At 69.6% G+C, this 56470-nt stretch carries 51 protein-coding genes, 3 tRNA genes and 2 pseudogenes; 28 read left to right on the forward strand and 28 right to left on the reverse strand.

Translation table 11 applies throughout. The features are described 5' to 3' along the window. The 3 genes and pseudogenes from AB0D57_RS19155 to AB0D57_RS19165 all read right to left on the reverse strand — a co-directional run. Nucleotides 1-2786 (reverse strand): annotated as a pseudogene (locus tag AB0D57_RS19155) (hypothetical protein); the annotation flags it as partial. Nucleotides 2787-2793: 7 nt separating this feature from the next. Further along, a complete protein-coding gene (locus AB0D57_RS19160; protein WP_362073707.1) occupies nucleotides 2794-3099 on the reverse strand; it encodes a trypco2 family protein in 306 nt (101 codons plus the stop codon). Nucleotides 3100-3323: 224 nt separating this feature from the next. Continuing rightward, nucleotides 3324-4235: a bifunctional DNA primase/polymerase gene (locus AB0D57_RS19165; protein WP_362073710.1), complete on the reverse strand. Its 912-nt coding sequence runs from the start codon at nucleotides 4233-4235 to the stop codon at nucleotides 3324-3326. Nucleotides 4236-4662: 427 nt separating this feature from the next. On the opposite strand from AB0D57_RS19165, the gene AB0D57_RS19170 reads away from it, so the two are divergent. From AB0D57_RS19170 to AB0D57_RS19205, 8 genes are all read left to right on the forward strand, one after another. Beyond that, complete coding sequence (locus tag AB0D57_RS19170; protein WP_362073713.1) at nucleotides 4663-4968, forward strand: hypothetical protein; 306 nt, start codon at nucleotides 4663-4665, stop codon at nucleotides 4966-4968. A 247-nt stretch (nucleotides 4969-5215) separates the two neighbouring features. Further along, nucleotides 5216-6409, forward strand: coding sequence for an acyl-CoA dehydrogenase family protein (locus AB0D57_RS19175; RefSeq protein ID WP_362073716.1), 1194 nt, complete (start codon nucleotides 5216-5218; stop codon nucleotides 6407-6409). A 23-nt stretch (nucleotides 6410-6432) separates the two neighbouring features. Next, nucleotides 6433-7341 carry a bifunctional MaoC family dehydratase N-terminal/OB-fold nucleic acid binding domain-containing protein gene (locus AB0D57_RS19180; protein WP_362073850.1) on the forward strand — a complete coding sequence of 303 codons (909 nt, stop codon included), beginning with the start codon at nucleotides 6433-6435 and terminating at the stop codon, nucleotides 7339-7341. Between the two features lies 1 nt (nucleotide 7342). Then, nucleotides 7343-8494, forward strand: a complete 1152-nt coding sequence (locus AB0D57_RS19185; protein WP_362073853.1) for an acyl-CoA dehydrogenase family protein — start codon at nucleotides 7343-7345, stop codon at nucleotides 8492-8494. After that, the gene (locus AB0D57_RS19190) at nucleotides 8481-8903 is read left to right on the forward strand and encodes a MaoC family dehydratase (RefSeq protein ID WP_362073855.1); all 423 of its coding nucleotides are present in this window, start codon (nucleotides 8481-8483) and stop codon (nucleotides 8901-8903) included. Before AB0D57_RS19185 ends, AB0D57_RS19190 begins: the two co-directional genes overlap by 14 nt. After that, nucleotides 8900-10063 carry a lipid-transfer protein gene (locus AB0D57_RS19195; protein ID WP_362073719.1) on the forward strand — a complete coding sequence of 388 codons (1164 nt, stop codon included), beginning with the start codon at nucleotides 8900-8902 and terminating at the stop codon, nucleotides 10061-10063. The genes AB0D57_RS19190 and AB0D57_RS19195 overlap by 4 nt, the downstream gene beginning before the upstream one ends. Before the next feature lie 217 nt (nucleotides 10064-10280). Then, nucleotides 10281-10835, forward strand: coding sequence for a SigE family RNA polymerase sigma factor (locus tag AB0D57_RS19200; RefSeq protein ID WP_362073722.1), 555 nt, complete (start codon nucleotides 10281-10283; stop codon nucleotides 10833-10835). 190 nt (nucleotides 10836-11025) lie between these two features. After that, on the forward strand, nucleotides 11026-12702 hold the full coding sequence (locus AB0D57_RS19205) for a long-chain fatty acid--CoA ligase (RefSeq protein ID WP_362073725.1): 1677 nt from the start codon (nucleotides 11026-11028) through the stop codon (nucleotides 12700-12702). 159 nt (nucleotides 12703-12861) lie between these two features. Here AB0D57_RS19205 and AB0D57_RS19210 read toward each other — a convergent pair whose 3' ends face one another. Both AB0D57_RS19210 and AB0D57_RS19215 read right to left on the reverse strand, forming a co-directional pair. Continuing rightward, nucleotides 12862-17040, reverse strand: a complete 4179-nt coding sequence (locus AB0D57_RS19210; protein ID WP_362073728.1) for a PAS domain-containing protein — start codon at nucleotides 17038-17040, stop codon at nucleotides 12862-12864. A gap of 250 nt (nucleotides 17041-17290) precedes the next feature. Then, entirely contained in the window at nucleotides 17291-17809 is a 519-nt protein-coding gene (locus tag AB0D57_RS19215) for an SSI family serine proteinase inhibitor (protein ID WP_362073731.1), read from the reverse strand. Between the two features lie 191 nt (nucleotides 17810-18000). Here AB0D57_RS19215 and AB0D57_RS19220 point away from each other — a divergent pair. Together AB0D57_RS19220 and AB0D57_RS19225 are read left to right on the forward strand one after the other, a co-directional pair. Beyond that, nucleotides 18001-18094: transfer RNA gene (locus tag AB0D57_RS19220), tRNA-Ser, on the forward strand. Between the two features lie 192 nt (nucleotides 18095-18286). Further along, nucleotides 18287-18359, forward strand: a tRNA-Arg gene (locus AB0D57_RS19225). A gap of 79 nt (nucleotides 18360-18438) precedes the next feature. Here the strand turns inward: AB0D57_RS19225 and AB0D57_RS19230 are convergent. Together AB0D57_RS19230 and AB0D57_RS19235 are read right to left on the reverse strand one after the other, a co-directional pair. Beyond that, nucleotides 18439-18798, reverse strand: coding sequence for a tyrosine-type recombinase/integrase (locus tag AB0D57_RS19230; protein ID WP_362073734.1), 360 nt, complete (start codon nucleotides 18796-18798; stop codon nucleotides 18439-18441). Then, nucleotides 18750-19382, reverse strand: a complete 633-nt coding sequence (locus AB0D57_RS19235; RefSeq protein WP_362073737.1) for a tyrosine-type recombinase/integrase — start codon at nucleotides 19380-19382, stop codon at nucleotides 18750-18752. The genes AB0D57_RS19230 and AB0D57_RS19235 overlap by 49 nt, the downstream gene beginning before the upstream one ends. A gap of 843 nt (nucleotides 19383-20225) precedes the next feature. Between AB0D57_RS19235 and AB0D57_RS19240 the strand changes: the two genes are divergently transcribed. The 13 genes from AB0D57_RS19240 (at nucleotide 20226) to AB0D57_RS19300 (ending at nucleotide 35245) form a co-directional block, all read left to right on the forward strand. Continuing rightward, complete coding sequence (locus AB0D57_RS19240; protein WP_362073740.1) at nucleotides 20226-20903, forward strand: GAP family protein; 678 nt, start codon at nucleotides 20226-20228, stop codon at nucleotides 20901-20903. A gap of 226 nt (nucleotides 20904-21129) precedes the next feature. Continuing rightward, nucleotides 21130-22494: a glutamate decarboxylase gene (locus AB0D57_RS19245; protein ID WP_362073743.1), complete on the forward strand. Its 1365-nt coding sequence runs from the start codon at nucleotides 21130-21132 to the stop codon at nucleotides 22492-22494. A gap of 639 nt (nucleotides 22495-23133) precedes the next feature. Further along, complete coding sequence (locus tag AB0D57_RS19250) at nucleotides 23134-23577, forward strand: hypothetical protein (RefSeq protein WP_362073746.1); 444 nt, start codon at nucleotides 23134-23136, stop codon at nucleotides 23575-23577. Nucleotides 23578-23746: 169 nt separating this feature from the next. After that, nucleotides 23747-24109, forward strand: a complete 363-nt coding sequence (locus AB0D57_RS19255) for an HGxxPAAW family protein (RefSeq protein WP_362073749.1) — start codon at nucleotides 23747-23749, stop codon at nucleotides 24107-24109. A gap of 77 nt (nucleotides 24110-24186) precedes the next feature. After that, complete coding sequence (locus AB0D57_RS19260; RefSeq protein WP_362073752.1) at nucleotides 24187-25077, forward strand: DUF2797 domain-containing protein; 891 nt, start codon at nucleotides 24187-24189, stop codon at nucleotides 25075-25077. A 160-nt stretch (nucleotides 25078-25237) separates the two neighbouring features. Beyond that, the gene (locus AB0D57_RS19265; RefSeq protein WP_362073755.1) at nucleotides 25238-25597 is read left to right on the forward strand and encodes an antibiotic biosynthesis monooxygenase; all 360 of its coding nucleotides are present in this window, start codon (nucleotides 25238-25240) and stop codon (nucleotides 25595-25597) included. Nucleotides 25598-25604: 7 nt separating this feature from the next. After that, nucleotides 25605-26513, forward strand: coding sequence for an amidohydrolase family protein (locus tag AB0D57_RS19270; RefSeq protein ID WP_362073857.1), 909 nt, complete (start codon nucleotides 25605-25607; stop codon nucleotides 26511-26513). Nucleotides 26514-26637: 124 nt separating this feature from the next. Further along, nucleotides 26638-27378: a response regulator transcription factor gene (locus AB0D57_RS19275; RefSeq protein ID WP_362073758.1), complete on the forward strand. Its 741-nt coding sequence runs from the start codon at nucleotides 26638-26640 to the stop codon at nucleotides 27376-27378. Then, entirely contained in the window at nucleotides 27375-29009 is a 1635-nt protein-coding gene (locus tag AB0D57_RS19280; RefSeq protein ID WP_362073761.1) for a HAMP domain-containing sensor histidine kinase, read from the forward strand. Before AB0D57_RS19275 ends, AB0D57_RS19280 begins: the two co-directional genes overlap by 4 nt. A 14-nt stretch (nucleotides 29010-29023) precedes the next feature. Further along, complete coding sequence (locus AB0D57_RS19285) at nucleotides 29024-30535, forward strand: bifunctional glycosyltransferase family 2/GtrA family protein (protein ID WP_362073764.1); 1512 nt, start codon at nucleotides 29024-29026, stop codon at nucleotides 30533-30535. Next, nucleotides 30532-32754, forward strand: a complete 2223-nt coding sequence (locus tag AB0D57_RS19290; protein ID WP_362073767.1) for a glycosyltransferase family 39 protein — start codon at nucleotides 30532-30534, stop codon at nucleotides 32752-32754. The genes AB0D57_RS19285 and AB0D57_RS19290 overlap by 4 nt, the downstream gene beginning before the upstream one ends. Nucleotides 32755-32877: 123 nt before the next feature. Further along, nucleotides 32878-34344, forward strand: coding sequence for an MFS transporter (locus AB0D57_RS19295; protein WP_362073770.1), 1467 nt, complete (start codon nucleotides 32878-32880; stop codon nucleotides 34342-34344). Between the two features lie 118 nt (nucleotides 34345-34462). Next, nucleotides 34463-35245: a TetR/AcrR family transcriptional regulator gene (locus AB0D57_RS19300; RefSeq protein ID WP_362073773.1), complete on the forward strand. Its 783-nt coding sequence runs from the start codon at nucleotides 34463-34465 to the stop codon at nucleotides 35243-35245. Nucleotides 35246-35255: 10 nt separating this feature from the next. Here the strand turns inward: AB0D57_RS19300 and AB0D57_RS19305 are convergent, their stop codons facing one another. The 4 genes from AB0D57_RS19305 to AB0D57_RS19320 form a co-directional block, all read right to left on the reverse strand. After that, nucleotides 35256-35726, reverse strand: a complete 471-nt coding sequence (locus AB0D57_RS19305; RefSeq protein WP_362073776.1) for a PPOX class F420-dependent oxidoreductase — start codon at nucleotides 35724-35726, stop codon at nucleotides 35256-35258. A gap of 111 nt (nucleotides 35727-35837) precedes the next feature. After that, complete coding sequence (locus AB0D57_RS19310) at nucleotides 35838-36659, reverse strand: YceI family protein (RefSeq protein ID WP_362073779.1); 822 nt, start codon at nucleotides 36657-36659, stop codon at nucleotides 35838-35840. A gap of 92 nt (nucleotides 36660-36751) precedes the next feature. Beyond that, entirely contained in the window at nucleotides 36752-39268 is a 2517-nt protein-coding gene (locus AB0D57_RS19315; RefSeq protein ID WP_362073782.1) for an MFS transporter, read from the reverse strand. 21 nt (nucleotides 39269-39289) lie between these two features. Beyond that, nucleotides 39290-39796, reverse strand: a complete 507-nt coding sequence (locus AB0D57_RS19320) for a MarR family transcriptional regulator (RefSeq protein ID WP_362073860.1) — start codon at nucleotides 39794-39796, stop codon at nucleotides 39290-39292. 227 nt (nucleotides 39797-40023) lie between these two features. On the opposite strand from AB0D57_RS19320, the gene AB0D57_RS19325 reads away from it, so the two are divergent. After that, nucleotides 40024-40221, forward strand: coding sequence for a hypothetical protein (locus AB0D57_RS19325; protein ID WP_362073785.1), 198 nt, complete (start codon nucleotides 40024-40026; stop codon nucleotides 40219-40221). A 94-nt stretch (nucleotides 40222-40315) separates the two neighbouring features. On the opposite strand, the gene AB0D57_RS19330 is transcribed toward AB0D57_RS19325, so the two are convergent. From AB0D57_RS19330 to AB0D57_RS19360, 7 genes are all read right to left on the reverse strand, one after another. After that, nucleotides 40316-40657 (reverse strand): hypothetical protein, encoded by a 342-nt coding sequence (locus AB0D57_RS19330; protein WP_362073788.1) that lies wholly within the window; start codon nucleotides 40655-40657, stop codon nucleotides 40316-40318. Between the two features lie 453 nt (nucleotides 40658-41110). Continuing rightward, nucleotides 41111-42037, reverse strand: coding sequence for an RNA polymerase sigma factor SigF (locus AB0D57_RS19335; RefSeq protein ID WP_362073791.1), 927 nt, complete (start codon nucleotides 42035-42037; stop codon nucleotides 41111-41113). A gap of 244 nt (nucleotides 42038-42281) precedes the next feature. Further along, the gene (locus AB0D57_RS19340) at nucleotides 42282-43232 is read right to left on the reverse strand and encodes an RNA polymerase sigma factor SigF (protein ID WP_362073863.1); all 951 of its coding nucleotides are present in this window, start codon (nucleotides 43230-43232) and stop codon (nucleotides 42282-42284) included. A gap of 185 nt (nucleotides 43233-43417) precedes the next feature. Continuing rightward, nucleotides 43418-43711: a Dabb family protein gene (locus tag AB0D57_RS19345; RefSeq protein WP_362073794.1), complete on the reverse strand. Its 294-nt coding sequence runs from the start codon at nucleotides 43709-43711 to the stop codon at nucleotides 43418-43420. Nucleotides 43712-43742: 31 nt separating this feature from the next. Beyond that, entirely contained in the window at nucleotides 43743-43922 is a 180-nt protein-coding gene (locus tag AB0D57_RS19350; RefSeq protein WP_362073797.1) for a hypothetical protein, read from the reverse strand. Between the two features lie 545 nt (nucleotides 43923-44467). Continuing rightward, nucleotides 44468-44821: a hypothetical protein gene (locus AB0D57_RS19355; protein ID WP_362073800.1), complete on the reverse strand. Its 354-nt coding sequence runs from the start codon at nucleotides 44819-44821 to the stop codon at nucleotides 44468-44470. Between the two features lie 583 nt (nucleotides 44822-45404). Next, entirely contained in the window at nucleotides 45405-46904 is a 1500-nt protein-coding gene (locus AB0D57_RS19360) for a beta-propeller fold lactonase family protein (protein WP_362073803.1), read from the reverse strand. Nucleotides 46905-47323: 419 nt separating this feature from the next. On the opposite strand from AB0D57_RS19360, the pseudogene AB0D57_RS19365 reads away from it, so the two are divergent. Then, a pseudogene (locus AB0D57_RS19365) lies at nucleotides 47324-47525 on the forward strand (site-specific integrase); the annotation flags it as partial. 79 nt (nucleotides 47526-47604) lie between these two features. Here AB0D57_RS19365 and AB0D57_RS19370 read toward each other — a convergent pair. The 3 genes from AB0D57_RS19370 to AB0D57_RS19380 all read right to left on the reverse strand — a co-directional run bounded on the left by AB0D57_RS19370 (nucleotide 47605) and on the right by AB0D57_RS19380 (nucleotide 49101). Further along, a tRNA-Ser gene (locus AB0D57_RS19370) sits at nucleotides 47605-47689 on the reverse strand. Between the two features lie 78 nt (nucleotides 47690-47767). Next, the gene (gene tadA, locus AB0D57_RS19375; RefSeq protein ID WP_362073866.1) at nucleotides 47768-48199 is read right to left on the reverse strand and encodes a tRNA adenosine(34) deaminase TadA; all 432 of its coding nucleotides are present in this window, start codon (nucleotides 48197-48199) and stop codon (nucleotides 47768-47770) included. A 359-nt stretch (nucleotides 48200-48558) separates the two neighbouring features. Next, nucleotides 48559-49101 (reverse strand): hypothetical protein, encoded by a 543-nt coding sequence (locus tag AB0D57_RS19380; RefSeq protein WP_362073869.1) that lies wholly within the window; start codon nucleotides 49099-49101, stop codon nucleotides 48559-48561. A gap of 99 nt (nucleotides 49102-49200) precedes the next feature. Between AB0D57_RS19380 and AB0D57_RS19385 the strand changes: the two genes are divergently transcribed. Both AB0D57_RS19385 and upp read left to right on the forward strand, forming a co-directional pair. After that, entirely contained in the window at nucleotides 49201-49521 is a 321-nt protein-coding gene (locus AB0D57_RS19385) for a hypothetical protein (RefSeq protein ID WP_362073878.1), read from the forward strand. Between the two features lie 198 nt (nucleotides 49522-49719). Further along, nucleotides 49720-50355: a uracil phosphoribosyltransferase gene (gene upp, locus AB0D57_RS19390; RefSeq protein ID WP_362073806.1), complete on the forward strand. Its 636-nt coding sequence runs from the start codon at nucleotides 49720-49722 to the stop codon at nucleotides 50353-50355. A gap of 61 nt (nucleotides 50356-50416) precedes the next feature. Here the strand turns inward: upp and AB0D57_RS19395 are convergent, their stop codons facing one another. Together AB0D57_RS19395 and AB0D57_RS19400 are read right to left on the reverse strand one after the other, a co-directional pair. Beyond that, entirely contained in the window at nucleotides 50417-51076 is a 660-nt protein-coding gene (locus AB0D57_RS19395) for a LytR C-terminal domain-containing protein (RefSeq protein WP_362073809.1), read from the reverse strand. Between the two features lie 98 nt (nucleotides 51077-51174). Then, entirely contained in the window at nucleotides 51175-51471 is a 297-nt protein-coding gene (locus tag AB0D57_RS19400) for a type II toxin-antitoxin system VapB family antitoxin (RefSeq protein ID WP_003999914.1), read from the reverse strand. Nucleotides 51472-51697: 226 nt separating this feature from the next. On the opposite strand from AB0D57_RS19400, the gene AB0D57_RS19405 reads away from it, so the two are divergent. Next, complete coding sequence (locus AB0D57_RS19405; protein WP_362073872.1) at nucleotides 51698-53278, forward strand: helicase HerA-like domain-containing protein; 1581 nt, start codon at nucleotides 51698-51700, stop codon at nucleotides 53276-53278. Between the two features lie 77 nt (nucleotides 53279-53355). Here the strand turns inward: AB0D57_RS19405 and AB0D57_RS19410 are convergent, their stop codons facing one another. The 5 genes from AB0D57_RS19410 to AB0D57_RS19430 all read right to left on the reverse strand — a co-directional run bounded on the left by AB0D57_RS19410 (nucleotide 53356) and on the right by AB0D57_RS19430 (nucleotide 56460). Beyond that, nucleotides 53356-53499, reverse strand: coding sequence for a hypothetical protein (locus AB0D57_RS19410; protein WP_362073814.1), 144 nt, complete (start codon nucleotides 53497-53499; stop codon nucleotides 53356-53358). A 64-nt stretch (nucleotides 53500-53563) separates the two neighbouring features. Further along, on the reverse strand, nucleotides 53564-53908 hold the full coding sequence (locus AB0D57_RS19415; RefSeq protein ID WP_362073817.1) for a hypothetical protein: 345 nt from the start codon (nucleotides 53906-53908) through the stop codon (nucleotides 53564-53566). Between the two features lie 163 nt (nucleotides 53909-54071). After that, entirely contained in the window at nucleotides 54072-54236 is a 165-nt protein-coding gene (locus AB0D57_RS19420; protein WP_362073820.1) for a hypothetical protein, read from the reverse strand. Nucleotides 54237-55097: 861 nt separating this feature from the next. Next, nucleotides 55098-55679, reverse strand: coding sequence for an HhH-GPD-type base excision DNA repair protein (locus AB0D57_RS19425; protein ID WP_362073823.1), 582 nt, complete (start codon nucleotides 55677-55679; stop codon nucleotides 55098-55100). A gap of 52 nt (nucleotides 55680-55731) precedes the next feature. Next, nucleotides 55732-56460, reverse strand: a complete 729-nt coding sequence (locus AB0D57_RS19430; protein ID WP_362073826.1) for a siderophore-interacting protein — start codon at nucleotides 56458-56460, stop codon at nucleotides 55732-55734. Between the last annotated feature and the right edge of the window lie 10 nt (nucleotides 56461-56470).

Below are 56470 nucleotides of genomic sequence, written 5' to 3' on the forward strand. Positions count from 1 at the left end.
GTGAGGACGAATCCGGCTTCGGTGGCGGTGGCGTGGTCGTCCAGCCAGGCGAGGGCGGTGGAGATGGCCCGCTGAGCGTCGTCCGGGGTGAGGTCGGCGCGGGAGAGCAGCGGGTCCAGGACGAATTCGGCTTCGGTGGTGGTGGCGTGGTCGTTCAGCCAGGCGAGGGCGATGGAGATGGCCCGCTGAGCGTCGTCCGGGGTGAGGTCGGTGCGGGAGAGCAGCGAGTTGAGGACGTACTGGGCTTCGGTGGTGGTGGCGTGGTCGTTCAGCCAGGTGAAGGCGGTGGAGATGGCCCGCTGAGCGTTGCCTGGGGTGAGGTCGGTGCGGGAGAGCAGCGAGTTGAGGACGAACTGGGCTGCAGGGGTGGTGGCGTGGTCGTTCAGCCAGGTGAAGGCCGTGGAGATGGCCCGCTGAGCGTCGTCCGGGGTGAGGTCGGCGCGGGAGAGCAGCGAGGCGAGGACGAACTGGGCTTCAGGGGCGGTGGTGTGGTCGTCCAGCCAGGTGAGCGTGATGGTGAAGGTCTGCCGTACGGCCTGAGCTGGGAGGTCCGTGCGCAAGAGCAATGTCCTGAGGACGAAACCTGCCTTCCGCGTTTGCCCGTGGGATTTGAGCCAGGCCAGCGCGGTGGGGACGAGACGTAGGGCGCCGTCGCCGGGGAGATGGCGCAGGCCACGGTAGAGGAGGTGGCGGGCATTTATGCTGGCGCCGAAGTCGGTAAGCCATGGGTTGACGACCTGCTGCCAGTGCTGAACTGCAGAGGCGGACCAGGGCGGCCCCGAGCAGATGGCGCCAAGGGCGTAGCTGCCCAGGTCGGAGTCGTGGCGCATGACACGGCCTATGTCTTCGGCATTTTCGGTGAACCAGCCGTCGAGTACGGGGAAGACAAAGGGAGCGCGGTCCGCGAGGGCCATGTCGGTGACAACACGGCCAATATTGACGGCGAAGCGGCCGACGGTGCGCGGGCCCGTCAGACAGCCCGCGAGCATGGCATGGGCACCTGTGACATCCGGGGTTCCTTCGCGCTCTGGGAGCATGACGGACTCCACGAACTGGTCGGCGACAACGTCGTGGGCTACCGACAGCACCCCGTTGTCGGGCTCCAGCCAGCCGAGCGAGACGAGGGTCGCCACAACGTCCTCGGCCTGCGGTGCCGAGCCGGCGGCCCCAGCGAGGGCAGCGTGGGCAGCCGCTGTCACCTCGACGCGGGACTGTGGGCAGGCTGCGGTGGCAGCTGCGGCTGCCACCAAGCCATGCGAAGCGCGCGCTGGGGTGAAGGTGTCCTCGCGGCCAGGGACGGTAAGGCCGTCCTCGCTGAGCCGGCTTTCCAGCCAGGCAGACAGCTCGCCACCGGACCGCAGGTCAGCCGTCTCGGGCACGGAGAGGCCCGCCACAACCCTGCGTTCGATCTCACGAGCGACCAGCAGGGCAACGATGGGGCGATGCCCGCAGACCGCCAGCATGCGAGCCATACCCAGTCGGCGGATGGCGGTCGGTGCCATCGTCGTCAGAGCGTTGTCGGTGACCAACCGCTGGAACTCGTAGTCCTGCCGCAGCTCCACCTCGTCGAACAACCCGTGCAACAGCGCGCGGTCGGCCTTCTTCAGCCAGCCGGGACGTACGGAGGCAAGCAGCGCCACTTGGATACCGCGGCGGTGTGCCTCGGGGATAAGTCGGTGCCGCAGCGCCGGCAGGTCGAGCTGCGACTCGTTCAAGTAGTCGACCACTACCAGTACTGCGCTGGGGGTGGCGAGCACCTGTTCGGCGATCTGATCGGTGATCGAATCATCTTCGCCGGGTAGAACGTGCAGCACCCGCCAACCCGCCTCCAGCGCGAGCTGACCCACCTCAATCCCTGTGCGGCTCTTGCCGGTGCCCGCCGCGCCTACCAGTAGTACGCCCCGGTCTACGGAAGTCACCAGCCGCACAAACAGATTTTGAGGCTCGGCCGGGTGTTCGCTGCCTGGCGAGACGAAGGGGAGCCGTTCGTGGGTGAGGTTCTTCTTGAAATCGCCGAAGCCCTCGATGAGCTTCTGTTGCGGGATCACCGCCCGCAGAAGGCTCTTGGGATCATGGCCAGGTGGGTCAACTGCCAAGGCTTGTGGCCGTACGCCATTGAGAGCGAGCAACCGGACGAACTCCGGGTCCTTCAGCGCCTCGACGATTGGCTCGGCCTCCGCGCTGCCGGTCCCCGCAGCGGGCAGTCGATGCGCCTGTACTCCGACCAGCAGGCTGCCATCCTGGGTCGATGTAAACAGGGCCGTACCCGAGATGCCCTGCCAGGCATCCTGTCCATCGGGGCCCTTTTCGGCTGGTGGTGCCGTCGTGAAAGTGAGATCCAGCAGCCCCGACTTCATGTTGGAGCCCAGCTGTACGAACCCGTTGACCTGTCTACTGTCTCGCCGTCGAAGTCCTCGTCTCTCGGCTGAGCTGGGACGCTGCGCATATGCCGGAAAGCCGACCCCGGCGAACGGCACACTGCCCACACCGTCCGGCAAGCCCCCAAGGGCGACTGGAGGCACGCTGTCCAGCGGACCGGCCTCCGCGACGGAATCGAGGCGCAGCAGCGCCATATCCCGCCCTGTAGCCAGCCATACCGGCGTCGCGGGGAGCTCGGCGTCAACGCCGCCGAGCAGGACGGTGCAGGTGGGATCCGTACTGGCGCCGAGCAGGTGGGCCACGGTGAGGATCAGCCGGGAGCTGATCCGGTAGCCAGATCCGTACTCGCTCCTGGTTCCGTTCCTGACGATGATCTCAGCCACGCGGGCGGTGTCGATCGGGCTCATCCAGTGGTCAGTTCGAGGAGAGCAGGTCCGAAATGTCATCACCGGTCAGGACCGGCTCACCGGTGTCCGTCTCGGCGGTCAGGCTGAGCTTGATCATGTGCGTCTCCGCCGACTTCACGCCGCCCTTGCCGCCAAGTGAGACCACCCAGAACCGCACACCGGCGTTCGCCTCGGCTGACTTCTCCACCGCAACTTGCAGCTCGAGGTCAATCGAATTGATGCGGAAGCGCACATCCTGCCCGGCCGCATCCAGTCGAGCGCGGTTGATCTCGGAACGCAGCGACGTGAGCAACGTGGCGAGTTCGATGTCCATGCAGTCCCCCCAGACGAAGCACACAACAACAGTCCGTTGCAAGTGAGCTTATGCCAAGACCCCATGCGAGCGGCACGCTTCGCACCAGATGAGCCCCTTTCACCGCCTTGCCCCCCGCCCCGCTTGTCAGTCCAGTCTCCTTCCCGGCTCGGCACCTCTGATGGCCGAAGGTGCCCGCCGCTGTCCCTGCCGGGGACAGGTCCGGTCTGCGGGCCGACGCCCTGTTATCCGCCCGCCTCTCGCCCCGTCATCCGCGCGGCCGACGCGATCGTCGCGCGGGCCTCGCGTTCGCTGAGGCCCGCGCTTCGGGCCGCGGCGACCAGAGGGTCTACGAGGTCCGGGCCGATGCCGTTCTCATAGGCGCGGCAAGCGGCCCAGAAGAGGCGGGTGTTGCGCTGGCCCTCGTGGGCGGCGAGCACGAACTGGACGAGTCCCTGGCCGTGTTGGCCGGTCGCAGGGGGCGTGCGGTGGTGCGTACGGGGCGGAGGCGTGAGTAGGCGCAGAAGTGCGCGCGGGCAGGGCGCGGGAGGCAGTTGAGCGGTGCCTGGAGCTGTGCGGTACACGCCGTGGTCGGTGCGTGACCCGGGGCCGACCAGGTAGCCGCCGGCGCCGCGGATGTCGATGCCGGGGGCGAGGCGGCCGGCCGAGTTGGGGACGACCACCTCCGGCGGTCCACTGAGCCAGAGGTGGCGGCCGCCGCTGGGGGTCAGGACGACGACGGTCTCCGGGATCGTGAACAGGTGGCGCAGGGCCAGCTCGCGCAGGGCCGCCAAGGAGTCCGTGCCCGATTTGGTGTCGAGGTCGACGCCGATGAGGTGGTGTGGTTCGAGCCCGCAGGCGATGCCGTAGCCGGTGGCCCAGGGGGCGGCGGCGAAGAGCTCGCGGATGCGGCGGGGGTCGGTCGAGGCGTCGTAAACGCCGTGTCCGAACCGGCCGCATTCACCGTGGCAGGCGGGTGTTGTGGGGTGGTCGGGGCCGTCGCGGTGCGGGGCGTCGTGGGGAGGGGCGGCGCGGTGGGGGGAACGCAGGGCTGGGAGCTTCGTCCGGGACAGCGGGATCACCGCGAGGCCGCGCTCGGCGGCGGACAGGGCGTGGGCCAGGGCCACGGTCGTGGCCTGCCGGTCGGTGGTGGCCATGCCTTTATGTTCGTACGAGTGTTCGAAAAAGGGAAGGGCTCGCCGGGTGTGTGGGCGCTCACCGGGGTCACGGGGCGTATTGGCCGAAAATGTGGCGGAACGCTTCACCCCTTGCGGCGTCTGGGATTGAGTCGCCCGGTCCAGGCTGAGCTGGGGTTTTGCTGTCACGAAGGGTGTTTATCGACAAGTCCTCACGCTTGAGGGGGAATCAGGGCTTCCGAGGTGGTTCGCCGGGGATTTGATGGGCAACTCTGGACTCGCGACGTCGTGAACAACGCTGAGGCGGTCGGCCAACCGCCTCGGAACAAGCCGTACTTCCCGATGCGCACGGGCTCGTGGGTCTGGCTCGTGCAACTGGCTCGTACATCGGGCTCGTACATCGGGCTCGTACATCTGGTTCTGTACACCTGGTTCTGGAGGAATTCACATGGCAAGCATCCGTACTGCCCGTGTTCTCGCCGCCGTCTCGGCTCTGCCCCTCGCTGCAGCCCTCTTCGCGGGTGTCGCGGCGGCAGACAACGGCGCCTTCGCGGACAACGGATCGAACGCGGGCGTCGCAACCGTCAGCGGCAGCGGGGTCGGACACGACAACAGCGGCAACTCCTCCACCACGCAGCAGCAGGCAGTCGGCTCGGGCGCCTCGAACCAGAGCAACACGGCTCAGGTGAACCGCTCCGCGTTCACGGCCATCGACCAGTCGAACACCGTCGTCAACTTCACCGACCTCTGGTGAGTCGGGGGTCGATGCGCCGTCGGGCTCATCGGCCGTGAAGCCCGTGTGGGGTGTGCTTTCTGGGGTGTGACGCGTCTGCGCGGCGGTACTTCGGTGCCGTCGCGCAGGCGTTTTTTCGTGTGCCCTCCGAGTGCCGCCTTCTGCCGTGCGTCTCCTGTGTGCGGGTGTCCCGTGACCTTGACAGTCCACATTGTCTGACGGACAGTCAGAAACCCTTGTTCGTACGAGGTCCGGGAGGGCCGCCGCCGTGCACCTCGCCCCCACCGAGCGCCAGCAACGGCTGCGCGCCGAGCTGCGTGCGTACTTCCGGGATCTGATGCCCGAGGGGCCTCCGTCCGCCGACGACCCCGGGCGGCGGCGTGCGCTGCTGCGCCGCATCGGCGCCGACGGACTGCTCGGGCTCGGCTGGCCTGTCGCGTACGGCGGGCAAGGGCGCGGCGCGGACGAGCAGTTCGTGTTCTTCGACGAGGCGTACCGGGCCGGTGCGCCGGTTTCGATGGTCACGCTGAACACCGTCGGGCCGACCCTCATGGAGTACGGGAGCCCGGAGCAGAAGGAGTACTTCCTGCCGCGCATCCTGAGCGGGGACCTCGTCTTCGCGATCGGGTACTCGGAGCCCTCGGCGGGGACGGACCTCGCCTCGCTGCGGACGCGTGCGGTGCCGGAAGGCGTGCTGCCGGAGGGCGCGGAGCCGGAGAGTGAGTACTGGCTGATCGACGGGCAGAAGATCTTCACCTCCAACGCCCAGAACGCCGACTGGATCTGGCTGGCCTGCCGCACCGACGCCGACGCGCCCAAGCACCGGGGCATCTCGATCATCCTCGTGCCCACGGATGCGCCCGGGTTCTCCTGGACGCCGATCGAAACGGTGGGCGGGCTGACCACCACGGCCACGTATTACGACGGCGTCCGTGTCCCCGCCACGCATCTCGTCGGGGAGAAGAACGGCGGCTGGGGTCTCATCACCCACCAGCTCAACCATGAGCGGGTCGCGCTTGCCGCGATCGGGATGCAGGCGGAGGACTTCTACGCGGCTGCGCTGGAGGCGTCGCTCACCCCCGATCCGGTGACGGGGCGGCGTCGGGTTGACGAGCCGTGGGTGCGCGCGAGGCTGGCCGAGGTACATGCCCGGCTGGCGGCATCACGCCTGCTCAACTGGCGTTTGGTGGGGGATGTCGGGGCCGGCCGGCTGGCCCCGGGCGACGCGAGCGGCGTGAAAGTGGTGGGAACCGAATCGGCGGTCGCGGTGTACCGAATGTGTCAGGAAATTGTGGGAGCGGATGCGCTGGTGCGCTCCGGTTCGCCGGGGATGTTCGGGGACGGCGAGCTGGAGCGGATGAACAGGGCGGCGCAGATCAACACGTTCGGGGGCGGGGTGAGCGAGGTGCAGCGGGAGATCGTGGCGACCATGCGGCTCGGGATGACGAGGGGGCGGCGGTGAGCGACGTGAGTGACGAGTCGGGGATGCGTCTCAGGGCGTACGAAGGGCGCGCGGCCGCCATCGCGGGCATGGGCAAGGACCCGGTCAACGAGGCGATGATCCGGCACTGGTGCGAGGCGATGGGCGACACCAATCCGGCGTATGAGGGACCCGACGCCGTGGCGCCGCCCACCATGCTTCAGGTGTGGACCATGGGCGGTCTCTCCGGGCACGTGGCCCGTTCGGACGCGTACGAGGAGCTGCTCGGGCTGCTCGACGAAGCCGGGTACACCTCCGTGGTCGCCACCGACTGCGAGCAGGAGTATCTGCGGCCGCTGCGGCCCGGTGACGAGATCACCTTCGACGCCGTGATCGAGTCGGTCTCCGAGCGCAAGACGACCAAGCTGGGCACGGGGCACTTCGTCACGACGCGGATGGACGTACGAGCGGGAGGGGAGCCCGCGGGCACCCATCGGTTCCGGATCCTCAAGTACGCGCCGACGCGGAGGAAGCCGACCGTCAGGCGCCCCCGCCCAGTGGTCAACCGGGACAACGCGGGTTTCTGGGAGGGCGTGGGGCGGCATCAGCTGCTGATCCAGCGGTGCGGCGCCTGCGGGGTCCTGCGGTTTCCCTGGCTGCCGGGGTGCGGCGCGTGCGGCTGCCTGGAGTGGGACACGGTCGAGGCGAGCGGCGATGGGACCGTCTACTCGTACGTGGTCATGCATCACCCACCTTTCCCGGCCTTCTCCCCTCCCTACGCGGTCGCTCTGATCGAGCTCGCCGAGGGCGTGCGGATGGTGAGCAACGTGATCGGGGTGCCGTACGACAAGGTGCGGATCGGGATGCCCGTGCGACTCCAATTCGATCGGTATGACGAGGAGTTGGTGCTGCCGGTCTTCCGGGGAGGTGACTCACGTGACCTCGGTGGACGTGCGGAAGGTGGTGAGCGCTGACATGGACTTCACGCCCACCGAGGAGCAGACGGCCGCCCGTGATCTGGCCGCGCGGATCTTCGGCGACCTCTCCACGCACGAGCGGCTCGCCGCGGCGGGGACCGGCAGTGACGTCGAGTTGTGGAAGGCGCTGTGTGCGGCCGGGCTGGTGTCGGCCGTGCAGGACACCGGGCTTCTCGGTCTGGTGCTCCTCCTGGAGGAGCAGGGGCGGACCACGGCCCAGGTGCCGTTCGCGGCGAGCTGTGTGTACGGGCTGCTGGCGGTGGCCGCCCACGGTTCCCCGGAGCAGCGGGCGCGGCTGCTGCCCGGCATCGGGGACGGGACGGTGGTGGTGTGCGGGGCGGTGTTCGAGCCGGGAGCGGTGCGGGCCGGAGAGGTACGGATGGGAGCACCGGGGCGGTTGAGTGGAACCGTCCCCGTGGTGCCGTGGTTGCGGGACGCCACTCACGTGCTCGTCGCGGACGACCGGCGTCGACTGTGGCTGGCGCGGACCGCGGATGCACGGTGCACGCCGGTGGAGCTGACGGCGCCCTGGTCGGCAGGTCGGCTGATCCTCGACGGGACACCGGCTGAGCCGCTGGGTGGGGACGGCGGCGCGCATCACGACGGCGATGACGGCGCGTATGGCGAAGGCACGTATGACGACGGCGCGTGGGACGACGGCACGTATGACGACGTGCTCGCCACCGCCCGTACCGCCTTCGCGGGACTGCAGGCCGGAGTGTGCGCGGGATCGCTGGCCAGAGCCGTGGAGCACACCAATACACGCGAGCAGTTCGGGCGCCCGCTCGCCGCCAAGCAAGCGGTCCAGCTTCGGGCAGCCGACGCGTACATGGACACCGAGGCCATACGGGTGACGGCGTACGAGGCCGCATGGCGGCGCGACGAGGGGCTCGCGTACGCGACGCACGCCCTGACCGCCGCCTGGTGGGCGTCCGAGGCGGGGCAGCGGGTCGTACACACGGGCCAGCATCTGCACGGCGGGACGGGGGCCGACCTGGAGCACCCCGTGCACCGGCACTTCCTGTGGGGGAGACAGCTGGACGCGTATCTGGGGTGTGGGAGTGAAGTGTTGCAGGAATTGGGCGAGTTGATCGTGAGTGGAGAGAGCGCGGAGAGGGGGAGGCGTGACGGCGGACCTGAGGACCGGTGACCGGCTGCCACCGCTGGAGATCGAGATCACCCGCACGCTGATCGTCGCCGGGGCCATCGCGTCGCGCGACTATCAGGACGTGCACCACGACGCGGAGCTGGCGAAGACGAAGGGTTCGCCGGACATCTTCATGAACATCCTGACGACCAACGGGCTGGTCGGGCGGTACGTCACCGATCACTTCGGCCCGAGCGCGACGCTCCGCAAGGTGGCGATACGCCTCGGGGCGCCCAACTACCCCGGCGACACCATGGTCTTGACCGGCACGGTCGAGGAAGTCGGCGGCGACACCGTCACGGTGAAGGTCGTCGGGGCGAACGGCATCGGCAAGCACGTCACCGGCACGGTGACCGTGACGGTCACGGCCGGCGCCCCGGTCCCCTCCTCCCCCGCGGGAGCCGTGTCGTGAGCGTACGGACGAGGGACGGCCTCGGCGGAAGGACGGCGATCGTCGGGATCGGCGCCACCGAGTTCTCCAAGGACTCCGGGCGCAGTGAGCTGCGGCTCGCCGTGGAGGCGGTGCGGGCGGCGCTCGACGACGCCGGGTTGGCGCCGGCCGACGTGGACGGGATGGTCACGTTCACGATGGACACCAGCCCGGAGATCACCGTCGCCCAGGCAGCCGGGATCGGAGAGCTGTCCTTCTTCTCGCGGGTCCACTACGGAGGCGGGGCGGCCTGCGCGACCGTGCAGCAGGCGGCACTCGCGGTGGTGACGGGGGTGGCCGAGGTCGTGGTCTGCTACCGCGCGTTCAATGAGCGGTCGGGACGGAGATTCGGTGCCGGGGTGCAGCAGCGGGAGCCGTCGGCGGAGGGGGTGGCGCTGGGGTGGTCCCTGCCGTTCGGGCTGCTCACTCCTGCCTCCTGGGTGGCTATGGCGGCCCAGCGGTATCTGCACAGGTACGGACTGACGCCCGAGGCGTTCGGCCATGTCGCCGTGGTGGACCGGAAGTACGCGGCGACGAATCCGGCGGCGTACTTCCACGGCAGACCGATCACGCTCGCCGAGCACGCGGCCTCGCGGTGGATCGTGGAGCCGCTGCGGCTGCTGGACTGCTGTCAGGAGACGGACGGCGGCCAGGCGCTGGTGGTCACCTCCCTGGAGCGGGCCCGTGATCTGCCGAACCCGCCTGCGGTGATCACGGCGGCCGCCCAGGGCGCGGGTCGAGCGCAGGAGCAGATGACGAGCTTCTACCGGGACGATCTGACCGGGCTGCCGGAGATGGGGGTGGTGGCGCGGCAGCTGTGGCGGACCTCAGGGCTGACCCCTACGGACATCGACGTGGGGATCCTGTACGACCACTTCACGCCGTTCGTGCTGTCGCAGCTGGAGGAGTTCGGGTTCTGCGAGCCGGGGGAGGCCGCGGACTTCGTGGCCGCGGAGCGGCTGCCGCTGAACACGCACGGAGGGCAGCTCGGGGAGGCGTATCTGCACGGGATGAACGGGGTGGCGGAGGCGGTCAGACAGTTGCGCGGCACGTCCGTGAACCAGATACCGGGCGCCCGCCGGACCCTGGTCACCGCGGGCACCGGGGTCCCCACGTCGGGCCTGATCCTGGGGACGGAATAAGGGAAGGGACGGGGGAAGCAGCAGGAGAGGAACAGGGGGAGGAGCAGGAGGTGTACTACCCCGGTACTCCCCTCTCAGGGATGAACCCTCAGGGTGCAGGCGCTGCTCATCCACCCTCAGGAGGTGGGGTCAACCCCCTGCCTACAACCTGAGGGGGACACGGCTTCGGGACCTGCGGCCGATCCGAAAGAGTAGGGGGCACTCCTAGCGTGGAGCCATGACCACACCCGTCTGCACCAGCGCTGCGAACGTCGCGACGCGGACCCTTCCGTACGCGGCATACCCGTCGTTCTCGTCGTACATGAAGGCCCGTCAGCCGGTGCTGCTGCGTACCGCCCGGTCGCTGACCGCGAACCCGAGCGACGCGGAGGACCTGCTGCAGACCGCGCTGGCCAAGACGTATGTCGCGTGGGAGCGGATCGAGGACCACAGGGCGCTCGACGGCTATGTACGGCGTGCGCTGCTGAACACCCGGACGTCGCAGTGGCGCAAGCGCAAGGTCGACGAGTTCGCGTGCGACGAAATGCCGGAGCCGGAGGGGATGCCCGCCGGGGACCCGGCCGAGCAGCAGGCGCTGCACGACGCGATGTGGCGCGCGATCATGAAGCTGCCGGCGCGACAGCGGGCGATGGTCGTACTGCGGTACTACGAGGACCTGAGCGAGGCGCAGACGGCGGAGGTGCTCGGTGTCTCCATCGGGACGGTCAAGTCGGCGGTGTCGCGGGCGCTGAGCAAGTTGCGCGAGGACCCTGAGCTGGAGCCTGTCCGGTGACCTCCGTTCGAGCCTGCGCGGTGACCTCTCCCTGAGCCTGCCCTGTGACCTCTACTCAAGCCTGCGAGGTGCCCCTGAGCCTGTGTGGTGCCCCCCGCTGGGCCCTGTGAGCTGATCGATCACCCGGAACTAGTGACATACCGAACGGTATGTGCGCAGAATCAGCGCAACCCTTACCGCCTCGTAGGCAATGTCGCCCCGGGAGGACACCGTGCTGAGCACGATGCAGGACGTACCGCTGCTGATCTCGAGGATCCTGACCCACGGGTCGGTCATCCACGGCACATCACAGGTGATCACCTGGACGGGTGAGGGAGAGCCGCAGCGCCGCTCCTACGCCGAGATCGGAGCCCGGGCGGCCCAGCTGGCGCACGCCCTGCGCGAGGACCTCGGGGTCGAGGGCGACGACCGCGTGGCGACGCTGATGTGGAACAACGCCGAGCATGTGGAGGCGTACTACGCGATCCCCTCCATGGGCGCGGTGTTGCACACGCTCAACCTCCGCCTGCCCGCGGAGCAGCTCGTCTTCATCGTCGGCCATGCCGCCGACCGCGTGATCATCGCCAATGGCTCGCTGCTTCCGCTGCTGGCGCCGCTGCTCCCCCATCTGCCGACGGTCGAGCACGTGATCGTCTCGGGGCCCGGTGATCGTTCGCTGCTCGCCGGAGCGAGCGTGCGGGTGCACGAGTACGAGGAGCTGATCGCGGGCAAGCCGACGACGTACGACTGGCCGGAGCTGGACGAGCGCGCCGCCGCGGCCATGTGTTACACCTCCGGCACGACCGGCGACCCCAAGGGTGTCCTCTACTCCCACCGTTCGATCTACCTGCACTCCATGCAGGTCAACATGGCGCAGTCGATGGGGCTCACCGACCAGGACACCTCGCTGGTCGTGGTCCCGCAGTTCCATGTCAACGCCTGGGGCCTGCCGCACGCCACGTTCATGACCGGCGTCAACATGCTCATGCCGGACCGTTTCCTCCAGCCCGCGCCGCTCGCCGAGATGATCGAGACCGAGCGGCCGACCCACGCCGCGGCCGTTCCCACCATCTGGCAGGGCCTGCTCGGTGAGCTGCACGCCAAGCCCCGGGACGTCTCCTCCCTCACCCAGGTCACCATCGGCGGCTCGGCCTGCCCGCCCTCGCTCATGGCCGCCTTCGACAAGCTGGGCATGCGGGTCTGCCACGCCTGGGGCATGACGGAGACCTCGCCGCTCGGCACGATCGCCCGGCCGCCGGCCGGTGTCGTGGACCCGGACGAGCTGTTCGCGTACCGCCTCACCCAGGGCCGTTTCCCGGCCGGCGTCGAGGCCCGCCTCACCGGCCCCGGCGGCGAGCGGCTCCCCTGGGACGGCGAGTCCGCGGGCGAGCTGGAGGTGCGCGGCCCGTGGATCGCAGGCGCGTACTACGGCGGCCAGGGTGCCGAAGTCCTCCGTCCCGCCGACAAGTTCAGCGAGGACGGCTGGCTCAAGACCGGTGACGTCGGCACGATCAGCCCCGACGGCTTCCTGACCCTCACCGACCGTGCCAAGGACGTCATCAAGTCCGGCGGCGAGTGGATCTCGTCCGTCGACCTGGAGAACGCCCTCATGTCCCACCCGGAGGTCGCCGAGGCCGCCGTCGTCGCCGTCCCCGACGACAGGTGGGGCGAGCGACCCCTCGCCACCGTTGTCCTCAGGCAGGGCGCCACCGCCGACTTCGCGTCGCTGCGTGCCTTCCTCGCCGAGGAGGCCAAGATCGCCAAGTGGCAGCTTCCCGAGCGCTGGACGATCATCGAGTCGGTCCCGAAGACAAGCGTCGGCAAGTTCGACAAAAAGGTACTGCGCCGGAAGTACGCCGAGGGCGAGCTGGACGTGACGAAGCTCTGACACGCCCCCGTACGCCGGGCGGGGGCGCCCGCCCCACGGCTCCCGCCCGACGTACGGACAGCGCACCGGCGTACGCGCAGCTCATCGACGTATCGAAACGGTCACCCGGTCGAGCGTGTACGGGCGGTGGCACGACGGCTCACCGCCCGGTGAGCGCGCTCAGTTCGTACCGATTCGTGCGAGCAGATCGACGATCCGCTCCTGCACCTCGCCGCTCGTCGAGCGCTCGGCGAGGAACAGGACCGTCTCGCCCGCGGCGAGCCGCGGCAGTTCGGCCCGGTCGACGGCGGCGGTGTAGACGACGAGCGGGGTGCGGTTCAACTGCCCGTTCGCCCGCAGCCAGTCGACGATCCCGGAACGACGACGCTGTACCTGCAGCAGATCCATCACGACCAGGTTCGGCCGCATCTGCGAGGCCAGCGTCACGGCGTCCGCGTCCGTCGACGCCCGCGCGACCTGCATCCCGCGCCGTTCCAGCGTCGAGGTCAGCGCCAGCGCGATCTCCGCGTGCTCCTCGATGAGCAGTACGCGCGGCGGGTGCTGCTCGGAGTCCCGCGGCGCCAGCGCCTTCAGGAGTACGGCGGGATCGGCGCCGTACGCCGCCTCGCGCGTCGCCTGCCCCAGTCCCGCCGTCACCAGCACCGGCACCTCGGCGGCGACAGCGGCCTGCCGCAGCGACTGGAGTGCCGTACGCGTGATCGGACCGGTCAGCGGGTCCACGAACAGCGCGGCCGGGAACGCGGCGATCTGCGCGTTCACCTCCTCGCGCGAGTTCACGATGACGGGCCGGTAGCCGCGGTCGCTCAGCGCCTGCTGGGTCGTCACATCCGGCGCGGGCCACACGAGCAGGCGGCGCGGGTTGTCCAGCGGTTCCGGCGGCAACTCGTCGTCCAGGGGCCGCGGCTGCGGCTGATCGGCGACCTCGACCGCGCCGCCGGGACCGTCCAGCGGCTCGGGACCTTCGTCGGCGTTCTTGTCCGGGGCTCCTATGGCGTACGACCGTCCGGCGCCCTCGGTGGCTCCGGGCAGCCTGGGCCCGGGTGCCTGCCCGGCCGGCGGATGCGGACGGGCCGCGGTCTCCGGGCGCTCGGCGGCGGGCTCGGGGGGAGTGCCGAGCTTGCGGCGGCGGCCGGAGCCGTTGGTCTGATGCGGAAGGGGCGTGGCGGCCTGTGCCTGTCCCTGGTTCGGCGCGGGCTGCCGGCTGAACGGGACGCCCTGCCCGAGCGTCCGCACGCTGATCGCACGTCCCTGCGTCGAGTTGGGATCGACCGGCGCGGCGGCCTCCGCGGGCAGCGGCTGAGCGGCCCGCTGCGGCTGCGGCGGCGTGGGCTGCTCCGGGGGGAGGGGCGCGGCGGGGGCGGGCGTCTGAGGCTGTGGGGTGGCCGCCGGGGCGGGGGGCACGGGCTGCATGGGCACGCCGGGCTGTGCGGCCGACTGTACGGGGGCTCCCGGCTGTACGGGGGTCCCGGCGCCGGAGGTGTTGTCGGCGCCCGGGGTGGGCCAGGGCTGGGCAGCCGGGGCCGGGGTCTGTGCGGCGGCGGCCGGTGCGGGGACTCCCGGCACCGGGGCCGGCTGAGCCGGGACACCCTGTGACGGCACAGCCTGCGCCGGGACGCCTTGCGCCGGGACGCGTTGCGGAGAGGTCCCCACCGCATCCGACTGCACCGGAGCCACGGTCGGAGCCTGGCGTGCGCGGCGTCGGCCCGTCGGGTTGGAAACGGGGTGCGGCTGGGGCGGGGTGTGGTCGTCGGCCTGGTCGTGCGGCATCGCGTCGTGACGGCCATCGTCACTCTGCTCGTGGCCGGCGCCGGTGCCGATGGCGTCGCCCGTCTGCGCAAGAGCCTGCTGCTGGGCCCTTTGGGCCTGCTGATGGGCCTGGACGTACTCGGGTGAGCGGTCCGCCTCCGCGGGCGGAAGGGCGAACACCGGGCGGGCGCCCCCGTCCTGCGGCGCCGCAGCGCGGTCGGCCGCCGCGGCCAGCGCACGCCGACGCCGCCCGTTCGGCTGCGCACCGGCGCCTTCGGCGGAGACACCGGCCTCCGGTCCCCCCTGAGAATTCGGCTGAGCATTCGGCGCGCTGGGAGCAGCGGGCAACGCGGGCGGCAGCGCATGCTGTTCGCCGTCCGGCCGCGTGCGCCGCCCGGCGGGCACGGGCACCCCCTGCGGAGGCACCGTCCCGCCCAGCCCCGTACCCACGGCCGCGGTTCCCGCCGCGTGCTCGGCCGCCATGACGACCGCGCCTTCGGAGACACCGTCGCCGGCGCCCTCGGCCGGACTCGGCCGTCCGCGTCGGCGCCCGGTACCACCGGAGCCGTCGCCCCCCGACCCCTGCGCCGGAATCGCGACCGCCGAAGCCGCCGAAGCCGCCGGAACTGCCGGATCTGCTGGACCTGCCGGATCCGCTGTCACCGACTCCGCGCCGGTCTCCTGCTCCGCGGCCATACGACGCCGGCGCCGCCCGGTGGGAGCGGCCGCACCGGCATCGGAGGCCGTCGGCGGCTCCGTGGCGACCTCGCTCTCCAGGAAGGCGTCCACGGAGGACCGCCGGGCCCGGCGCCTGCCACCGCCCTGCTGCGAGGCCTGCTCGGGCAGAGCGACCTCGGCACCGGTCGAGCCATGAACCTGGGGCTCGATCTGGGGCTGGACCTGGGCCTCCACGGACGGCGCGACCGCCCCGGCTCCGCCCCCGATCGGCACTTCGAGCACGAACGCGCTGCCGCTCATCCCCGGTACCTCGTGCGTCTGCAGCACTCCGCCGTGGGCGCGCACGATCCCGCGCACGATCGGCTCGTGCACCGGGTCTCCCCCGGTGTACGGCCCGCGCACCTCGATCCGTACGACCTCGCCGCGCTGCGCCGCCGCCACGACGACGGTGTTGTCCATGTAGCCGCCGGCGGACACCGGCGCGTTGCCGGTCGCGTCGACGCCCGCCACGTCCGCGACGAGATGCGCGAGCGCGGTGGCGAGCCGCTGCGGGTCGACCTCGGCCTCGATGGGCGGCGCGTGCACGGCGAACTGCACGCGCCCGGGCCCGATCAGTTCGACGGCCCCGTCGACACCGGCCGCGACGACCGCGTCGAGCATGACCTTCGTACGGACGATGTCCTCGGCCCCCGCGTCCAGCCGCTGATAGCCGAGCACGTTGTCGACCAGAGTGGTGATCCGCGAATAGCCCGCCGCGAGGTGGTGCAGTACCTGGTTGGCCTCGGGCCACAGCTGTCCGGCGTCGTCGGCGGCGAGCTTCGACAGTTCGCCGCGCAATTGGTCGAGCGGTCCGCGCAGGGACTGCCCGAGCACGGCGAGGAGCTGTTCGTGCCGGGCGGTCAGCGCCTCGTACCGGTCCTTCTCGCGCTCGCCGAGTGCCGCGTACCGCTCGTCGCCCGCGGCGAGTTCCTCCTCGTGCCGCTCGCCCACCTCGGCCAGCTCGGCCGCATGCGTCTCACGCAGCGCCTCGAGCTCAGCCGCGTGCTCGTCCGCGATCCGAGCGAGCTCCTCCGCGTGCCGCGTCGCCTCGGCGTCCTTCTCCTCCGCGAGGGTGTCGTACGGCCGTCGGTCGGTGAAGGTCATGACGGCGCCGACGAGCTGATCCCCGTCCCGGACCGGCGCGGTCGTCAGGTCGACCGGCACCTGGTCCCCGGCCTTGGACCACAGCACCTGCCCGCGCACCCGGTGCTTGCGCCCGGAGCGCAGGGTGTCGGCGAGTGGCGACTCCTCGTACGCGAAGGGCTCGCCGTCCGCGCGCGAGTGAAGGATGAGGGCGTGCAGCTCCTGGCCGCCGAGATCGCTGGCCCGATAGCCGAGTATCTGAGCGGCGGCCGGATTGACGAGGACGACCCGCCCGTCGGTGTCCGTCCCGACGACACCCTCGGCCGCGGCCCGCAGGATCATCTCGGTCTGGCGCTGCGAACGCGCGAGTTCGGCCTCGGTGTCGACGGTGCCGGACAGATCGCGTACGACGAGCATGAGCAGCTCGTCAGGGGTCGGGCCGTAGCTGTCGTAGGCCTGCTGGCCGTTCTCCAGATTCGCGCTGGTGACTTCGACCGGGAACTCGCTGCCGTCGGTCCGGCGCGCGATCATCCGGGTCGGCTTGGTCCGCCCGCTCTGGTCGATGGTCTCGGGCCGCCGCATCGAACCCGGGATCAGCCGTGAGTCGAACTGCGGCAGCAGATCGAGCAGCCCCCGGCCCACCAGAGCCGTGCCCGGGGCCTCGAAGGCCTCCAGGGCGATGCTGTTGGCGTTGACGACGGTCCCATTGGCGTTGACCAGCACCAACGCGTCGGGCAGCGCGTCCAGTATGGCTGCGAGGCGAGCAGCGCCTCGGGATGGCCTGCTGCTCACGAGACGCTTCCTCCCTGTTACCGCACCTTGCCGACCGCGAGGGCCATCTTGCCAACCGTCCCGCAGCGTGTCACGCGAGGGAGTCTACGGGCAGAGGCTGCGCCGGCGGCGCCGGATGAGAGGGAGGTCGCAAGCAGAAGAGACGCAGAAGCTGTGACCGCGCATTTCGACCTCGTCGATCTCTCTTCGCTTCCTCATGGCTCCCTCCACGGATCCATGACACCACCGTGACCGAGCAGCCGTGCGCCGCCTATGAACGGGTGTCCGGCAGCAGAGGCACCAAGGCGTCCCAGCGCGCGATCTGACACCCGTCGGCCCGGTCGAACCACGCGTCGACGGGTCGCCCGCCCCAGGTCCCGGTGACATGCGCGGTGGCCGGACCGCCGTACCTCATCGTGCACATCGTGCCGGGCGCCACCGGAGCGAAGGGATCCTTGCCCCAGGTCGTCCTCCGGTCCAGCTTCGCGCAGGCCTCGGCCGCGCCGGGGTGGCTGCCGCCGACGGGATGACACCGCAGCTCGTACGTCCCGTCCGCTTCGTCCGTGCCGTCCGCCCCGTCCGTCCTATACGCACCGCCTCCCGCGTCGCGGAAGGTCACGGTCAGCCGGTCCCTCGCGTCGTCGGCACGGACCGGCGGAGGCGCCTCCGCCTGGGCCGGGGTCAGCGGTGGGGCGGATTCCGCGTACGCATACGCGGCGACGGGCATGGCGGGCACGGCCGTCACCGCGGCGGCGGACGCGGTGACGGCGAGGACGAGACGACGGATCATGACCTGACCCTGACTACGGAACATGACCTGACTAACGCCACGCGTGCCGCGCGGTTGCGCGGACCACCACGGCTCTTACGGCTTTGCCCTGCGGCCCGCCTGCCTAGTACCGTAGGAGCCGATTGGTGACAGCCCGCTCGGCTGTGTCATCATCTGCACGAACCACTCGCGCTCGCGCGGGCGGTTGTGCTGGAGGCGTCGCCTAGTCCGGTCTATGGCGCCGCACTGCTAATGCGGTTTGGGCCTTAAAGCCCATCGAGGGTTCAAATCCCTCCGCCTCCGCCACAAGATCCGAAGCCCCGGTCCACCTGGACCGGGGCTTCGGCGTTACCCCCTGCTGAGGAGCGTTTGCCCAGCTCACAACGGGTGCGGCTAACGGATTTCACATGGCGGCGGCAGTCATGTAATGTTCTTCCTGTCGCCGCGAGCGGGCCGAAAGCCCGGGAAGCGGGACGAAGCAGGAAAAAAACAAAACAAGCACTCGTAGCTTAACGGATAGAGCATCTGACTACGGATCAGAAGGTTGCAGGTTCGAATCCTGCCGAGTGCACACATGTCAAAGGCCCCTTGGGATCATCCCGAGGGGCCTTTGACATCAGCCGGTGACATCAACGCCCTCGGAAGGGTGTTCAGTCGTCGGCATTCGGCGCAGTCTCGCCCTCCGATTCTTCGTCGGGGTCGTCGATCCGCAGGGCATCGTCCATGCGATTTGCGGCGGCCCGCAGCGTCGTCCCCATCACGTGCGCGTAGGTGTCGAGCGTCATGGTGATCGTGCTGTGCCCGAGCGTTTCCATGATTGTCCGGGCATCGACCCCCTGCGCAAGGAGAAGCGAAGCGCGGGTGTGGCGCAGGTCGTGTACTCGCACGCGCCGCACGTTCGTGTCCCGGCACAGGATCGTGAGCATCTGGTTCAGGCTGCGCGGGTCCGTGACGCGCCCGGTCACCGTGGTGAAAACAGCCCGGCGGGGTGCCCCGGCACGGGCTGCCACTTCTTGCCCGCCACCTTGCGCTCCCGTTCCTGCCGCTCACGGTGCTGCGTGAGCGCCCGCACGCAGTGCTTCGGCAGGGACACCGTACGGACGGACCGCATGGTCTTGGGCGTGCCGAAGATCAGCTCACGCCGAATGCGCTGCACGTTCCGACGGACCCTGAGCTGCCCGCCCGCGAGATCGATGTCCGCCCAGGTGAGTCCGAGCGCCTCGCCACGGCGCAGACCGGTCGACACGAGCAACAACCACAGGGTGTACAGGCGGTGGGACTTGGCGGTCTTGAGCAACAGCCTGACTTCCGTGGCGTCCAGCGGACGCACCTCCTTGGGGGTGACGGTGGGGGTCTCCACGATCCGCGCGACGTTTCGCGCGATCAGTTCCTCGCGCATCGCCTGCTGTAGGGCGGACCGCAGGACGGCGTGGATGTACTGGACGGTTCGGGCCGACGGACCACGCTTGCAGCAGCGGCCCACCGCGCAGCAGGACCGCTTGCCCTCCGGACGCTCCTTGTCCGCACCACGGAGGCAGCACAGGCATGAGGCCTTGAACTCCGTGAGGAACCGGCGAACGTCCGCCGGTGACAACGGATCACAGGACCGAGTTCGGGGTCGGGCAGCGTCTGGTCGGTGGATCGCGGGCGGTATGACGGTGTGTCTATACGGCCGCGCAGGGTGCGTGTGGCTTGATCGTCGGGCGGTCCCGGCAGGGGCCTGAACACCAACCGACGTCCGTGGCACGTCCTGAGTGCCGCGCCCGTTGTCGAGGAGTCCCCATCGTGAGACCGACCCTGCAACATGCCATGTTCCATCGACGTGGCGCCGGAGCCGCGGGGGAGCGGCGGCGCCCGGCGAGGCGTGCTGCCGTTGACCGGCTACGGTCCGTGCCCGACAGGCCGTAGGGACGTGCCTCGTCCGTCACGATGCCGAGCAAGAAAGCCGCCTCGGGTGCCCAGGAAGGCAGCGATGCGGGTGTCCAGCAGGCCAAGGCCAAGGCCCCCGCGTCCTGAGGGGCTCCCGAGGACAGATCCGGAAAGGCGCAGGAAGATGAAATGGGGACGTGCCGAGTACGTAGTCGTTCTGTTCTCGGGCAGCCGCTTCCGCGTGTCCGTGAAAGACAGCGGCGCAGCCGACCGCGCAACAACCCGTCGCTCCGCCCAGGCGCCGTCCCCGCTGCACCATAAACGGGTTGGAGCGACGAGGCGCTCAGCAGTCTGAAACGTCTGGGAATGGTGCCGGACAGGTCCTGACCGCCGAGGAGTTCGCCGTTTGGAACGGCCGCTTCCGGAGACGCCGCGACCCACGGCGAGGGGCCGTCTGCAGACCCTGGGTACGTCCACGACAGTCCCACGGCTGCCCGTGCAGGCCGTCGGGCACCCACCAAGCGTTGCTCAACTGGATCGCCACCCTGATCCCCACCTGGAGGCAACCATGGGCGCAGTTCTCGGTGACGTGCTGGGTCTTGCGGCCGCTGTCGCGATCAGCCCGCTCCCGATCATCGCCATCATCCTCATACTCGCGACGCCTCGGGGACGTCTCAACGGACCCCTCTTCACCGTCGGCTGGATCCTGGGACTCTCGGCACTGGGCGCGGTGATGCTGGCAATCGCTTCCCCCGCAGGTGCCTCCTCCCACAATCAACCGGCCACCTGGGTGGGAGTTCTCAAGCTCGCTCTGGGCGTGCTCCTCGTCCTCTTCGGCGCCCGGCAATGGCACCGGCGCCCAAAGGATCCCTCGCAAGCCCAGCTGCCGAAGTGGATGGGTGCGATCGACCGCCTCACGCCGGTCAAGGTCTTCGGACTCGGACTGGCCCTGGCCGCGCTCAACGCCAAGAACGCCCCGCTGACCATCGCCGCGGCCGCCTCCATCGGTTCAGCCGGACTGCCGGTCGGGCAGCAGATCGCATCGCTGGCAATCTTCGTTCTGATCGCCACGCTCGGCCTGCTGGCCCCACTGGGAGTCTTCATGCTCGGAGGAGAGCGAGCGAAGACCACGCTCGGCAACTGGAAAGACTGGGCCGCGCAGCACAACGTCGCCGTGATGGCTGTCCTGTTCTTCGTTCTCGGGTTGAAACTGCTCGGTGACGGCATCGGCATCCTCACCCCCTGACGGGCTTACCCACGCGTGGCGGTGTGGTCCGATCACAGACGTGCAAGAGAGAAGGTCGGCGGAGCGGCTTCGGGCTGCAGCTGCTTCGGCGCGAGTGATCATGGCCCCTGAGCTTCCGGCGCGTCGGGCAGTCTGTGGACAGGCCCGTGCGCTGTTCTCGTGAATCCCAAGCCCGACCCGAGGTCCTGAGCATGGCTCCCGCTCGGGAAACGGTTGAATCGTCGGCATGACCAAGAGAGACGTCGCGGCCCTGTTCGGAAACCGCTTCCTGACCGAGCCCGCTCCCTCGGAGACCTTCCCCGAGGAGGGCATGACCGCGACGGACACCATGAGGCTGCTGGATGAGGACCTCGTCATGGAGGGCGACCCGCAGCGCAACCTCGCCACGTTCGTCACCACCTGGATGGAGCCGGAGGCGCAACGGATCATCGCCGAGAACCTCCACCGCAACTTCATCGACCACGCGGAGTATCCCATCTCCGCCGAGATCGAGCAGCGCTGCGTGCGCATGCTCGCCGACCTCTTTCACGCACCGGGCAAGACCGCCGGATGTCGGACCCAGGGCTCGTCCGAGGCGATCATGCTTGGCGCGCTGTCGCTGAAGTGGAAGTGGCGGGAGCGCCGCCAGGCGGCCAACCTTTCGGTCGACCGGCCCAACCTGGTCTTCGGCGGCGACGTCCACGTCGTGTGGGAGAAGTTCTGCCGCTACTTCGACGTCGAGCCGCGGATCGTGCCGCTTGCCGAGGACAAGTACACGATCGGCCCGGAGGACGTGGAGCCCCACATCGACGAGAACACGATCGGTGTCGTCGCCGTCGTAGGCACCACGTTCACCGGCCACAAGGACGACGTCGTCGGGATCGACAAGCTCCTGCGGGACGTCCGCAAGGAGCGGGACCTCGACATCCCCATCCACGTCGACGGCGCCAGCGGCGGCTTCGTGTGGCCCTTCCTCTATCCGGACTCGAAATGGGACTTCCGGCTCGAGCAGGTCCGCTCGATCAACGTATCGGGACACAAGTACGGCCTGGTCTACCCCGGCATCGGCTGGCTGGTCTTCCGCGAGGAGTCCGACCTGGCCAAGGACCTCGTGTTCTACGAGAACTACCTCGGCAAGACCGACGCGACGTTCACGCTGAACTTCTCGACCGGCGCGTCGATGGTGCTCGCCCAGTACTACAACTTCGTGCGGCTGGGTCGTGAGGGCTACACCTACGTCATGGAGACGATGCAGAAGAACGCCCACGCGTTGGCGGACAACCTGCGTAGCAGCGGCCGCTTCGAAGTGATCGGCAGCGACCTCGAGCAGCTGCCGCTGGTCGCCTTCCGCCTCGCAGGCAAGCACGCCTACGACGAGTCCGACATCGCCTGGCAGCTCTCGGCCGAGCGAGGCTGGATGGTGCCGGCGTACACGCTCCCGCCCAACGCGGAGCGGGTGAAGATCCTGCGTGCCCTGGTCAAGGAGACCCTGAGCCGCGAGCAGATCGAGCGCCTGACCCAGGACATCGCCGACGCCTGCGCCACCTTGGACCACAAGGGTGGGACCACCGAGGTCGAGCGGGCCCAGATCAAGCGCGGCACCGGTTACTGACGCCCGCAGCCGTCACCCTCAGTGGCGGGCGACGAAGTCGCTCCCGAGTGCGCGTCAGATTCTGCTGCAAAAGCTGAACGACGCTTCGCGGACTCGGACGGGCGCGGACACTCGGCGGTGGCGCCATAGTCCAGATTTGACTGGCAGTCCTGACGGCAGTCCTGACGGCAACGACGGCACACGGACGCGCATCATGGCTGACCTGGACGATCGAAATCAGAGGCCGCCAGCCTTCCGCTCGGCGTCTTGCCCGATCCTACGGATCAGAAGGTTGCAGGTTCGAATCCTGCCCCGAGTGCCCAGCAGCCGGGGAGTCCACCGGCCAGGGAAGGCCTGTTTTCGATCTACTCCGTGTATGACGCGATCTGTACGGTGGCGCACGGCGGTGGGCCGGTTGGATGCCACAGGGGCCGCCACGGCAGCGCGTTCTACGGGGACGTGAAGCGCGCCTGTCCGAAGTTGCACGGGCGAGATGAAGACAGTGGCGTCAGGACGGCCTGGAGCCATTTCCGGGTCGCGACGGCTTCCGCGCACCGTAGGTTCCTCGCGCACGGGGTCCGCGAGACGTTCGATGACGTGCTGAAGACCGATCAAGTCACTGAGTAGACCGATCACACATCGACAGGAACGGAAATAGCCATGCGCCGTTTCATGCGCACCACAGCGGTCGTAGGAGTACTGGGAACCGCCGGCCTGCTCGCGATACCGACCGCCTCCGCCTCCTCAGCCGCACAGACCGCGGCTGCGGCGCCCTTATGCGTCACCGACAGTCAGACGCATACCTACGGTAAGGGCGAGATCAGAGTCTGCATCGAGAACGGGCAGGCACGGGTGACCGGTTGGGTCGAGGACCTGCTTCCGGGCGGAGGTTGGGGGACCCCGGACGGCGGCTGTGTGATCTGGTGGATCAGATGGCAGACCGCCTCCGGAGAGGAACTCCGAGGGACGCCCATGGCGTGCCCGCACTTCGGCGGCCCTGCGTACAAAGAGTTCGACTACGACACCACCGACGAGTCCGTCGACAGACCCGTGGACGGCATCACCGGCGTCGCGAAGCTGACTCTGGGCACCGCCTGGGCCTGAAGGACCTGGCATGACGTGCGCACGCCCGCGCACCCAGGCGCCGAGTGCGCACAGGCAAGAGCCCCGTTCCGATTATCGGGGCGGGGCTTTTCCGTTGCCTTCTGTTCTGTTCCGTTCCTCTGGTTCATCTTGGTGGTCTCGGTCGTCTCGTTTTCAGGGAGGCAGATACGTGAGCGCACATCAGCACGACGAAGGGCACACCCTCGCCGGGTGGGCCGGGTTCGGGATCGTCAGCGTGGGGGCGGCGTGGAGCGGAGTGGGGCTGTGCGTGGGGGACGCCCTGGGGGTGTGGGGCGGGCTGGCGGTCGTGGTGATCGGGGTGGTGGTCACCTGGGTGCTCCATCTCGCGGGGTGGGGCAAGCCGCCCGGGCGTCGGCCCGTCGCGGAGTGGGGGTGGCGGGTCAGGGATCTCGGCGCGCGGCAGGGGCATCCGGGGTGCGTGGGATGCCGGCTGGCAGGGCGGGGAGGACGGTCCGCGGTCGTGACCGACGTCGTCGTGCGGGGTGAGCAGGCGACGGAGCCCGTTGTCTGACGACGGCAGTGGCAGTGGTGGCGGCGGGTCCGGTCGTCCGCCGCCGTTGTCAGTGGCAGCCTCTACGCTTTTGAGTGATGGCACAGGCGTGGAGATGTTCGGGGCTGCGGTGGTCGGCGGACGGCCCGGTGTTGCGTTGGAGCGGTGCGCGGGGCAGTGCGCTGTCCTGGGGGAAGCGGGTGGCCTTTGGGGTGGTGGACGGGGGCGTACGGACGTGTGTGGGGGCACGGGGTAACGCGTGCCCCGTGCGGGCGGGCGTCTCGGGGCGGAGCACGGGGGCCCGGTGCGAGGAGTGCGCGCGGTTGGACCGGGCGCACTCCGTCGCCGCCGACACGATGGCCGACGATCCGCGACCGTACCGCGTGTATCTCGCGTGGTTCGGGCCCGGGATGGTGAAGGTCGGGATCACCGGGGTCGACAGAGGGTCCGCGCGGCTGTTGGAGCAGGGTGCCGTCACCTTCAGCTGGCTGGGGCAGGGGCCCTTGATGGCCGCCCGGCGGGCCGAGGAGTTGCTGCGGGCCGCGCTCAAGGTGCCGGACCGGATTCCGTACGCCGACAAGCGGGCGGTGCGGGCGAGGTTGCCGGGGGCGGAAGAGCGGGTCGCCGAGATTCGGGAGCTGCACGCTCGCGTGGGGCTGCTCGACGGCTGGCCCGAGTCCCTGGAGCGCGCGCCGTTCCAGGCCGTCGATCACTTCGGGGTGTTCGGGCTGCGGGGTCTTCCGGCCGCCGTCGGCTTCGTGAGCGAGCTGGTCGGGGGTGGTGAGGTGAGCGGTGAGCTGGTTGCCGCCGCCGGGCCCGATCTGCATCTGGCGACCGGGCGTGGGGTGGTCGTTCTCGATACGCGGCTCATGACCGGGTGGGAGTTGACTGCCGTGGATCAGCGCGAAGTGACCGTGCCGGTCAGGGAGTTCGGAGGTGGGGGGATCGGGGGTGCGGGGATGGGCGGCACGCAGGACGGACTCTTCTGACGGCTGACGGCTGACGGCTGACGGCTGGCGGCTCGCGGCTCGCGGCCGACGGGGTTTCAGTCGCCAGGCGAAAGGGGGATGGTCAAGAACTCGATCCCTTTTGGATCCCGTTCGGAAAGATGCTGGACCGCACGGCGCCGCCGACCCGAGAGTGACGGACATGAGCCATCACCCCATTGAACCTGTCCCGGCCCACGAACCCCCTTACTACGCTGCCGTATTCACCTCCATCTGGACCGACGATGACGGAGAAGGCAACGGGTACGGCGAAACCGCCGAGCGTATGGAGGAGCTCGTGCAGGACATCCCCGGCTACCTCGGCATGGATCAAGCGCACACGCCGGGCGGGCTGTCCATCACGGTCGGATACTTCCGGGACGCGGACGCGCTCAAGGAGTGGCGCGACAACGTCGAGCACCGCGCGGCGCAGCAGCGCGGCCGCGCCGAGTGGTACGAGCGCTACACCCTGCATGTCGCCAAGGTCGAGCGCAGCCAAGGGTTCAAGCGTGAACGAGACTGACGCACACATGGCTGTGCGCGCGAGGGACGTACACGCGGCTGAAGGGGAGGACGTGCGCCTGTTCTGGACGCGTCTGGGGCTTCCCGGTCTCGTCGACGTCCATACCCACTTCATGCCCGAGCGTGTCCTGCGCAAGGTGTGGCACTACTTCGACGGGCTCGGGCCGTTGACCGGCGGTGTCGAGTGGCCCATCACCTACCGCGCGGACGAGGCCGAACGGCTAGCGGTGATAAGGGAGTTCGGGGTACGGGCCTTCACTGCGATGCTCTATCCGCACAAGGCCGGCATGGCGTCGTGGCTCAACTCCTGGGCCGTCGACTTCGCCCGCCGGACCCCCGACTGTCTGCACACCGCCACGCTCTTTCCCGAACCGGGCGTCGAGGGGTATGTGGGGGAGGCGGTGGAGCGCGGGGCCCGCGTCTTCAAGGCACACGTACAGGTGGGGGCGTACGACCCGGCTGATCAACTCCTCGACTCCGCCTGGGGGCTGCTCGCCGAGGCCGGGATTCCCGTCGTGATGCACTGCGGGTCCGGTCCCGCGCCCGGCAAGCACACCGGGCCCGAGCCGGTCGCCCGCGTCCTGGCCAGGCATCCCCGGCTGCGGCTGATCGTCGCGCACCTGGGAATGCCCGAGTACGAGGACTTCCTCGGGCTCGCGGAGCGGTACGGGGAAGTGCGGCTCGACACGACGATGGCGTTCACGGACTTCAGCGAGCGGTTCGCGCCGTTCCCGCGAGTGGCGCTCCCCCGGCTCGCCGACCTCGGTGACCGGATCCTGCTGGGCACCGACTTCCCGAACATCCCGTATCCGTACGTCCACCAGTTGCGCGCCCTGGAACGGCTCGGGCTGGGCGACGACTGGCTCCGGGCGGTCTGCTACGAGAACGGCGCACACCTCTTCAAGATCGCTTCCTGAGTGAGAGCCCCCGGGGAACCTCGTGATCTTCCCAGGAGTTCCCTGAGAGGCACCTGTGGGTTTCTCAGGAAAATCACAGGTTCCCGAAAGCATGCTCTCAGAGGGCCCCGCCAAGGTGTCCGCTATGACCACGACCTCGCCCCAGGGGCGCACCGAACTGCTGAGGCCGGACGGGAGCCCCGTCCGCGTGCTGGTGGTGGACGACGAGTTGTCGATCACCGAGCTGCTGTCCATGGCCCTTCGCTATGAGGGCTGGCAGATCCGCAGCGCGGGTGACGGGACCGGTGCGGTGCAGACCGCCCGCGAGTTCCGGCCCGACGCCGTGGTGCTCGACATGATGCTGCCCGACATGGACGGCCTCACGGTCCTGGGGCGTCTGCGCCGCGAGCTGCCGGACGTTCCCGTCCTCTTCCTCACGGCCAAGGACGCCGTCGAGGACCGCATCGCGGGTCTGACGGCCGGCGGCGACGACTACGTCACCAAGCCGTTCAGCCTCGAAGAGGTCGTGGCCCGGCTGCGTGGGCTCATCCGCCGTTCCGGTGCCGCCGACCGGCGCTCCGACTCCGTGCTGGTCGTCGGTGATCTCACCCTCGACGAGGACAGCCACGAGGTGTCCAGGGGCGGGGCGAACATCCACCTCACCGCGACGGAGTTCGAACTCCTGCGGTTCCTCATGCGTAATCCCCGGCGTGTACTCAGCAAGGCACAGATACTCGACCGCGTGTGGTCGTACGACTTCGGCGGCCAGGCCAATGTCGTCGAGCTCTACATCTCGTACCTGCGCCGCAAGATCGACGCGGGTCGTGAGCCGATGATCCACACGCGGCGCGGCGCCGGTTACCTGATCAAGCCCGCGGCGTCATGAGCGGGCGACGACGAACGCGTAAGCAGGGGCGAGGACGACAGCCGCGCACGCTGCGGACGCGGTTGGTCGTCTCCGCGGTCACCCTGATCGCCGTGGTCTGCGCCGTGATCGGCACGGTGACGACCATCGCGCTGGGGCAGCACCTGTTCAAGCAGCTGGACACGACGCTGAAAGAGACCGCCATGCGGGCGGCCGGCGGGCCCGAGAAGCCGGACGACGAGGGCCCGGCCGACAGTCCGCCGGACGTCGGGAACGGCGAGGACAGCTCTGCGACGAGCGACCCCTTCATCTTCCTCACCCGGGGACCGAACGAGGTCAACACGATCGCCGCCGTCGTGGAGAACGGCGGGATCACCGAGGCGAAGATCAAGAAGGAGAAGGCCGCCAGCGCCGGCGGCTTCGACAGCATGACCGCCCAGGACCTCACCGCAGCCCAACGGGCGGCGCTCGGCTCCGTTTCGAGGACCGGCGAGCACAGCGTGGAGCTCCCCGGCCTCGGCGAGTACCGCGTCAAGTACCAGGAAGGCGGCAGGGGCGCCTACTACGTCGCGATCCCCACCGAGTCCGTCACCAACACCATCAACACCCTGATCCTCGTCGAGATCAGTGTCACGGCCGCCGGTCTGATCGCCGCCGGTATCGCGGGCAGCGTCCTGGTCAGCCTCGCCCTGCGCCCCCTGCGCAAGGTCGCCTCCACCGCCACCCGTGTCTCCGAACTCCCCCTCCACACCGGCGAGGTCACCCTCTACGAGCGGGTCCCCGAGTCCGAGGCCGACCCGCACACCGAGGTCGGTCAGGTCGGTGCCGCGCTCAACCGGATGCTGGACCACATCCACAGCGCCCTGCACGCGCGCCAGCAGAGCGAGATGCGCGTACGGCAGTTCGTCGCGGACGCGAGCCATGAGCTGCGTACGCCTCTTGCCTCCATTCGTGGATACGCCGAGCTGACGCGACGCGGACGTGAGGAGACCGGGCCCGACACCCGGCACGCCCTCGGGCGGATCGAGTCCGAGGCCAGCCGGATGACGGGGCTGGTGGAGGACCTGCTGCTGCTCGCGCGGCTCGACGCGGGGCGCCCGCTCCAGTACGACCAGACCGACCTCGTACCGCTCGTCATCGACGCCGTCAGTGACGCGCGGGCGGCCGGGCGCGAGCACAACTGGCGGCTGGAGCTGCCGGACGAGCCCGCGCTCGTACTGGCGGACGCGGCGCGGCTGCAGCAGGTCATGGTCAATCTGTTCGCGAACGCGAGAACACACACCCCACCGGGTACGACCGTCACCGCGCGCGTGCACCGGCACGGGCCGTGGCTGTGTGTGGACGTCCAGGACGACGGGCCCGGTATTCCGCCCGACCTGCTCCCGCGCGTCTTCGAACGCTTCGCTCGCGGCGACTCGTCGCGCTCCCGTTCCTCCGGCTCGACCGGTCTCGGGCTCGCCATCGTGCAGGCCGTCGCGGCCGCGCACGGGGGTGCCGTCACCGTGGACAGCATGCCCGGCAGGACTGTGTTCACCCTGCATCTGCCCGCGCTCGCCGTCGAAACGTTCGTGGATCCGTTCGTGGAAACAAAGGCGCAACTGCACTCACAGGCACAGCACAGCGCCACCACATGGGTGCAACAGGGCGTCTGACCAGAGTCGTTCCCATGCGAACCGACTCTTCTCCCGGCAACCTGCCGGCGCGGGAGCACCTCCCGGCCGGGTCCGCCGGTACGCCTGTCCTGGACGTAGTGATCCCCGTCTACAACGAGGAGAAGGACCTCCAGCCGTGTGTGGTGAGACTGCACGAGCATCTCAAGCGCACCTTCCCGTACGCGTTCCGCATCACGGTCGCGGACAACGCGTCCACGGACACCACTCCGCAGGTGGCCGCACGGCTGGAGTCGGAGATACCGGAAGTCAGGTCCTTCCGGCTCGAGCAGAAGGGCCGCGGGCGCGCACTGCGCACCGTGTGGTCGGCCTCGGACGCTCCGATCCTCGCCTATATGGACGTGGACCTGTCCACCGACCTCAACGCCCTCCTCCCGCTGGTGGCCCCGCTGATCTCGGGCCACTCGGACCTCGCGATCGGCTCGCGGCTGGCCCGCAGCTCGCGCGTGGTGCGCGGTGCCAAGCGGGAGTTCATCAGCCGCACCTACAACCTGATCCTGCGCGGCTCGCTGCAGGCCCGCTTCTCTGACGCGCAGTGCGGCTTCAAGGCGATCCGCCGTGATGTCGCCCAGGTGCTGCTGCCGCTGATCGAGGACACCGGCTGGTTCTTCGACACCGAGATGCTGGTGCTCGCCGAGCGCGCCGGACTGCGCATCCACGAGGTGCCGGTCGACTGGGTCGACGACCCGAACTCGACGGTGCACATCGTGAAGACCGCGACCGACGACCTGAAGGGCGTGTGGCGCGTCGGCCGTGCCCTCGCCACCGGGTCGCTGCCGCTCGACCGGCTCGCACGCCCGTTCGGGGACGACCCGCGCGACCGCGACCTGACCGACGTACCCACGGGACTGGCCCGCCAGCTCGTCGGTTTCTGTGTGGTGGGCGCCCTGTCCACCCTCTTCTACCTGGTGCTCTACAGCGCCTTCCGGTCGTTCTCGGGCTCGCAGATCGCCAACGCACTCGCCCTGCTCGTCTCGGCGGTCGCCAACACCGCGGCCAACCGGCGGCTGACCTTCGGGGTGCGTGGCCGGGGCGGTGCCGTCCGGCACCAGGCGCAGGGCCTGGTCGTCTTCGGTATCGGTCTCGCCCTCACCAGCGGTTCGCTCGCCGCCCTGAGCGCGGCGACGGACGACCCCTCGCACTCCACGGAACTGGCGGTGCTCATCGCCGCCAACCTCGCGGCGACCGTGCTGCGGTTCCTGCTCTTCCGGGCCTGGGTCTTCCCGGACCGACGTGACGAGACGCCGTCCACGGTGGTGGCCTCGTACAACCCGGCCTCCCACAACCCGGCCTCGGCCACGTACACGACGGCGGTACACGGCCACCCGCACCCGCACCCGCACCCGCCGCTGCCGCAGCGCCCGGGGGCCACGCAATCTCCGTACCACCACACGCACGCCACCGACGAGTTCCGCGCCAGTGATGCCGCGAACCGCACCTGGGGGGACGCAACCATGCAGCTGCAGGCGGTGCGCCCGCACGATCACGACCCGAGGGACGCACGATGACCACTCAGTCCGATACGAGCTATCAGGGGAGCGCGAGTCTCTCCGGGGACGCGAGTCCCTCCGTGGGACCGCCGAGAGCCCTGGAAGAGCCCGCCACGCCCGCCGCGGCCCCGCAGTCCGGTGAGCCCAAGCAGCCCTTCGCGCGCCGCGTCTGGCGCGGCCGGCCCGAGGACCCGAGCTGGGTGCGCCCCGCCTTCCTCGCCCTGCTCGTCGTCACCGGTGTGCTCTACCTCTACAACCTGAGCGCCTCCGGCTACGCCAACTCCTTCTACTCCGCGGCCGTCCAGGCCGGCAGCGAGAGCTGGAAGGCCTTCTTCTTCGGCTCGCTCGACTCGGCCAACGCCATCACCGTCGACAAGCCCCCGGCCTCGCTGTGGCCGATGGCCCTGGCGGTGCGGATCTTCGGCCTCAGCTCCTGGGCGATCCTCGTCCCCGAGGTGCTGATGGGCGTCGCCACGGTCGGCGTCCTGTACGCGGCCGTGCGCCGCCGGTTCAGCCCCGCGGCCGGTCTGATCGCGGGTGCGGTGCTCGCGCTCACTCCCGTCGCCGCGCTGATGTTCCGGTTCAACAACCCGGACGCGATGCTCGCGCTGCTGATGACCGTCACGGTCTACTGCGTGATCCGAGGGCTGGAGGACGGCCGGACGAAGTGGCTGGTCTGGGCGGGTGTCGCGGTCGGCTTCGCCTTCCTCGCCAAGACCCTGCAGGCCTTCCTGATCCTGCCGCCGCTCGCCGTGCTGTACGCGGTCTGCGCACCGGTGGCGCTGAAGAAGCGGTTCGCGCAGTTGGGGCTGTCGGCGGTCGCGATGGTCGTCTCCGGCGGCTGGTGGGTCGCGATCGTGGAACTGTGGCCCGCGTCGTCGCGCCCGTACATCGGCGGCTCGCAGAACAACTCGTTCCTTGAACTGACCTTCGGCTACAACGGGCTCGGCCGTATCAACGGCGACGAGACCGGCAGCGTCGGCGGCGGTGGCGGCGCCGGGGGCACCGGACAGTGGGGCGAGACCGGCTGGAACCGGATGTTCAACTCCGAGATCGGCAGCCAGATCTCCTGGCTGCTGCCGGCCGCGCTGATCCTGTTCGTCGCGGGCATCGTGCTCACATGCAAGGCCAAGCGCACCGACCTGGTACGTGGCTCGTTCCTCGCTTGGGGTGGGGCGCTGCTGATGACCATGGTCGTCTTCAGCTACATGGCCGGCATCTTCCACCAGTACTACACGGTGGCCCTGGCCCCCTACATCGCGGCCGTCGTCGGCATGGGCGCGACGGTGCTGTGGGAGGAGCGGTCCAGGATCTGGGCCTCGCTGACCCTGGCGGGCGCGGTCACCGCGACCGCGGCCTGGGGATACGTCCTCCTCAACCGCACTCCCGACTACCTGCCCTGGCTGAAGTGGCTGGTCCTCGTCGGCGGTCTGGTCGGCGCGCTCGGCCTGATCTTCGCGGCCAGGCTGGGCCGACAGCTCGCCCTCGCGGCGGTCGGGTTGAGCTTCGTGGCCTCGATCGCGGGTCCGACCGCGTACACGCTGTCCACCGTGAACACCGGGCACACCGGTTCCATCGTGACGGCCGGTCCGTCCGGCGCCGGCATGATGGGCGGCGGTCCCGGCGGCGGTGGTGGCGGTGGCATGCGCGGCGGCTTCCCCGGCGGCGGCAACACCCAGCAGGGCGGCGGCATGGGTCAGCCCCCGACGGGCGGCGGCATGGGCGGCTTCCCGGGTGGCGGCCAGAACCAGCAGGGCAACGGCTCCACCCAGAACGGCCAGCAGGGTCAGCAGGGTCAGCAGGGCGGTATGCCCGGCGGCATGGGCGGTGGCGAAGGCGGCGGTATGGGCGGCGGTGGCATGGGCGGTCTGCTCAACGGCGCGACCGTCACCTCCGAGGCCAAGAAGCTGCTGCAGAAGAACGCGGGGGACTACACCTGGGCGGCCGCGGCCATCGGCGCCCAGAACTCCGCGAGCTACCAACTCGCCACCGGCGAGCCGGTGATGGCGATCGGTGGCTTCAACGGCACCGATCCGTCCCCGACGCTGGCCCAGTTCAAGAAGTACGTGACGGACGGCAAGATCCACTACTTCATCTCGAGCGGCAGCGGCGGCGGCATGGGCGGCGGCAGCAGCACCGGCACCTCCTCCCAGATCACCTCGTGGGTCGAGGCCAACTACAAGAAGGTGACAGTCGGTTCGGCCACCTTCTACGACCTGACGCAGCCGACGAGCTGACCGAGGGTCCCTTGTGAGGGGCGGTGGCCCGGAGCGATCCCGCTCCGGGCCACCGCCCTTTGCGCGTGAGGTGCGGGATTATCGAGTTGTACGCCGTATAGGAATTATTCTACGGTGTACAGCATGTCGACCTCCCAAGGGCATCCCCAGCGCTGGCTGATCCTCGGCGTCATCTGCCTCGCGCAGCTCACCGTGCTGCTCGACAACACCGTGCTGAACGTCGCGATCCCCTCCCTCACCCAGGAACTGGGCGCCGCCACCTCCGACATCCAGTGGATGATCAACGCCTACTCGCTGGTGCAGTCCGGGCTGCTGCTCACGGCGGGCAGCGCGGCCGACCGCTACGGCCGCAAGAAGATGCTGATCGCGGGGCTCGTCCTGTTCGGCATCGGCTCACTGGTGGCCGGACTCGCCGGCTCCACCGACCAGTTGATCGCCGCGCGGGCCGGCATGGGCGTCGGCGGCGCGCTTCTGCTGACCACCACGCTCGCCGTCGCCATGCAGATCTTCACCCCTGACGAGCACCCGAAGGCCATCGGCATCTGGAGCGCCGTCAACGCCCTCGGCTTCGCCGCCGGCCCCCTCCTCGGCGGCTTCATGCTGAACCACTTCTGGTGGGGCGCGATCTTCCTGCTGAACCTCCCGGTGGCGGCGCTGGCACTCGCCGCGGTGGTGGCCCTCGTACCCGAATCGAAAAATCCGCGAGGTGACCGCCCCGACCTCCTCGGCGCACTCCTCTCCACCATCGGCATGACCGCGCTCGTGTACGCGATCATCTCCGGCCCCGAGCACGGATGGGCGTCGGGCCGGGTCCTGGCCACGGCGGCGCTCGCGCTGGTGATGCTGGCCGCGTTCGCGTACTGGGAGAGCCGGATCCCGTACCCGATGCTCGACCTGCACTTCTTCCGCGACCGCCGTTTCACCGGGGCCGTCGCGGGGGCGGTGCTCATCACCTTCGGCATGGGCGGCGCGCTCTTCCTGCTCACCCAGCACCTCCAATTCGTCCTGGGGTACGGCCCGTTGGAGGCCGGGCTGCGGACGGCGCCGCTCGCGCTCATGGTCGTGGCGCTGAACTTCTCCGGCCTGTCGGCGAAGTGGACGGCGCGGCTCGGTACACCGGTGTCCATCGCGCTCGGCATGGTGGCGATGTCGGCCGGGCTGGTGTCGATCGCGACGCTCACCGGGCACGGGTACGGCGGCACACTCCTCGGACTCCTGCTCATCGGCGCGGGCTGCGCGGTGGCCAACCCCGCCATGGCGTACGCCATCATGAGCGCGATCCCACCGGAGAAGGCCGGGGTGGGCGCGGGCGTCAACGGCACGCTCGCCGAGTTCGGCAACGGTCTGGGCGTGGCGGTGCTCGGCGCGGTGCTCAACTCCCGGTTCGCGGCGCTGATTCCGGTGGCGGCGGCCTCCCTGCCGGCGGCGCTCGCGTCGGCGGACTCGGCCCAGGAACGCGGGCGGATCACGGACGCGTTCTCGTCGGGACTGGAGACAAGCCAGCTGGTGGGAGCGGTGGCCGTACTCCTCGGTGGACTGCTGGCCGCGGCGTTGCTACGGCGTGCGGTGGGGGTACCACCCAGACGTTAAGTACTGGGGGAGGGCAGACCCCGCGATGGCGGGTTCCGTGTGACGCACGCTTAGCATCAGCATCAGGGATCCCCCGTTCTGAAGCATCTGGGATCCACCGTTCCGAGGAAGGTGCGCCATGGTGAGGGCAGCCGACCGGGCCAAGCGTCCGGCGCGGACCAGTGTCTGGTTGGAGGGCAAGGCGCCCCGGGGCGGCACGGCGCGCGGCGGCGGCCAGCCGTCGGGGCTCGACCGGGACCGGATCACCGCGACCACGGTGCGGCTGCTGGACGCCGAGGGAATGGCGAAGTTCTCCATGCGCCGGCTGGCCGCCGAGCTGAACGTCACCGCGATGTCCGTGTACTGGTACGTCGACACCAAGGACGACCTGCTCGAACTCGCCCTGGACGCGGTCTTCGGCGAGCTGGAGCTGCCCGACCCGGATTCGGGCGAGGACTGGCGCGACCAGCTCCGCGCCCTCGCCACCGGTTACCGCGCGCTGCTGGTCCGCCACCCCTGGGTGTCCCCGCTCACCGGCACCTTCCTGAACATCGGCCCGCACTCCATGGCCTTCTCGCTCCGCGTCCAGCAGGTGGTCCGCAACACCGGCCTGCCGCCGCGCACCCAGACGGGGGCGATCTCGGCGGTCTTCCAGTTCGTGTACGGATTCGGCACCATCGAGGGGCACTTCGTGCAGCGCTGCGCCTCGGCGGGGATGAGTCAGGACGAGTACTTCCGCCAGGCGATGAGCGCGATCGGGGAACAGCCGCAGTTCGCGATCAACCTCGAGAGCGCCGCGGACCTCATGGAGGCCCGCGGCGGCGACACGGTCGAGGAGATGCGCGAACGCGACTTCACCTTCGCCATGGAGACCCTGATCGCGGGCATCGAGACGATGGTCGCCCGCGGCGAGGACAGGTGACAGGTCCTGGTCAGTCCTGGGGTGCCAGCCGCGCCGGGAAGCCCCCGGTCGCGACCGGGCCCCACTTCACCGGCGTGACCCGGATGATCGACTTGCCCTGCTTGAGCATCGCCTGCCGGTACTCGTCCCAGTCCGGGTGCTCGCCCGCGATGTTCCGGTAGTACTCGACCAGGGGCTCGACGGAGTCCGGCGAGTCGAGGACCTCGGCCGTCCCGTCGATCTGCACCCAGGGTCCGTTCCACTCGTCGCTCAGGATGATCAGGCTGACCCGATCGTCCCGCTTGGCGTTGCGGGTCTTCGCGCGCTCGGGATACGTCGAGACCACGATCCGCCCGGCGTCGTCGACCCCGCAGGTCAGGGGAGAACCCTGCGGGCTGCCGTCGGTGCGGCGGGTGAGGAGGACGGCTCGGTGACGGGGGCGTACGAAGTCGAGTAGTTCTTCGCGGGATACGGGGGTGTTCGTCGCGATGTTCGGTGCCATGGGGGGAGCGTAGAGGGTGGGTGTTCGGGTCCGGGTTGTTCGTGGCCGGTCGCGCCCACGCGGCGGAGCCGCACGATGTCACAGCCCCGCGCCCCTGACGGAGCGCTCACCTCACGTCTGCGGAAGCGCCCCGCCCTGCACCGCCTGGATGTCCAGCTCCACCTTCAGCGTCGTGCCGATCGCCGAGATGCCCGCTTGGACGACCTGGTTGTAATTCATGGCGAAGTCCTCACGGTGCAGTTCCGTCGTCGCCCGGAACGCCGCCCGCGTGCCGCCCCACGGGTCCCCACCCGTGCCGAGGTACGCCAGGTCCAGGTCCACCGGCCGTACGACGCCACGCATGGTCAGTTCGCCGTGGACGGTCCAGCGGTCGGAGCCGGCGGGGGTCAGGCCCGTCGAGCGGTAGGTGATCTCGGGGTACGTCTCCACGTCCAGGAAGTCCGGTGACCTCAGGTGGCCGTCACGCATGCCGTTGCCCGTGTCGATGGAGGCCGCCCGGATCACCGCCTCGACGCGGGACTTGGCCACCTCGTCCGGGGCGATCTCGATCGTGCCCGCGAACTCGGTGAACCGTCCGTGCACGCTGGAGATACCCAGGTGCTGCGCCACCGCGCCGACGGACGAGTGCACCGGGTCGATGGCCCACGGTCCGGGCGGCGGCAGCTCGGTGCCGCCCTGCCGGGCGAGCGTCACGGTGCCGATCTCGGCCCGTCCGCTCGCCGTGACGATCGCGCTGGACGCCGCGGGCGCGTACCCGACCGCGGTGACGATCACGGTGTACGCGCCGGGGGCGAGGGCCTGCGCGTCCCGTACGGCGCCCTCCGCGTCCGCCTCGGCCCGCAGCACCTGCGTGCCCGTCATGTCGGTCACCGTGACGACCGCGTGCGACACGGCCCATCCGTCCCGCGTACGAATCCGTGCGGTCAGTCCCATGTCCTACTCACTCCTGCCTAGCAATGAAACCGGCCCGTGGGGGGGCGCACCACCGCTCAGAGTGCGCGCTTCCCCACGGGCCGGGGCCTTTCCTACTCGCCGGGGTGGGCGAGTTCGATGTCGTGGTCGTCGACGCCGCGACCACCCACGGTCAGTGCCGTCGCCACCGGCGGGTAGCCGGTCGCGATGACGGTGTACTCGCCGCTGTCCAGGTCGGTGAAGGCGTACGCGCCGTCCGCACCGGTCCTGGCCGTGCCGATCACGTTGCCGGCCGCGTCGACCAGCGTGACCCGCGCGTCGCCCAGCGGCCCGCCGGGCGCCCGTACGACACCCTGGAGCTGCGCTCCCGAGCTGAGTTCGACCTCGACCCGGGTGACCCCGGTGCCGCCGACCTCGACGGGGAGGGCCTGCGGGCGGTGGCCGGCCGCGTTCACCGCGATGGTCACCGGGCCGGGCACCAGTTCGGCGAAGCTGAACTCGCCCTGCTCACCGGTGGTTCCGGTGGCCAGCACATCACCGCGGACGTCGGTCACGATGACCATGGCGTCCTTGACCGGGGTCCCGGTCTCGGCGGCCCGCACCAGCCCGCTCAGCCCGCTCGTGCCGCTCAGCAGGATGTCGTACGCGACCGGCTCGTCGTTGACGACGATCGTCGAGGCCTGCGGCTGGAAGCCGTCGGCGGAGGCGATCAGGACGTACGAGCCCGTGCCGGGCGCGTCCACCGCGTAGAAGCCGTCGGCCTGAGCGACCGACCGGCCCAGCTGTCGTCCCGCGAGCGAGATCAGCGTGACCGCGGCCCGCGGGACGGGTGCGCTTTCGGCGCCGCGGACGTGTCCGCGTACCGGGATTCCGCCGGAAGTGGGCACCGGGGAGGTCTCCTTCGTGGCTGTGGCGACGGCGGCCAGGCGCTGGGTGCCCTCGGGACCCGCTTCGGTCTCCGCGACGGCCCAGCTCGGCACCCTCTCCTCGACCGGCTCGGCGGCCGGAGCCTCGGCGGCGGCCGGAGCCTCCGCCTCGGCGTCCGCGGCCTGGGCCAGCGCGCCCGAGGTCTTCAGCGGGACCTCCTTGATGAACAGCACGACGATGAAGGCGAGCAGCGCCACGGCGGCGGCGATGAGGAAGACGTCCGCGATGCCGTGGCCGTACGCGCTCTCCATGACGGTGCGCAGCGGGGCGGGCAGCGTGTCCATGTCCGGGATGCTGCCGGAGCCCGAACCGGAGGCCGCGGCCGCGTACTTGGGGTCGAGGCCGGTCAGGCCGTCCTTGACGTAGTCGGTGATCCGGGTGGACATCACCGCGCCCAGCGCGGAGACGCCGATCGCACCACCGAGGGAACGGAAGAACGTCACCGTGGAGCTGGCCGAGCCGAGGTCGGACGGCGCCACCTGGTTCTGCGTGGACAGCACCAGGTTCTGCATCGTCATGCCCACGCCGAGGCCCAGCAGCGTCATGAAGATCGCGACGTGCCAGTAGGGGGTGTCGTACCGGATGGTGCCCAGCAGACCCAGCCCCGCGGTGATCAAGAAGCCGCCGCTGACCAGCCAGTACTTCCACTTGCCGGTCTTGGTGATGATCTGGCCGGAGACCGTGGAGCTGATGAACAGGCCGCCGATCATCGGGATGGTCATGACGCCCGACATCGTCGGGGACTTGTCGCGGGCCAGCTGGAAGTACTGGCTGAAGAAGACCGTGCCGGCGAACATCGCGACACCCACGAAGAGCGAGGCGAGCGACGACAGCGTGATGGTGCGGTTGCGGAACAGCCGCAGCGGGATGATCGGCTCGCTCGCCTTGGACTCGACGAGGAGGAAGAGCGCGCCGAGGACGACCGCGCCGCCGACCAACGCCCCGGTCTGCCACGACATCCAGTCGTACTTGTCACCGGCGAAGGTGACCCAGAGCAACAGCAGCGAGACCGCGGCGGAGATGAAGAACGCGCCGCCCCAGTCGACCTTCACTTCCCGCTTCACGACGGGCAGGTGCAGGGTCTTCTGCAGCACGATCAGCGCGATGACCGCGAACGGCACACCGACGTAGAAGCACCAGCGCCAGCCGAGCCACGAGGTGTCGGTGATGACACCGCCGAGCAGCGGACCGCCGACGGTTGCGACAGCGAAGGTCGCGCCGAGGTAGCCGGAGTAACGTCCGCGCTCACGCGGGGAGATCATCGCGGCCATGACGATCTGGGCGAGAGCGGACAGACCGCCGACGCCGATGCCCTGGACCACGCGGCAGGCGATCAGCATGCCGGCGTTCTGCGACAGACCTGCGGCGGCCGATCCCAGGACGTAGATGACCAGGGCTATCTGTACGAGCGCCTTCTTGCTGTACAGGTCGGAGAGCTTGCCCCACAGGGGCGTGGCCGCGGTCATGGAGAGCAGCGCGGCCGTGACGACCCAGGTGTAGGCGGACTGGCCGCCGCCCAGGTCGCCGACGATCTCGGGGAGGGCGTTGGTGACGATCGTCGACGACAGGATCGCGACGAACATGCCGAGCAGCAGCCCGGAGAGCGCCTCCATGATCTGACGGTGCGTCATCGGAGCGCCATCGGGGGCGCCTCCGTGCTTGGCGTGAGAGCCCCGCACACCGGATGGTGTGGTCGTTGCCATGGGCTTCCTTTTCTTACGTACTTACGCGGGTGTACGGGTGGTCAGTTCTGTTACGTCTGTCGCATACGGGGGCGCCTGGGGCGGTCGCTGCAGCGTGGAGCGGCAGTCGCCGAAGCTCTCGCGCAGTCGGCCCATCAGCTGGATGAGCTGCCCGACCTCGTGATCGGACCAGTCGCTCAGCCGGTCGGCGAAGAGCTGCGAGATGCGCCGGGAGAGTTCGTCGAGCTGCCTGTGCCCCTCGGCGGTGAGGTGCAGGATGCGCGAGCGCTTGTCGGCCGGGTCGGGGGACCGTTCGATCCAGCCGCGGTCCGCGATGTGCGTGACATGGCGGCTGGTCACGGACATGTCCACGGCGAGCAGCTCGGCGAGCCTGCTCATCCGCATCTCTCCGTACCGGTCGAGCAGCGTCAGTACGGCGGCGGAACCCGCCGGGCAGTCGACCGGCAGGATCCGCGCCATGTCCCTCTTCACGGCGCCGATGGCGCTGAGCTGGCGAGCCAGTTCCTTGTACTGCGCCTGCTCGGCCACCACGCCTCCCATTGTTCGTTGCTTAGGGCAACCATAAATAAGTTGGTTGCTGCAGGCAAACTAAATCGGGCGTCTGGACCTAAAACCTTGGCAAAGGCAAGCATTGGCAAATGTAAACTTGCAGGTCGGGGGTGGTGTGCCCGATACCGGGGACGGTGTGCCCGGATCAGGCCTTCATGGGGCCCCGCACTTGGGCAACCCTCGCGCATTCGCTAGGGTCCTGGGCCATGGCAAACACCCAGGGCCCCGAGGGCAACTACGACCCCGCGGGTAGCACCCAGATGTTCCGCGCTTTCGTCGACGAGGGCCCCCAGGCCCGGCAGCAGCAGGCGGCCGCCCCGGCGGGCCCGCGCATGGGCCTGATCCTCGGCGTCGTCGTCGCCGTGGTGATCGTGGCCGCGGTGGCGTGGCTCGCGCTGGCGTAAGGGCGCCCCGCGAGCAGAGCGCGAAGCAGAGCACGGAGTAGAACAAGAAGAAGAACCGGTAGAAGAACCGGTAGAAGAACCAGTAGAAGACGAGTCACTTCCACTGGACGGACACGTCCCGCGTCTCGATGTGCATGCCCAGTGGCACGCGCCAGGCGTCGACGCAGACCGTCCAGGTCTTCTGCCTGCTCGCTCCGGCGGCGATCGGCGCGGGCAGGTCCTCGGTCGATCCGATCGTCGCCCAGTCGATGCCGAGCGCCCCGATGATGTGCGTCCCGAAAGTCACCGTGCCCGAACGCACCGCGCTGCCCCCGGTGTTGTGGAAGGAGACGGTGACGTTCTCGCACCAGCGTTGATCGGTGGCCTCCCGCCGGGGCTCGCCCACGTCGAGGGCGGCGGGCCCGGGGGTGGTGGGTGTGGGGGCGGCCGGCGGCACGGACGCAGCGCCGGAACTTCCACTCGTACGACCGGAGTCGGCACCCCCGGACGCGGGTCTCGACGTACCACTGCTCACGGCGCTCGCGCCCGCCCCGGTGCCACCGGGGCCCGAGGCGGTTGTCCTTGGACCTGGGCCCGAACTCCCGGGCGGAGTGCCTCCCCGAGGGGCGGAAGTCTCACCTCCGGTCAGCGGCACCAGTGAGACGTCCCCGGTAGGGGCCACGGCCACCCCTGACTGCGCGGGCGCTCCCACCGCCACATAACCGCCACCGGCCCCGCCACCTCCGCAGGCGGCCGCCACGGCACTCAGACAGACAACAGCCGTCGAGGCGCCCACCAGGGCGCCTCGACGGCCATGGAGCCAAGTCGCTCGACGCATCGCGCCAGTGTGGCTGACGATCCGTCAATTATGAAGCGGTAGGGAAGCGTTCAGAACAGGATCAAGAAGGGGTCAGTCGGAGATGAGCCCTTCGCGCAGCTGGGCGAGGGTCCGGGTGAGGAGCCGGGAGACGTGCATCTGCGAGATGCCGACCTCGTCGCCGATCTGCGACTGGGTCATGTTCGCGAAGAAGCGCAGCATGATGATCCGGCGCTCGCGGGGCGGGAGCTTGGCGAGCAGCGGCTTCAGCGACTCGCGGTACTCGACGCCCTCCAGGGCGGTGTCCTCGTAGCCGAGGCGGTCCGCGAGGGAGCCTTCGCCGCCGTCGTCCTCGGGGGCCGGTGAGTCCAGCGAGGACGCCGTGTACGCGTTGCCGACGGCGAGGCCGTCGACCACGTCCTCCTCGGACACACCGAGGACCGCGGCGAGTTCGGCGACCGTCGGGGAGCGGTCGAGCTTCTGGGAGAGCTCGTCGCTGGCCTTCGTGAGGGCGAGCCGCAGCTCCTGGAGGCGGCGCGGCACCCGCACCGACCACGAGGTGTCGCGGAAGAACCGCTTGATCTCGCCCACGACCGTCGGCATCGCGAAGGTCGGGAACTCCACGCCGCGTTCGCAGTCGAAGCGGTCGATCGCCTTGATCAGGCCGATCGTGCCGACCTGGACGATGTCCTCCATCGGCTCGTTGCGGGAGCGGAAGCGGGCTGCCGCGTACCGGACGAGCGGGAGGTTCAGCTCGATCAGGGTGTCCCGGACGTAGGCGCGCTCCGGGCTGTTCTCGCCGAGTGCGGCGAGCCGCAGGAACAGGGAGCGGGACAGGGTGCGGGTGTCGATGGCTCCCGAGGTCTCGGGAGCGACCGGCGGGACCGGTGCGGCATCGGGGGCCGAGAGCGCCGGGTCGGCGTCGGGGGCCGGGAGGGCCGGGACATCGTGAAGCACGTCGGGCGCGGATTCGCTCTTCATGAGCGTGAGCACCTTCGAGCTGCCCTGGTCTGCGGACATGCCACCCCCTTTGGGTCGCGGACGGTCGCGGCGGACGCTCCCGTCGGAGGAACGCAGCCTCCACCTGAATACCGGCGGCGGGGCCGCGGCAAACGCTCTTCCGGCAGAATGTCACATGTCGGCAACACGCTGTAGTGACATGTCGACATGAGAGGGGTGAATCGGCCCTGGAAAAAGGGGGTCTGACGGTTTTTCGACGCTGAACTGTCGGAAAAGGATCCGTTGAGCGATTCGCTCTTACCGGTTACGCCTCGATCCTGTTTGCGGATCGAAGACGCGCGAAGCTACGGGCGAGCAGCCTTGACACATGCATCTGGGAGACTCCCAGTTCGGCGCTGATCTGTGACTGCGTCAGATTGCTGTAGTAGCGCAGGAAAAGGATGCGTTGTTCGCGTTCGGGCAGTTGTACGAGAAGGTGGCGTACGAGGTCGCGGTGCTCGACCCCGTCGAGGGCGGGGTCCTCATAGCCGAGCCGGTCGAGCAGCCCCGGCAGCCCGTCGCCCTCCTGGGCGGCTTCGAGGGAGGTCGCGTGGTAGGAGCGCCCCGCCTCGATGCAGGACAGCACCTCCTCCTCGGTGATGCGCAGCCGTTCGGCGATCTCGGCGGTCGTGGGCGAGCGCCCGAAGGCCGTCGTGAGGTCCTCCGTCGCGCTGTTCACCTGCACCCACAGCTCGTGCAGTCGGCGGGGTACGTGGACGGTGCGGACGTTGTCGCGGAAGTAGCGCTTGATCTCGCCGACGACGGTGGGCATCGCGAAGGTCGGGAACTGCACGCCCCGGTCGGGGTCGAAGCGGTCGATGGCGTTGATGAGCCCGATCGTCCCGACCTGGACCACGTCCTCCATGGGCTCGTTGCGGCTGCGGAAGCGGGCGGCCGCGTAGCGGACGAGCGGGAGGTTCGCCTCGATGAGCGCCCCGCGTACGCGATGGTGTTCCGGGGTGCCCGGCTGCATCGTCTTGAGCTGGCCGAAGAGCACCTGGGTGAGGGCCCGGGTGTCGGCGCCGCGTCGTCGCTCCGGGGCGGCTTCCTGAGGTGACTCCTGCTCTTGGAGTGGTGCCTGTTCTTGGAGTGGCGCCTGTTCTTGAAGCGGTGCGCGATCTTGGAGGGGTGGTCGTTCTTGGAGCGGCTGCTGTTCCTGGAGCAGTGCTTGCTCCTGGGGCGGTGCTTGAGGCGCAGTACTGGCCGGCACGGTCAACTCCACCTCTATGATCCATCAGATCTGTCAACGCATCCGTCAAAAGCGGTCATAGCATCACAAGACATGTGCACTGTGTGCAAGCACCGTATAAGGCCGTGTTGAACGGGATTTGGGGAGAGTTGGGGCGCGATACGCCAGAAAGCCCCCCGCCGAATCCGGCGAGGGGCTTCGGGGCGCGCGGCTCAGAACGGATAGTCGGCGATCACCCAGGTCGCGAACTCGCGCCACAGGGCGACGCCCGCCTGGTGCGCGGGATGCTCCAAGTACCGCTTCAGCGCGTCGGCGTCGTCGACCGCGGAGTTGATCGCGAAGTCGTACGCGATGGGCCGGTCGGTGATGTTCCAGTCGCATTCCCAGAACCGCAGCTCGGGGATCTGACCGCCGAGCGCGCGGAAGGCGGCCACGCCCTCGGCGACGCGCGGGTCGTCGCGCTCGACACCCTCGTTGAGCTTGAAGAGGACCAGATGGCGGATCACGGGCACTCCCTGGTGGTGCGTGGGTCGCCGCTCAGTCCTTGGCTCCTTCGGCGATCCACGTCATGAAGTCGCCTATGGCCTGAGCGGCACTCGAAATACCTTCGAACCCTATCTGTACGTAATCGGCCGCATTCTCCGGGTCTGTGATGATCACGTAGACCACGAAGACCACGAGCACATAGACGGCGATCTTCTTCGAATTCACCGCCATCGCGGCCTCCCCTGTGACTGCTGCGCCCGCTGGGCCCCCTGTTGCCGGCGGTGAGTGTAACCTTCACGCCCGTTTTCAGGATCAACGGCCCGCTGGGCGACGCCTTTTGCGAGCGGCGGTGCCGGGGCTTGCCCGGGTACACGGAAACACGAAGGGCCCCGTCTGTCGACGGGGCCCTCCTCAAGCGGTAGCGGAGGGATTCGAACCCTCGGCGACTTGCGCCACACTCGCTTTCGAGGTCTGTTCGCGCTGGTCAGAGCATGATCCGGCTTCGTTCACGCCTGTTCATTCCTGTCCTCTCGCCCATCACGTGAACCGTTGTGGACGGCTCCGGATGGGGGTGAACGAGACGGAAACTGAGACGGAGCACCCTCCCGGTGACCTGTGCCCCAGCCATCTGAGCGTCGGGGAGGAGCGAGAGGTTTCTAGAGCCGTGGCCACGGCTACAGGATCGCGTCGTAGGTGTCTGGGCCAACCGTAGCTAGCCGAGCCCCCCGTCAGGGGTGGGACACGGGTGGGTCAGGCTCGACAGAGAAGCGTGTCTCTCACTGAGAGACATCCCTTCTGTCCTGCGCGGTGGGCCTCGGAATTCCGGAGAGAGCAGAACGCGCGCGCTCGGCGTTCACGATTGCGCCTTGTGTCTCCAGCATGCTCCCGAGCGCCTTCACACGCTCCCATTTGGCCTCAGCCGGAACCTTTGACTCCCCACGCCAGTGGGCCAGGACGAGCTGGGCAGTCCCCGTCATTTTGTGGTCCTTGCCCAGCACTCGCTCCGTCTGTTTCACCAGTTCGGCCAAGGTGTCTGCCGCGCCTGCTGGATCCCCTGCCGCCCCTTGCCAGTGAGCCAGGCTGTAGCGGGTGACCAGCGTGTTGGGGTCATCCTCGCCCAGCGCATGCAAATGGCGCTCCACCAGTTCGGAGAAGGCGTCTGCTGCGCCCGCTGGGTCCCCCGCCCTCCCCCGTTGGTGGGCCATCATGCACCGGGTCTGGAGGGTGTGGGGGTGGTCTTCGCCCAGTGCTCGGACCTGAGTCGTCAGCAGCGAGACGGTCGCTTTGAACGTTGAGGGCTGTCGAGTTGGTGAGAAACGCCTGCGCGAACGAACTGTCCCGTAGGTCGCGCAAATTGCACGATGCGCGGCATACCGCCGCCACGGTGCTGTTGATCCTCGGGGTCTCGGAGCGGGCAGTCACTGATCTGGGAGCGGAACGGAGACGGGCCCGGCGACGGAGCCGCCGGCGGGCTCCCATCGGTCAGGTGAGCGATGGGGGCAGGTTGGTGGACCTGCCCCCAGTCGATCAAGTCGCGACCTGGCACTGATCGATGAGCCGCGCAACCACGCTGAATGTGCCCAGCCGGCAGGGTTTCGGAGCGCGAAGTAGGCCCCCTGACGAGCTGTGTCGCGGAGCGTCGAAAACGGGCCCCGGGCGTCGGTCGCTGCTGCGGCGAGGGACGTGCCGGGGCCCGTTTCTGGTGATCGTTGATCAGGTGTTGCAGCCGGTTCCGGTGATGGGGTTGGCGCAGGCATTCTGGCCGGTTCCGCCGTTGTTGGTGTTGGTCCCGGGTCCGCCGTCGAGAGCGTCGTTGCCGGGTCCGCCCTCGTTGGCGTCGTTGCCCGCGCCGCCGGTGAGGGCGTCGTTGCCCGCGCCGCCGGTGAGGGTGTCGTTTCCGTTGCCGCCGGTGAGGGCGTCGTTGCCGTTGCCGCCCTCGACGCGGTCGTTGCCGTCGCCGCCGGACAGCACGTCGTTGCCGTCGCCGCCGCAGATCAGGTCGTTGCCGCCGCGGCCGTCGACCACGTCGTTCCCGGCGAGAGCGAAGATCACGTCGTCGCCGGGGGTGCCGATCAGGACGTCGTCGCGGTTGGTGCCGGTGATGGTGGCCGTGGCGGTCGCGCAGGTCAGCGCCGGAGGGGGCACGACCCCGATCGCCACCCCGAACGGGAGGTCGTCGACGGGGACGGTGGCGACGACGGTGTTGGTGGCGGTGTTGATCACGGACACTGTGTCGTCGTTGGCGTTGGTGACGTAGGCGCGGGTGCCGTTCGGCGACACCGCCACCTCTCGAGGCGCATCGCCGACGGGGATGGTGGCGACGACCGTGTTCGTCGCCGTGTTGATCACGGACACCGTGTCTTCGTCGGCGTTGATGACGTAGGCGCGGGTGCCGTTCGGCGACACCGCCACCCCCTGGGGCACATCGCCGACGGGGATGGTGGCGACGACCGTGTTCGTCGCCGTGTTGATCACGGACACCGTGTCGTCGTCGGAATTGGTGACGTAGGCGCGGGTGCTGTCCGGCGACACCGCCACCCCGAACGGGGAGTCGCCGACGGGGATGGTGGCGACGACCGTGTTCGTCGCCGTGTTGATCACGGACACCGTGTCGTCGTCGGCGTTGGTGACGTAGGCGCGGGTGCCGTTCGGCGACACCGCCACCCCGATGGGAGCATCGCCGACGGGGACGGTGGCGACGACGGTGTTGGTGGCGGTGTTGATCACGGACACCGTGTCGTCGTCGGCGTTGGTGACGTAGGCGCGGGTGCCGTCCGGCGACACCGCCACCCCCAGGGGCCCATTGCCGACGGGGACGGTGGCGACGACCGTGTCGGTCGCGGTGTTGATCACGGACACCGTGTCATCGGCGCGGTTGGTGACGTAGGCGCGGGTGCCGTCCGGCGACACCGCCACTCCCCACGGCGCATCGCCGACGGGAACCGTGATCACCACCGTGTTCGTCGCTGTGTTGATCACCGACACCGTGTCATCTTGGAAGTTGGCGACATAGGCGTAGGTGCCGGGCGGCACGGCCTGGGCGGGCTGCGGGGCCACCATGGGCAGGGCCAGGCCGGCCACTAGGACGAGACCTGCCACCAGCGCCCGCAGCAACCCACCCCACCACGAGCGACGCACTCGAAGACCAGGTGGCGCCGACGACGGGAGGGCCTCCTGCGCGCCCACCCCGCTCACGGTTTGACAGATAGTCACAGCAATCCTCCCGACCGGGCTGACAGAATGGGACATATTATGACAGGTCGCCACATTAAGTATGGCGGGGACGCGCGACCGCCCCGACCATGGGCCGGGGCGGTCGCCTGGACGTTCGTGCGCCCCACCGAGACCGCACCCGGTCCGGTGCCGCGACTGAACCGGAGGATCCGGGGCACGGAGGCGGGCGACTGGACCCAGGCGCGGTGAGCGCGACGGGCCGGGAGGGGCGCCCTCCGCCGACAATCACTCGGCAGGGGGGGCGCTCAGGAATTCGTTGATCCGGCGCAGGGTGGCGCACCCACAATGCTTACGCACATGCCGTACGTGCCTGACGATCCCTCGGATACCCGTAAGGCGTGTACGAAAACGGCCACTTGCCCTACATGCCTGCTGCCTCGCCGGCACCCGAGACAACCACGGTGCTGCTGATCCTGGGAGTGTCCGAGCGTGCCGTGATGGGGCTCATGGGCTGGTCGTCCACGGCCATGGCCGCGCGGTACCAGCACATGGTCGACACGGTCCGCACCAACATCGCCCGACAGGTCGGCGGACTCATCTGGAAGCCGGACGGAGCATGGCACGGACGACGATGATGACGGGCTCGCCGGGGCCCTCGTGAAGGCCCAACTGAGACGGAAACTGAGACGGAGAACGATGAAGGGGCGGTCCCCATCAGGACCACCCCTTCATCTACCTGCGGTAGCGGAGGGATTTGAACCCTCGGTGACTTGCGCCACACTCGCTTTCGAGGCGAGCTCCTTCGGCCGCTCGGACACGCTACCGAGGGAGACCCTACCCCAAGGTGGGCTGTGGTCTGAAATCTGTTTCCCGTGCTCCTGGCGCTCGTGGGGTGCTTGCGCTCAGCGGTCGCGGAAGAAGTCGGTGAGGCGGCTCGCGCACTCGTCCTCGAGTACGCCGCCGATCACCTCGGGCCGGTGGTTGAGCCGACGGTCGCGTACGAGGTCCCAGAGGGAGCCGACCGCGCCCGCCTTCTCGTCGCGGGCGCCGTAGACGACCCGGTCGACCCGGGACTGCACCAGCGCGCCCGCGCACATCGTGCAGGGCTCCAGCGTGACGACGAGCGTGCAGCCGGACAGCCGCCACTCGCCGAGCCGCTGGGCGGCACCACGGATCGCGAGCACCTCGGCGTGGGCGGTCGGATCGCCGGTGGCCTCGCGTTCGTTGTGCCCGGCCGCGAGCACCGTCGTACCGTCCGTGGACAGCACGACGGCGCCGACGGGGACATCACCGCCCTGGACGGCCCGGTCGGCCTCGTCCAGGGCGAGGCGCATCGCGGCCCGCCAGCGTTCGCGTACCGGATCTGATGGAAACGTCTCTTTTGTGATGCTCACCCGGGAAACCTAACCCGGGAAACCGCCCGAGCCGGGAAACTGCGCACCCCAGGAAACGGCCGGCCCCGGGAAGCCGCGCACCCCGGAAAACCGCCCGCCCGGGACGCCGCGGAGCCCGGAAACGTCCATCCCGGAAGCCGCGCACCCCGGAGGGCCGTTCACCCGGGACATCACGTACCCGGAAACTGCCCGACCCGTGGAACCGCGTAGCCGGAAACCGCCCGGCCCGTGGAACCGCGTAGCCGGAAACCGCCCGACCGGGGGAACCGCGTACCGGGAAAACCGCCCAGCCCGGAAAGCTAGCGGACGGTCTCCAGGACCTCCGCCGCTCCGAGGGCGTCGGCGATCGTGCTGAGCGCGTCGCCTTCGTCCAGGGCGAGGAGTTCCTTCTCGCTCACACCGAGGTCGGCGAGGATCTCGCGGTCTCCGACGGGGCTGTGTGACACGGCCTCGCCGGGTGCCTCCTCGTCCTCGTCGTCGTCGGCGTCGGTTGCGTTGTCGGGCTCACCGTCTTCCGTGCCGTCCAGGTCGAGGGAGTCCAGGTCGGCGTCGTCGTCGCCGGGCTCCCGTCCTAGTAGTTCGTCCGTGAGCAGGATCTCGCCGTACGAACTGCGGGCAGCGGCGGCGGCGTCCGAGACGTAGATACGAGGGTCTTCCTCACCGTCCAGGCGGACGACGCCGAACCACGCGTCCTCCTGCTCGATGAGTACGAGCACCGTGTCCTCCTCCGAGGCTTCACGGGCCAGGTCGGTGAGATCCGACAGGGTTTCCACATCGTCGAGCTCTGTGTCGCTCGCTTCCCACCCGTCTTCGGTGCGCGCGAGCAGTGCGGCGAAGTACACCGTGACTCTCCCACTGGTCATAGGCGTGCCGGTTGGGGGTCCCCCCGGCGGAGGTTGATGGGCGGGGAGTGCTGCTCCGAGCCCCACCCACTCGGAATCGTGGCAGAAACAGAGCGTTCAGGGGATGTCTTCGGCCTGCTGTGTCTGTCACTTTTGATCGCTAACAGCGGATCGTACGCGGCACTCGGCGTCACACGTGCATGTCCCCGCCCGCACGGCGTGGGCGTGACGCCGACGGAGTTACCAACGGAAGGTGCGCATGCGCATGGCGTGACGGAGGCGGGCGGCCTTGGCGCGCCGGGGCTGGACGCGGTCGCGCAGCTCACGCGCCTCGGCCCGCTCGCGGAGAAACTGGGCGCGTCGCCGCCTGCGCTCGGTGTCCGGTTCCTGCCGTTCCGGCGATCCTGGCAATCCCGGTGATCCCGGTGATCCCGGCGATTCCTGCCGTTCTTCCGGCGATTCCTGCCGTTTCCGGCGTTCCAGCTGCTCCGGGGGCCGCTCTTCCCGGTCCGGCATAGGCACACCACCCCAGGTCCGGGTCCGTCACTCCCACTTTCCCTCGGACGGGCGGTTTGACGCCAGAGCGAGGGACGCGGGGGCGCGGTTACTGTTATCGGCATGCGTCTCCACGTCGTCGACCACCCCCTGGTCGCCCATAAGCTCACCACCCTGCGCGACCGGCGCACCGACTCCGCGACCTTCCGGCGGCTCGCCGACGAGCTGGTCACCCTGCTCGCGTACGAGGCCACCCGGGACGTACGCACCGAGCAGGTCGACATCGTGACCCCGGTCGCCTCCACCACGGGCGTCAAGCTGTCCCACCCGCGCCCCCTGGTCGTGCCGATCCTGCGGGCGGGCCTCGGCATGCTCGACGGCATGGTGCGGCTGCTGCCGACCGCCGAGGTGGGCTTCCTGGGCATGGTGCGCGACGAGGAGACGCTCCAGGCGTCCACGTACGCGACCCGCATGCCGGACGACCTCTCCGGGCGCCAGGTGTACGTCCTCGACCCGATGCTGGCCACCGGCGGCACGCTCGTCGCGGCGATCCAGGAGCTGATCAAGCGCGGCGCGGACGACGTCACCGCCGTGGTGCTCCTCGCCGCCCCGGAGGGCGTCGAGGTCATGGAGCGCGACCTCGCGGGCACGCCGGTCACCGTCGTCACGGCGTCGGTCGACGAGCGCCTGAACGAGCACGGCTACATCGTGCCGGGCCTGGGCGACGCGGGGGACCGGATGTACGGGGCAGCCGAGTAGGCACGCCGCTCAGCAGGTGAGTGGCGTGCCTACGAGAGCGTGAGTGGCGTACGTACGAAGCTCAGCAGCTCTTCTGTGTGGTGGAGGGCGTCGGCTGGGGCTGGGCCAGGACGGCCAGCGCCTTGTCGGCGTCCTCCTTTTTCGTCAGAGCCTTGAAGTCGTCGCCGATGATGAGGTCGACCTGGTCGGCCTGCGCGCGCCCGTCGGTCTTCACCGTGGCGTCCGAGAGCTGGGTGCTCAGAACGGGGAGCGCCGCCTGGACGGCCGACTCGGCGCCGAGCAGTATTCCGGAGCCCTCGACCTTCTTGTCGTACGCCTCCGTCGCGTTGCCCACGTCGCCGATGCGGAACCCGCGCTTCTTCAGCTCGTCCGCGGTCTCCTTGGCGAGCCCGCTGCGGGGCGTGGCGTTCAGGACGTTGACGGTGATCTGGCCGGGCCTGGGCAGGTCCTGGGGCCCGGCGGGTGCGGCGGACGCCGTGGACGAAGCGCTGACCTTGGATGCGCAGTCCGTCTTGGCGCCGACCGCCGTGGCCTTGTCACCGCCGCCCGTGAAGACGTCGATGAGCTGCAGGGTTCCCCAGCTGATCAGCCCGAGCGCGGTGAGGGAGGCGACGACCAGGAACACGAGCCTGCGGCGCCCCCGGGGTCGGCGCATCCGTGGGTACTTGTCCCCCGTGATCCGGTACTGGCCGCCCATGCCAGGGGGAGTGAGCATGCTCATGAGCGCAGCGTAATGCGCTGCGGCGGCGATGCCTACTAAATGATCATTGCCCCGCGCCCAGTCCAACCCAAAAGGGTCAACCCGTACGCCCTCGAAGGTCAGTCGAGTTCGAGCACGCGCGCGTGAAGGACCTGCCGCTGCTGCAGTGCGGCTCGGACGGCGCGGTGCAGGCCGTCCTCGAGGTACAGGTCGCCCTGCCACTTCACGACGTGCGCGAAGAGGTCGCCGTAGAACGTGGAGTCCTCGGCGAGGAGGGTCTCCAGATCCAGTTGGCCCTTCGTCGTCACGAGCTGATCGAGGCGGACCGGGCGCGGCGCGACGTCCGCCCACTGCCGGGTGCTTTCCCGGCCGTGGTCGGGGTACGGCCGGCCGTTTCCGATGCGCTTGAAGATCACACGGAAAGCCTACCGGCCCAGACCTTCCGGGCGCAGCCATGGCGGCGGAGTGCGACGCTGGAAAAGACGTTGCAAACGCGGGCATAACGGTAACTCGCCGGGCTTGCGCGGCACCGGCTGGGCGCACCCGAACAGGGAACAGGGGCCTGACATGAGTGACAGCGAGGGACCGCAGACGGTCGCACCCGAAGGTGTGAGTGGTGCCGGCGGCGCCGGATCCGAGGCCATGAGTGGTGGCGCCGCGCTTCCCGAGAAGGCCCTGAAGATCGCCTCCGGGTACGCCTTCTCCGGGCCCGCTCTCGACCTGGGTGCCCTGCTCTGGGACGGTCAGTGTCTGTCGGACGCCCAGATCCGCATCCCACTGCCCATGCTCAACCGGCACGGCCTGGTCGCCGGCGCGACCGGCACCGGCAAGACCAAGACGCTCCAGCTGATCGCCGAGCAACTGTCGGCCCAGGGCGTGCCGGTGTTCCTCGCCGACATCAAGGGTGATGTTTCGGGGATCTCGGCGCCGGGCGTGTCGAACGACAGGGTGCGGGCGCGCGCCCAGGAGGTCCAGCAGGAGTGGACGCCGACCGGCTGCCCGGCCGAGTTCCTCGCGCTCGGCGGCATGGGCCACGGAATCCCCGTACGGGCGACGATCACCAGCTTCGGTCCGGTGCTCCTGTCCAAGGTGCTCCAGCTCAACCAGACCCAGGAGCAGTCGCTCGGCCTGATCTTCCACTACGCCGATCAGAAGGGCCTGGAGCTGGTCGACCTCAAGGACCTGCGCGCGGTCGTCACCTTCCTGACCTCGGACGAGGGCAAGGCGGAGCTGAAGGGGATCGGTGGGCTGTCGACCGCCACGGCGGGGGTGATCCTCCGTTCCCTCACCGCCTTCGAGGCGCAGGGCATGAGCCCGTTCTTCGGTGAGCCGGAGTTCGACACGAGCGAACTGTTGCGGACGGCGTCGGACGGGCGCGGCATGGTGTCCGTCCTCGAACTCCCCGAGGTCCAGGACAAACCGCAGCTCTTCTCGACGTTCCTGATGTGGATGCTCGCGGATCTCTTCCACGATCTCCCGGAGGTCGGCGACGCCGACAAGCCGAAGCTCGTCTTCTTCTTCGACGAGGCGCATCTGCTGTTCACCGACGCCTCGAAGGCCTTCCTGGACTCGATCACACAGACCGTGCGGTTGATTCGCTCGAAGGGGGTCGGCGTCTTCTTCGTCACGCAGACGCCGAAGGACGTTCCGGGCGACGTCCTGGCCCAGCTCGGCAACCGGGTCCAGCACGCGCTGCGTGCCTTCACGCCGGACGATCAGAAGGCGCTCAGGGCCACGGTGAAGACGTTCCCCCACTCCGCGTACGACCTGGAGGAGGTGCTCACCGGCCTCGGCACCGGCGAGGCCGTGGTCACCGTGCTGAGCGAGAAGGGCGCGCCGACACCGGTCGCGGCGACCCGGCTGCGGGCGCCGCAGTCCCTGATGGGCCCGGTCGACGCGACCGTCCTGAGCCAGGCAGTGAAGGCGTCCTCGCTGTACGGGCGCTACGCGCAGGCGGTCGACCGTGAGTCCGCGTACGAGAAGCTCATCGCGCGGGAGGCCGCCCGGGCACAGGCTGCCCAGGAAGCCGCGCAGGCGCCCGCGAAGGGACACACCAAGGGTTCCGGGGAGAGGGAGAGGGGGAGGGAGGGGAAGGAGGAAGCCTCGGTCGTCGAGCAGGTGGTCGGCAGCGGCATCTTCAAGTCGCTGGCCCGGTCCGTGGGTACGCAGATCGGGCGGGAGATCACCCGCTCGCTCTTCGGGACGGCGCGACGCAGACGGTAGTCGGTGGTGGGTAGTCAGGTGGCAGGCGTGGCGACCGCCCCGTAGCGGGGCGGTCGCCTTCGTTGTTGCCTGGCCGCTCAGTTGCTGCCGCGCTCCTTGGGGGGTGTGCTCTGCTGCCGGTCGGCGGGCCCGGGCCGCGACTCCGGCTTCGGTTTGGGTGTGTTGCGTACGGCTTCGGCGCGCAGCAGGGCGCGGAGGACCGCGTACGGGTCGTTGGGCATGGCTGTGTCCTTGCGTTCGGTGGTCGGCTTGCGAGGGAGGGGGCCGGAGGGGGGGCCGGGCCTCTCAGCAGCGCAGGACCACTGACCGCAGGGCGTGCAGGGTGGGGAAGGACGATGCCGGTACGCAGCGGGGTCGACGCTCGGGCCGGGAAAGCCCGGGGGCGGGGTGGAGTGCGGGCCGCAGCGGGGCGAGGGGGCGGTTTTCCTGCCGGGCGGGCGGTCGCAGTGCCGTGTCGAGTACGTCGTGCTCGGCGCCGCCGCCCGATTCCGAGGAGGCCGCGACGTGGTCCACGGCGTGCGCCTCGACGTACGCGCCCGCCGCGAGCGCCGTGACGAAGAGCAGCGCCAGAACCCGCATCCACGCGTGCCGGCGCAGCATGTACGGCCGCCGGTGCGGAGTGGGTCTCATGGGAGGCATGTCCCCACCGGGGGAGGGCGGCGCATCGGGTCGGCGGGGAGATCCGCCCTCTTGGCCTATGAGCAGGGCGCGAAGTTGACGTAGGGAGCGAAGTTCGACATGGCGAGTGACGTACGACAGGACGGGTGACGTACGACGTGACGTGCGCCGTGGGTCAGAGCGCGCGCGGGACATGCGGGGCGCGGTCGCGGCCGCGGATCCGGGACGCGGTGACGAGTTGCAGGGGGCCTTCGGGGGCGGGGCTCGGTTCACGGGCGGCGTGGATCCGGCGGCCGTCGTACTGCGCGCCCCAGGGTGAGCCGCTTGGTGCCTCAGTCATGATTCATGCTTTGGCCGGGCGGGGGTGGGGTGCCATCGGGGTGGGCCGAGTGGTGGACGGGGGCGTCGTGCGGGGGCTTTCTCGCCCCCGCCGCCCCTACCCGTCCCATCCCTGGGGGCTGCGCCCCCGGACCCCCGCCTGGGGCTGCCGCCCCGCCACGGGGCTACTGCCCTGGACCCCGCCAGGGGGCCTTGCCCCCGTCTTCGCCCGAAGGACTCGTCCTCAGACGCCGGACGGGCTGGGTGGTGGTGCTGGGCCGCGTTTGAAGGTCTTTGGCGCCGACCGGCAGTCTTTTAGCGTCGCAGATGAGCTGAGGTTTCCTCGGCGATCCTGGGTTTTCCTGGATCGCGGGAAGCGGCCCGTGGTGCATGGCTGGGTATGGACCCCCGCCGGTGGCTCGCGGTCCGTGCCGCTGGCGGGGGCACGGTGCTCATCGCTTGCGGTACCTGCCGCCTGTGGCGCCGCCGGCTGCGGTGCTTCGGTGACTGGGGTAGCCGCCCCGCCGGACGCTTTCCGCTCCGGTGTGGACCCGGGCGGGGCGGGGACCCCGCGTCGCTTTCCTGGGCACGGGGCGGATTCTCAAGGAGACCGGAATTGTGATTGCTGCTCCCACCGGCCTCGCAGTGACACGCACGCTACCGGGCCCACCACCACGCTCCTGCAGCTCAGCGGAAGCACTCACCGAAAGGTGTCACACGAGTCCGCTTGCGTCGCATCGGGCAGCAAGCCGTGTTACAGAGCCACGCCCAGGATGCACAGGCCAATCGGAGCACTGCGCATGACCCTGTCCGGCGTTTGAGGACGAGGCCGTTCAGGCCGAAGTGGGGGGCCGGGGGTGGCAGCCCGTAGGGAGGGGGGCGGTTACTTGCCGGAGGCCTTCGCCGCCTTCATTTCTTGCTTGTGGGCCCGGACCTTCGCGAGGGACTCAGGGCCGGTGATGTCGGCGACCGAGCGGAAGGACTTCGGCTCGCCGTACGGACCCGCGGCCTCGCGCCAGCCCTTGGGGCGCACGCCGAACTGCTTGCCGAGGAGGGCCAGGAAGATCTGGGCCTTCTGGGCGCCGAAGCCCGGCAGGTCCTTGAGCCGCCGGAGGAGTTCGGCGCCCGTACCGACGCCTTCCCAGACGCCGGCGGCGTCTCCGTCGTAGTGCTCCACGAGGTACTGGCACAGCTGCTGGATCCGCTTGGCCATCGACCCCGGATAGCGGTGCACCGCGGGCTTCGCCGACAGCAGCGCGGCGAACTTCTCCGGGTCGTACACCGCGATCTCGTGCGCGTCCGGTTCGTCCGTGCCGAGGCGCTCGGCGATCGTGCGCGGTCCCTTGAACGCCCACTCCATCGGCACCTGCTGGTCCAGCAGCATCCCGATCAGAGCGGCGAGCGGACTCCGGCCGAGCAACTCGTCGGCGTCGGGATCCTGGGCGATGTGAAGGGTGACGTCCATGCCTCGATGATCCCGCGCGAGGGGGAGGGATGCCTCCCCGGGCCGGGGACGCTCAGGCGGCGCGCCAGTAGCCCATCGCGTTCACCCGTTGCCTCGGCAGGGACAGCTCCTTGCGGACGTACGACGTCAGGGAGCGGGTCGTGGTGGTGTCGCAGGCGATCCAGACGTACGGGGCCGGCTGGTCCTTGAGGAGGTCGGGGAGGGTCGACTTGATCTCGGAGACGAGGTGGGCGCCCTGGTCGCGGCGGGGGACCTCGCGGACGTCGTGACGGGAGGGGGCGGCGCGGAGGGGGAGTCCGCCCGTGCCGTGGTCCGTCTCGAACCAGATCGTCGCCGGGGCCGTACCCACCGAGTCCAGGAGGGAGTTGAGAGCGGGGAGCGAGGCCGTGTCGGCTACGGCGAAGACGTGGGAGGGCGCCGGGCTCGGCTCCGTGAAGGCGCTGCCGTGGACCGTCGCCTCGATCGTGTCGCCGGGGCGGGCCGCCCGTGCCCAGTCGCTCGCGCGGCCGTCGTGCAGGGCGAACTCCAGGCTGAAGGTGCCGGCCGCCGGATCGGGGTCGACCAGCGTGTACGCCCGCTGGTGCGGCCTGCCCGCGTCGTCGAACCACAGCCGGACCCACATGGTCGGGTGCACGCCGGTCGCCGCGAGCATGCCGCCGTCGGTGAGGCGCAGCCGACGGTAGCGCGGGGTGACGTCCTCGGCCTCCGTCACCGTGAACGCGAAGTCCTTGCCGCGGAGCAGCTTGAGTACCGCGCCCTCCCAGCCGTGCCCCTGGCCCATCGCGTCTCCA

The sequence above is a fragment of the Streptomyces sp. NPDC048275 genome, from assembly GCF_040652275.1.
Taxonomy (GTDB): domain Bacteria; phylum Actinomycetota; class Actinomycetes; order Streptomycetales; family Streptomycetaceae; genus Streptomyces.

Bases quoted from the DNA above. Each gene is read 5' to 3' on its own strand.
- AB0D57_RS19160 (WP_362073707.1), bottom strand. From the start codon at position 3,099: ATGGACATCGAACTCGCCACGTTGCTCACGTCGCTGCGTTCCGAGATC.
- AB0D57_RS19165 (WP_362073710.1), bottom strand. From the start codon at position 4,235: ATGGCCACCACCGACCGGCAGGCCACGACCGTGGCCCTGGCCCACGCC.
- AB0D57_RS19170 (WP_362073713.1), top strand. From the start codon at position 4,663: ATGGCAAGCATCCGTACTGCCCGTGTTCTCGCCGCCGTCTCGGCTCTG.
- AB0D57_RS19180 (WP_362073850.1), top strand. From the start codon at position 6,433: ATGCGTCTCAGGGCGTACGAAGGGCGCGCGGCCGCCATCGCGGGCATG.
- AB0D57_RS19185 (WP_362073853.1), top strand. From the start codon at position 7,343: ATGGACTTCACGCCCACCGAGGAGCAGACGGCCGCCCGTGATCTGGCC.
- AB0D57_RS19200 (WP_362073722.1), top strand. From the start codon at position 10,281: ATGACCACACCCGTCTGCACCAGCGCTGCGAACGTCGCGACGCGGACC.
- AB0D57_RS19205 (WP_362073725.1), top strand. From the start codon at position 11,026: ATGTCGCCCCGGGAGGACACCGTGCTGAGCACGATGCAGGACGTACCG.
- AB0D57_RS19215 (WP_362073731.1), bottom strand. From the start codon at position 17,809: ATGATCCGTCGTCTCGTCCTCGCCGTCACCGCGTCCGCCGCCGCGGTG.
- AB0D57_RS19240 (WP_362073740.1), top strand. From the start codon at position 20,226: ATGGGCGCAGTTCTCGGTGACGTGCTGGGTCTTGCGGCCGCTGTCGCG.
- AB0D57_RS19245 (WP_362073743.1), top strand. From the start codon at position 21,130: ATGACCAAGAGAGACGTCGCGGCCCTGTTCGGAAACCGCTTCCTGACC.
- AB0D57_RS19250 (WP_362073746.1), top strand. From the start codon at position 23,134: ATGCGCCGTTTCATGCGCACCACAGCGGTCGTAGGAGTACTGGGAACC.
- AB0D57_RS19260 (WP_362073752.1), top strand. From the start codon at position 24,187: ATGGCACAGGCGTGGAGATGTTCGGGGCTGCGGTGGTCGGCGGACGGC.
- AB0D57_RS19265 (WP_362073755.1), top strand. From the start codon at position 25,238: ATGAGCCATCACCCCATTGAACCTGTCCCGGCCCACGAACCCCCTTAC.
- AB0D57_RS19270 (WP_362073857.1), top strand. From the start codon at position 25,605: ATGGCTGTGCGCGCGAGGGACGTACACGCGGCTGAAGGGGAGGACGTG.
- AB0D57_RS19275 (WP_362073758.1), top strand. From the start codon at position 26,638: ATGACCACGACCTCGCCCCAGGGGCGCACCGAACTGCTGAGGCCGGAC.
- AB0D57_RS19280 (WP_362073761.1), top strand. From the start codon at position 27,375: ATGAGCGGGCGACGACGAACGCGTAAGCAGGGGCGAGGACGACAGCCG.
- AB0D57_RS19285 (WP_362073764.1), top strand. From the start codon at position 29,024: ATGCGAACCGACTCTTCTCCCGGCAACCTGCCGGCGCGGGAGCACCTC.
- AB0D57_RS19290 (WP_362073767.1), top strand. From the start codon at position 30,532: ATGACCACTCAGTCCGATACGAGCTATCAGGGGAGCGCGAGTCTCTCC.
- AB0D57_RS19295 (WP_362073770.1), top strand. From the start codon at position 32,878: ATGTCGACCTCCCAAGGGCATCCCCAGCGCTGGCTGATCCTCGGCGTC.
- AB0D57_RS19300 (WP_362073773.1), top strand. From the start codon at position 34,463: ATGGTGAGGGCAGCCGACCGGGCCAAGCGTCCGGCGCGGACCAGTGTC.
- AB0D57_RS19305 (WP_362073776.1), bottom strand. From the start codon at position 35,726: ATGGCACCGAACATCGCGACGAACACCCCCGTATCCCGCGAAGAACTA.
- AB0D57_RS19310 (WP_362073779.1), bottom strand. From the start codon at position 36,659: ATGGGACTGACCGCACGGATTCGTACGCGGGACGGATGGGCCGTGTCG.
- AB0D57_RS19315 (WP_362073782.1), bottom strand. From the start codon at position 39,268: ATGGCAACGACCACACCATCCGGTGTGCGGGGCTCTCACGCCAAGCAC.
- AB0D57_RS19325 (WP_362073785.1), top strand. From the start codon at position 40,024: ATGGCAAACACCCAGGGCCCCGAGGGCAACTACGACCCCGCGGGTAGC.
- AB0D57_RS19335 (WP_362073791.1), bottom strand. From the start codon at position 42,037: ATGTCCGCAGACCAGGGCAGCTCGAAGGTGCTCACGCTCATGAAGAGC.
- AB0D57_RS19350 (WP_362073797.1), bottom strand. From the start codon at position 43,922: ATGGCGGTGAATTCGAAGAAGATCGCCGTCTATGTGCTCGTGGTCTTC.
- tadA (WP_362073866.1), bottom strand. From the start codon at position 48,199: ATGCGCCTCGCCCTGGACGAGGCCGACCGGGCCGTCCAGGGCGGTGAT.
- upp (WP_362073806.1), top strand. From the start codon at position 49,720: ATGCGTCTCCACGTCGTCGACCACCCCCTGGTCGCCCATAAGCTCACC.
- AB0D57_RS19395 (WP_362073809.1), bottom strand. From the start codon at position 51,076: ATGAGCATGCTCACTCCCCCTGGCATGGGCGGCCAGTACCGGATCACG.
- AB0D57_RS19405 (WP_362073872.1), top strand. From the start codon at position 51,698: ATGAGTGGTGGCGCCGCGCTTCCCGAGAAGGCCCTGAAGATCGCCTCC.
- AB0D57_RS19410 (WP_362073814.1), bottom strand. From the start codon at position 53,499: ATGCCCAACGACCCGTACGCGGTCCTCCGCGCCCTGCTGCGCGCCGAA.
- AB0D57_RS19415 (WP_362073817.1), bottom strand. From the start codon at position 53,908: ATGAGACCCACTCCGCACCGGCGGCCGTACATGCTGCGCCGGCACGCG.
- AB0D57_RS19420 (WP_362073820.1), bottom strand. From the start codon at position 54,236: ATGACTGAGGCACCAAGCGGCTCACCCTGGGGCGCGCAGTACGACGGC.
- AB0D57_RS19425 (WP_362073823.1), bottom strand. From the start codon at position 55,679: ATGGACGTCACCCTTCACATCGCCCAGGATCCCGACGCCGACGAGTTG.
- AB0D57_RS19430 (WP_362073826.1), bottom strand. From the start codon at position 56,460: ATGGGCCAGGGGCACGGCTGGGAGGGCGCGGTACTCAAGCTGCTCCGC.